The sequence below is a fragment of the Clostridium thailandense genome, from assembly GCF_019207025.1.
GTDB classification, from domain to species: Bacteria; Bacillota; Clostridia; order Clostridiales; family Clostridiaceae; genus Clostridium_AM; species Clostridium_AM thailandense.
The window spans coordinates 1-57,671 of record NZ_JAEEGC010000098.1 but is presented as its reverse complement, the minus strand read 5'-3'; the positions used below and the strand labels follow the sequence as shown (position 1 = coordinate 57,671).

Annotated in this window: 51 protein-coding genes and 1 riboswitch; of the genes, 6 read left to right on the top strand and 45 right to left on the bottom strand. The window is 31.9% G+C overall.

The window, feature by feature from the left end; genetic code table 11:
- Window positions 1–99 precede the first annotated feature (99 nt).
- The 4 genes from I6U48_RS18080 to I6U48_RS18065 all read right to left on the bottom strand — a co-directional run bounded on the left by I6U48_RS18080 (window position 100) and on the right by I6U48_RS18065 (window position 3,873).
- Window positions 100–801 (bottom strand): LrgB family protein, encoded by a 702-nt coding sequence (locus tag I6U48_RS18080; protein WP_218321870.1) that lies wholly within the window; start codon window positions 799–801, stop codon window positions 100–102.
- 5 nt (window positions 802–806) lie between these two features.
- Window positions 807–1,148 carry a CidA/LrgA family protein gene (locus tag I6U48_RS18075; protein WP_218321869.1) on the bottom strand — a complete coding sequence of 114 codons (342 nt, stop codon included), beginning with the start codon at window positions 1,146–1,148 and terminating at the stop codon, window positions 807–809.
- Window positions 1,149–1,603: 455 nt separating this feature from the next.
- Window positions 1,604–3,496: a M56 family metallopeptidase gene (locus tag I6U48_RS18070; protein ID WP_218321868.1), complete on the bottom strand. Its 1,893-nt coding sequence runs from the start codon at window positions 3,494–3,496 to the stop codon at window positions 1,604–1,606.
- A gap of 5 nt (window positions 3,497–3,501) precedes the next feature.
- Window positions 3,502–3,873 (bottom strand): CopY/TcrY family copper transport repressor, encoded by a 372-nt coding sequence (locus I6U48_RS18065; protein WP_218321867.1) that lies wholly within the window; start codon window positions 3,871–3,873, stop codon window positions 3,502–3,504.
- A gap of 298 nt (window positions 3,874–4,171) precedes the next feature.
- Between I6U48_RS18065 and I6U48_RS30155 the strand changes: the two genes are divergently transcribed.
- The 3 genes from I6U48_RS30155 (at window position 4,172) to I6U48_RS18050 (ending at window position 9,079) form a co-directional block, all read left to right on the top strand.
- Window positions 4,172–5,002 carry a methyl-accepting chemotaxis protein gene (locus I6U48_RS30155; RefSeq protein WP_218321881.1) on the top strand — a complete coding sequence of 277 codons (831 nt, stop codon included), beginning with the start codon at window positions 4,172–4,174 and terminating at the stop codon, window positions 5,000–5,002.
- A 296-nt stretch (window positions 5,003–5,298) separates the two neighbouring features.
- Window positions 5,299–6,309 (top strand): AI-2E family transporter, encoded by a 1,011-nt coding sequence (locus I6U48_RS18055; RefSeq protein ID WP_218321866.1) that lies wholly within the window; start codon window positions 5,299–5,301, stop codon window positions 6,307–6,309.
- Between the two features lie 457 nt (window positions 6,310–6,766).
- Window positions 6,767–9,079, top strand: coding sequence for a YcdB/YcdC domain-containing protein (locus tag I6U48_RS18050; protein ID WP_218321865.1), 2,313 nt, complete (start codon window positions 6,767–6,769; stop codon window positions 9,077–9,079).
- 40 nt (window positions 9,080–9,119) lie between these two features.
- On the opposite strand, the gene I6U48_RS18045 is transcribed toward I6U48_RS18050, so the two are convergent.
- The 19 genes from I6U48_RS18045 to pduA form a co-directional block, all read right to left on the bottom strand.
- The gene (locus I6U48_RS18045) at window positions 9,120–10,184 is read right to left on the bottom strand and encodes a PocR ligand-binding domain-containing protein (protein ID WP_218321864.1); all 1,065 of its coding nucleotides are present in this window, start codon (window positions 10,182–10,184) and stop codon (window positions 9,120–9,122) included.
- Between the two features lie 151 nt (window positions 10,185–10,335).
- A complete protein-coding gene (locus tag I6U48_RS18040; RefSeq protein ID WP_218321863.1) occupies window positions 10,336–10,944 on the bottom strand; it encodes a manganese efflux pump in 609 nt (202 codons plus the stop codon).
- A 196-nt stretch (window positions 10,945–11,140) separates the two neighbouring features.
- The gene (locus I6U48_RS18035) at window positions 11,141–11,953 is read right to left on the bottom strand and encodes an MIP/aquaporin family protein (RefSeq protein ID WP_218321862.1); all 813 of its coding nucleotides are present in this window, start codon (window positions 11,951–11,953) and stop codon (window positions 11,141–11,143) included.
- A 28-nt stretch (window positions 11,954–11,981) separates the two neighbouring features.
- On the bottom strand, window positions 11,982–12,530 hold the full coding sequence (locus tag I6U48_RS18030; protein WP_218321861.1) for a BMC domain-containing protein: 549 nt from the start codon (window positions 12,528–12,530) through the stop codon (window positions 11,982–11,984).
- A 14-nt stretch (window positions 12,531–12,544) separates the two neighbouring features.
- The gene (locus I6U48_RS18025) at window positions 12,545–13,873 is read right to left on the bottom strand and encodes a 4Fe-4S dicluster domain-containing protein (RefSeq protein WP_218321860.1); all 1,329 of its coding nucleotides are present in this window, start codon (window positions 13,871–13,873) and stop codon (window positions 12,545–12,547) included.
- A gap of 283 nt (window positions 13,874–14,156) precedes the next feature.
- A complete protein-coding gene (locus I6U48_RS18020; RefSeq protein WP_218321859.1) occupies window positions 14,157–15,566 on the bottom strand; it encodes an aldehyde dehydrogenase family protein in 1,410 nt (469 codons plus the stop codon).
- Window positions 15,553–16,566: a cob(I)yrinic acid a,c-diamide adenosyltransferase gene (locus tag I6U48_RS18015; RefSeq protein WP_218321858.1), complete on the bottom strand. Its 1,014-nt coding sequence runs from the start codon at window positions 16,564–16,566 to the stop codon at window positions 15,553–15,555. Before I6U48_RS18015 ends, I6U48_RS18020 begins: the two co-directional genes overlap by 14 nt.
- 14 nt (window positions 16,567–16,580) lie before the next feature.
- Window positions 16,581–16,856, bottom strand: coding sequence for a EutN/CcmL family microcompartment protein (locus I6U48_RS18010; RefSeq protein WP_218321857.1), 276 nt, complete (start codon window positions 16,854–16,856; stop codon window positions 16,581–16,583).
- A 21-nt stretch (window positions 16,857–16,877) separates the two neighbouring features.
- Window positions 16,878–17,702 carry a flavoprotein gene (locus I6U48_RS18005; RefSeq protein ID WP_218321856.1) on the bottom strand — a complete coding sequence of 275 codons (825 nt, stop codon included), beginning with the start codon at window positions 17,700–17,702 and terminating at the stop codon, window positions 16,878–16,880.
- Window positions 17,703–17,715: 13 nt separating this feature from the next.
- Complete coding sequence (gene eutJ, locus I6U48_RS18000) at window positions 17,716–18,561, bottom strand: ethanolamine utilization protein EutJ (RefSeq protein WP_218321855.1); 846 nt, start codon at window positions 18,559–18,561, stop codon at window positions 17,716–17,718.
- A 5-nt stretch (window positions 18,562–18,566) separates the two neighbouring features.
- Window positions 18,567–19,220 (bottom strand): phosphate propanoyltransferase, encoded by a 654-nt coding sequence (locus I6U48_RS17995; protein ID WP_218321854.1) that lies wholly within the window; start codon window positions 19,218–19,220, stop codon window positions 18,567–18,569.
- Window positions 19,221–19,225: 5 nt separating this feature from the next.
- Window positions 19,226–19,924 carry a BMC domain-containing protein gene (locus I6U48_RS30150; RefSeq protein WP_218321853.1) on the bottom strand — a complete coding sequence of 233 codons (699 nt, stop codon included), beginning with the start codon at window positions 19,922–19,924 and terminating at the stop codon, window positions 19,226–19,228.
- Window positions 19,925–19,986: 62 nt separating this feature from the next.
- Complete coding sequence (locus I6U48_RS17985; protein ID WP_218321852.1) at window positions 19,987–20,424, bottom strand: glycerol dehydratase reactivase beta/small subunit family protein; 438 nt, start codon at window positions 20,422–20,424, stop codon at window positions 19,987–19,989.
- On the bottom strand, window positions 20,421–22,247 hold the full coding sequence (locus I6U48_RS17980; protein ID WP_218321851.1) for a diol dehydratase reactivase subunit alpha: 1,827 nt from the start codon (window positions 22,245–22,247) through the stop codon (window positions 20,421–20,423). The genes I6U48_RS17985 and I6U48_RS17980 overlap by 4 nt, the downstream gene beginning before the upstream one ends.
- 15 nt (window positions 22,248–22,262) lie before the next feature.
- The gene (locus tag I6U48_RS17975; RefSeq protein WP_218321850.1) at window positions 22,263–22,775 is read right to left on the bottom strand and encodes a diol dehydratase small subunit; all 513 of its coding nucleotides are present in this window, start codon (window positions 22,773–22,775) and stop codon (window positions 22,263–22,265) included.
- A 10-nt stretch (window positions 22,776–22,785) separates the two neighbouring features.
- Window positions 22,786–23,454: a propanediol/glycerol family dehydratase medium subunit gene (locus I6U48_RS17970; RefSeq protein WP_218321849.1), complete on the bottom strand. Its 669-nt coding sequence runs from the start codon at window positions 23,452–23,454 to the stop codon at window positions 22,786–22,788.
- Between the two features lie 15 nt (window positions 23,455–23,469).
- Window positions 23,470–25,134 carry a propanediol/glycerol family dehydratase large subunit gene (locus I6U48_RS17965; RefSeq protein ID WP_218321848.1) on the bottom strand — a complete coding sequence of 555 codons (1,665 nt, stop codon included), beginning with the start codon at window positions 25,132–25,134 and terminating at the stop codon, window positions 23,470–23,472.
- 16 nt (window positions 25,135–25,150) lie between these two features.
- On the bottom strand, window positions 25,151–25,969 hold the full coding sequence (gene pduB / locus I6U48_RS17960; RefSeq protein WP_376774582.1) for a propanediol utilization microcompartment protein PduB: 819 nt from the start codon (window positions 25,967–25,969) through the stop codon (window positions 25,151–25,153).
- Between the two features lie 83 nt (window positions 25,970–26,052).
- Window positions 26,053–26,334 (bottom strand): propanediol utilization microcompartment protein PduA, encoded by a 282-nt coding sequence (gene pduA / locus I6U48_RS17955; RefSeq protein WP_218321847.1) that lies wholly within the window; start codon window positions 26,332–26,334, stop codon window positions 26,053–26,055.
- Window positions 26,335–26,622: 288 nt separating this feature from the next.
- Here pduA and I6U48_RS17950 point away from each other — a divergent pair, with 288 nt between their 5' ends.
- Complete coding sequence (locus tag I6U48_RS17950; RefSeq protein ID WP_218321846.1) at window positions 26,623–27,834, top strand: sensor histidine kinase; 1,212 nt, start codon at window positions 26,623–26,625, stop codon at window positions 27,832–27,834.
- Window positions 27,835–27,860: 26 nt separating this feature from the next.
- Window positions 27,861–28,613 (top strand): response regulator transcription factor, encoded by a 753-nt coding sequence (locus I6U48_RS17945; RefSeq protein ID WP_218321845.1) that lies wholly within the window; start codon window positions 27,861–27,863, stop codon window positions 28,611–28,613.
- A gap of 81 nt (window positions 28,614–28,694) precedes the next feature.
- Here I6U48_RS17945 and I6U48_RS17940 read toward each other — a convergent pair whose 3' ends face one another.
- The 20 genes from I6U48_RS17940 to I6U48_RS17845 all read right to left on the bottom strand — a co-directional run bounded on the left by I6U48_RS17940 (window position 28,695) and on the right by I6U48_RS17845 (window position 54,502).
- Window positions 28,695–30,962, bottom strand: coding sequence for a xanthine dehydrogenase family protein molybdopterin-binding subunit (locus I6U48_RS17940; RefSeq protein ID WP_218321844.1), 2,268 nt, complete (start codon window positions 30,960–30,962; stop codon window positions 28,695–28,697).
- Window positions 30,952–31,833, bottom strand: a complete 882-nt coding sequence (locus tag I6U48_RS17935) for an FAD binding domain-containing protein (RefSeq protein ID WP_218321843.1) — start codon at window positions 31,831–31,833, stop codon at window positions 30,952–30,954. The genes I6U48_RS17940 and I6U48_RS17935 overlap by 11 nt, the downstream gene beginning before the upstream one ends.
- Before the next feature lie 3 nt (window positions 31,834–31,836).
- On the bottom strand, window positions 31,837–32,307 hold the full coding sequence (locus I6U48_RS17930) for a (2Fe-2S)-binding protein (RefSeq protein ID WP_218321842.1): 471 nt from the start codon (window positions 32,305–32,307) through the stop codon (window positions 31,837–31,839).
- Window positions 32,308–32,400: 93 nt separating this feature from the next.
- Window positions 32,401–34,503, bottom strand: a complete 2,103-nt coding sequence (locus I6U48_RS17925) for a methyl-accepting chemotaxis protein (RefSeq protein WP_218321841.1) — start codon at window positions 34,501–34,503, stop codon at window positions 32,401–32,403.
- 151 nt (window positions 34,504–34,654) lie between these two features.
- The gene (locus I6U48_RS17920; RefSeq protein WP_218321840.1) at window positions 34,655–35,191 is read right to left on the bottom strand and encodes a hypothetical protein; all 537 of its coding nucleotides are present in this window, start codon (window positions 35,189–35,191) and stop codon (window positions 34,655–34,657) included.
- A 21-nt stretch (window positions 35,192–35,212) separates the two neighbouring features.
- On the bottom strand, window positions 35,213–35,455 hold the full coding sequence (locus I6U48_RS17915) for a hypothetical protein (RefSeq protein WP_218321839.1): 243 nt from the start codon (window positions 35,453–35,455) through the stop codon (window positions 35,213–35,215).
- Window positions 35,455–36,870: a sodium:solute symporter family protein gene (locus I6U48_RS17910; RefSeq protein ID WP_218321838.1), complete on the bottom strand. Its 1,416-nt coding sequence runs from the start codon at window positions 36,868–36,870 to the stop codon at window positions 35,455–35,457. Before I6U48_RS17910 ends, I6U48_RS17915 begins: the two co-directional genes overlap by 1 nt.
- 58 nt (window positions 36,871–36,928) lie before the next feature.
- The gene (locus I6U48_RS17905; RefSeq protein WP_218321837.1) at window positions 36,929–38,452 is read right to left on the bottom strand and encodes an HAL/PAL/TAL family ammonia-lyase; all 1,524 of its coding nucleotides are present in this window, start codon (window positions 38,450–38,452) and stop codon (window positions 36,929–36,931) included.
- Window positions 38,453–38,658: 206 nt separating this feature from the next.
- Window positions 38,659–41,478: an AfsR/SARP family transcriptional regulator gene (locus I6U48_RS17900; RefSeq protein ID WP_218321836.1), complete on the bottom strand. Its 2,820-nt coding sequence runs from the start codon at window positions 41,476–41,478 to the stop codon at window positions 38,659–38,661.
- 249 nt (window positions 41,479–41,727) lie between these two features.
- Window positions 41,728–42,348, bottom strand: coding sequence for a HutD/Ves family protein (locus I6U48_RS17895; RefSeq protein WP_218321835.1), 621 nt, complete (start codon window positions 42,346–42,348; stop codon window positions 41,728–41,730).
- Window positions 42,349–42,463: 115 nt separating this feature from the next.
- Window positions 42,464–43,960, bottom strand: coding sequence for a sensor histidine kinase (locus I6U48_RS17890; protein WP_218321834.1), 1,497 nt, complete (start codon window positions 43,958–43,960; stop codon window positions 42,464–42,466).
- The gene (locus tag I6U48_RS17885) at window positions 43,957–44,634 is read right to left on the bottom strand and encodes a response regulator (RefSeq protein ID WP_218321833.1); all 678 of its coding nucleotides are present in this window, start codon (window positions 44,632–44,634) and stop codon (window positions 43,957–43,959) included. The genes I6U48_RS17890 and I6U48_RS17885 overlap by 4 nt, the downstream gene beginning before the upstream one ends.
- A gap of 179 nt (window positions 44,635–44,813) precedes the next feature.
- Complete coding sequence (galU, locus tag I6U48_RS17880) at window positions 44,814–45,737, bottom strand: UTP--glucose-1-phosphate uridylyltransferase GalU (RefSeq protein WP_218321832.1); 924 nt, start codon at window positions 45,735–45,737, stop codon at window positions 44,814–44,816.
- Between the two features lie 89 nt (window positions 45,738–45,826).
- A complete protein-coding gene (locus I6U48_RS17875) occupies window positions 45,827–48,106 on the bottom strand; it encodes a glycosyltransferase family 39 protein (RefSeq protein ID WP_218321831.1) in 2,280 nt (759 codons plus the stop codon).
- Window positions 48,107–48,116: 10 nt separating this feature from the next.
- Window positions 48,117–48,536, bottom strand: coding sequence for a GtrA family protein (locus I6U48_RS17870; protein ID WP_218321830.1), 420 nt, complete (start codon window positions 48,534–48,536; stop codon window positions 48,117–48,119).
- The gene (locus tag I6U48_RS17865; protein ID WP_218321829.1) at window positions 48,520–49,488 is read right to left on the bottom strand and encodes a glycosyltransferase family 2 protein; all 969 of its coding nucleotides are present in this window, start codon (window positions 49,486–49,488) and stop codon (window positions 48,520–48,522) included. Before I6U48_RS17865 ends, I6U48_RS17870 begins: the two co-directional genes overlap by 17 nt.
- 175 nt (window positions 49,489–49,663) lie before the next feature.
- The gene (locus I6U48_RS17860; RefSeq protein ID WP_218321828.1) at window positions 49,664–50,851 is read right to left on the bottom strand and encodes an ABC transporter permease; all 1,188 of its coding nucleotides are present in this window, start codon (window positions 50,849–50,851) and stop codon (window positions 49,664–49,666) included.
- Entirely contained in the window at window positions 50,852–51,553 is a 702-nt protein-coding gene (locus I6U48_RS17855; RefSeq protein WP_218321827.1) for an ABC transporter ATP-binding protein, read from the bottom strand.
- A 27-nt stretch (window positions 51,554–51,580) separates the two neighbouring features.
- The gene (locus I6U48_RS17850) at window positions 51,581–52,966 is read right to left on the bottom strand and encodes an efflux RND transporter periplasmic adaptor subunit (protein ID WP_218321826.1); all 1,386 of its coding nucleotides are present in this window, start codon (window positions 52,964–52,966) and stop codon (window positions 51,581–51,583) included.
- A 360-nt stretch (window positions 52,967–53,326) separates the two neighbouring features.
- Window positions 53,327–54,502: a phosphoribosylaminoimidazolecarboxamide formyltransferase gene (locus I6U48_RS17845; RefSeq protein ID WP_218321825.1), complete on the bottom strand. Its 1,176-nt coding sequence runs from the start codon at window positions 54,500–54,502 to the stop codon at window positions 53,327–53,329.
- Window positions 54,503–54,547: 45 nt separating this feature from the next.
- Window positions 54,548–54,628, bottom strand: a riboswitch (ZMP/ZTP riboswitch).
- 162 nt (window positions 54,629–54,790) lie between these two features.
- Here I6U48_RS17845 and I6U48_RS17840 point away from each other — a divergent pair.
- Window positions 54,791–56,101 carry an aminotransferase class V-fold PLP-dependent enzyme gene (locus I6U48_RS17840; RefSeq protein ID WP_218321824.1) on the top strand — a complete coding sequence of 437 codons (1,311 nt, stop codon included), beginning with the start codon at window positions 54,791–54,793 and terminating at the stop codon, window positions 56,099–56,101.
- Between the two features lie 128 nt (window positions 56,102–56,229).
- On the opposite strand, the gene I6U48_RS17835 is transcribed toward I6U48_RS17840, so the two are convergent.
- Window positions 56,230–56,982 (bottom strand): DUF2271 domain-containing protein, encoded by a 753-nt coding sequence (locus I6U48_RS17835; RefSeq protein WP_218321823.1) that lies wholly within the window; start codon window positions 56,980–56,982, stop codon window positions 56,230–56,232.
- Between the two features lie 14 nt (window positions 56,983–56,996).
- Window positions 56,997–57,671, bottom strand: a 675-nt coding sequence (locus tag I6U48_RS17830) for a TetR/AcrR family transcriptional regulator (RefSeq protein ID WP_246615425.1), incomplete at its 5' end; no start/stop codon positions are given.

Sequence of the window (57,671 nt, the reverse complement as noted above, 5' to 3'; positions counted from 1 at the left end):
TCCTCTGTCCTTTGTCAATTGTCCTCTAGAAATATGTTCATATTTTCTAAGTATTACCAATAATTCTCATAGTATAAGTTAATTTTCAGCCGTGCAACCCTATATTAAACTATTAAATATTCTTGTAACTATTGGTGCAATCAATACTGTTATAAGTCCTGCTATCCCTATAGAAAGGCTGCTCATAGCTCCTTCAATCTCTCCAAGTTCAATAGCCTTTGACGTACCCACTGCGTGTGAAGCGGTACCAAGCGCAACTCCTATCGCTACCTCATCTTTAATATTAAGAATTTTAAAAACTACTGGTCCAATTATAGCTCCAATTATCCCAGTTGCTATAATTGCTGCTACTGTTATCGAAGGAATTCCTCCAAGTTGCTTTGAAACTTCAATTCCTATAGGAGTAGTTATTGATTTAGGTATTATTGAAAGATCTATAGACTTTGATATCCCGAATAAATGGCATAAAGTTATAATCGTTATAATTCCACCTAAAGAACCTAAAGATATACCTGTAAATATAGGTAACGCATATTCCTTCAAAAGCTTTATTTTTTTATAGAGTGGTACTGCTAACACTACAGTCGCTGGAGATAACAATAAAGAGATAAACTGACCTCCCTTATTATAATCTTCTACGCTTACGTTAAGGCACTTCATAAGCATTATTACCAATGCTATACTTATCAAAAGCGGATTTAAAATAGCTAGTTTAGTCTTTTTATTAACAATACATCCTATTTCAAAAGATACCAAAGAAATCATTATAGCAAATAATGATGTAGACACTAATTCTTTCATTTTATTCAACTCCTCTTAAATAACTGAACTGTCATACTTGTAACGGCCATAACAACAATTGTCGATAACACTATTGTAATAACTATATACTGCCAGCAGTTTTTTACAATTCCTATACTTGTAACAAGTCCAACACCTGCTGGAACAAAGAAAAATGATAAATGATCTAAAAGAAATTTACTTATATCTTCTATAAATTCAACCTTAACAATTCCTAGACATAGAGAAATTAATAGCAATATCATACCAATTACATTTCCAGGTATAGTTAAGCCTAAAATATTTTTAATCATCTCACCTAAGAAACAAAATATAAAAACTACTGATAATTCTCTTATTACTTTCATAACTAATACTCCTTTCTAAACTTCGGATAACAACAAAAGCATTTTCATCTAAAAATGCTTTAAAACTAACATTTGTTTACTTTCAGTGGATTTAGTTTATAAATAATATTGTAAACTAGTTCAAATAAATATACATTAGTCATTTGATTTATTTTTTCATACTTTTTTTGTTCATTTGAACAAATTTATTTAAAAACTAGTTTTTTTCCTATTTATTACACATAAGTAATATCAATAGATTAGAGCTACAAATCATATTCGCTTATTGAAAACCTATACATTCATAATAGGTCATTTTCCTAAAAAGCTATTACTTTCAGATTATAATTTAATGTTGAGCTTTAGATTGACAAAAAGTTTTTATCGCGCTGAAGCTTGGAAACATCTCCCGGAGCATAAATCAACTTTCGGCCGTGGTTATCTATATGCGGTACAACAGCCCCATTCTTAAGTTGTTAGTCTGTCTTTTCTAGTACATAGTACCAAGGTTGCATTCCTGCTTCTGTATAATCTCCACTCTTCCATTCATAGAACATATAAGTTGACCCATTTATTTCTTTAATTATATATTTACTAGCAGTCTTATTATTTTTATCAATAACAAGATCCTTTGTCCATGTTAGATTTACATTATAAGTTTCTCCATCCTTAGCAACACATAAGCTTACATTTCCACCTTTAGAGAAATTTAAGTTGTCTACAAATAGATCTGTCTGCCATGATTGAATCCCAGGTCTAAAGTCGTTAGCATTTTTCACAAAATCAACGCTTTTCCATTTCCCAATTACTTGTGAATCATCTATAAATGAATAATCAACTTTATCAATTCTTGTATTTCCAACCTCTTTACCTAACATATTAATCGTAAGTGACGGTGTTGAACTTATTTTTTTCATTACATAATAACTTGGTTTTCTTCCCCACAGTGTATAATCTCCACTTTTCCATTCAAAAAACATATAGGTCGAACCTTCTATTTCTTTGATTACGTATTTGCTGGCAGTTTTATCGCTTTCATTTAAAAAAAGACCTTTGGTCCATGTAAATGCAGTTTTAGATACTTTTCCATCCTGCAAAACATTTAACTCTCTAACATATAAATTTCCCTTGAAGCTTTTAGAATCAACTTTAAAATCATTAATTTCATTGACAAAGTCCACACTTTGCCATCTTCCAATTATCTGATCATCATTTACAAAAGGATAATCTATTTTATCTTGATGCATGGAAATCTTAGATGCTATTTGCTTTTTTATTGATGAAGCTTTTGCATCTGTTAGTACAGAACATCCTAATACCAGTATTGTAGCCATTGCCATTGCAGAAAGCTTATAAGATTTTTTATTAAACAACTTTATCATAATAATTCTCCTTTTCATTTTAGATTTGTTGCTGACCAATGATGCCATTCCAGGAAGTCTAGTATGAGTTGAGAGCTTTTCGGCAAGAGTGAGAATTGTTAGACCGTATGCTTTTGTCTCGTCGTCATTTATATATGACAATGCAAGAGAATCACAAGATATTTCCATATCCTCACACATTTTGACAAGACCATATTGAATAGTTGGATTAAACCAATGTAAAGTACGTAATATAAGTATAATCCAATTAGTGACTACATCGCCTCTTTTTAAATGGGCTAATTCATGAATAAATATATAGTTGAGCTTGTCAATTGGTACTATTTCCTCAATATTTTTAGGAAGAAGTATTATAGGTCGTATAAATCCTATAAGTGAGGGGCTTATAACTCTTTCTGTTTGAACCAACTTAATATTTCCAGTAATATTCATTTTATTTTTGCAATTTTCTAGTACATTGCTTATTTCGCCGTCACACATATAGTAACCCTTTTTAATTTTATTGTGAAAATGTATATAGATTGACATTTTATATATACTTATTCCCAGTACTCCAATTATCCATATAAGAGAAAAAATAAAATTTATACTTTGATCTAAAGGTGTAGTTTTAGCTATATAACTGAAACTTGTTAAACCAGCGCCTCTAAAGGTATCTTTGTCATCATATACACCATACGCAGAGTTAACTCTCGCCCCAGTACTTATAATTCTTGTATTTTGAATATTTTTGTTCGCAACTATTATTGGAGGCATTTGATTTACTTTTGGTATATAGTTAAATATACTAATTGAGCTTGTTGGAAGCTGTGGTACTATTAAACGCAATACCACAACAAACCAAATTATATATTGAAATTTTGCTCCAAATATGTTTCTATGCAAATTTCGAATAATAATAATTAAAACCACCAATATACTTGCAGCAACTGACAATTGAACTATCCAATTAAACAGAATATAGTTATAGAAAAACAACCTTAACATCCATTCTACTTCCTCTCATCTAGAATGCGTTTTAATTCTTCAATATCATCCTTTGACAAATTACTTTCTTTTATAAAACTTACAAGCATTTTCTTTATTGCCCCATCATATACCCGACTTAAAAAAGATTGATTTGCATCTTTTATACATTCACTTTCTTCCATTAATGGATAATAGATGTATTTTCTTCCTTCTTCCTTATAACCAAGTACATTCTTTCCAACTAATCTACTAATTAAAGTCTTTACTGTTTTAGGCTTCCACTCTGTGTTATTCTCAATGACTTCAATTATTTGGCTTGAAGTACACATTTTTTTCGACCACACCACCTTCATAATTTCCCATTCTGCTTCTGATATTTTAGGGCCCTTTTTCATGAAATTACCTCCTTTGGATTACATTTGTTAACACTTTCAAGTATACAATTGTAATCCTAAACTGTCAATAAAATGACTTTAAGGTATCTTAAGATAATTTTTTCATTTTTTGACTATAATCTTTCTATTTGTAACTATTTCATCAACAACTACTAAATTTTATTCTATTAACTAATTTCACTAAAGGAAAGTTTATATTTTAAAATATAAACTTTTAAAATATAACAAATTTTGCTATAATATACTCATATATTAAATGCTATTAAACAAATAATTAAAGGGGGATAAAGATTTGAATATGCTAGATTCTATGTTAAATATCTCCTCAATTTTTGAGGAGATATTTCAGGATGAAGATGTAATGCTAGTTATATCTAATTTAGACAAAATAATATATTATAAGCCTGGAAAAACAGTTAATGCCGGACATGAAGGATTAGCTTTGCATCCTGGCGATGGTTTATATGAAGCTATTAAAACAAGAAAAACTCAAAGAGTTATTGTTCCAAAAGAGTTATTAGGGGTTCCATTTAAAGCTATTACAGTACCTTTATTTGGTGATAACAGCCAAATTGTGGGAGCGGTAGGAGTAGGTTGGAGTTTAGAGACTAAAATAAGGATGTTCGAACAGCTAAATAATGTGGTCGAAAGTCTATCTGCTTATATTGAAAATATGACAATTGGAATTACTGATATGACTACAAATGCACAAAATATTGCTACTTCACAAGAAGATATAGTATCTTCTGCTCAAGTAGCAAGAAAAAATGTAGATGAAACTTCTAAAATTGCAGATCTTATAAGAAATATAGCAAATCAGACTAACCTTTTAGGACTTAATGCTGCAATAGAGGCCGCAAGAGCTGGCCAAGAAGGCAAAGGATTCCAAGTTGTAGCAGGAGAAATACGAAAGCTTGCTATAAACAGCAAAAATGCTGTAAATCAAGTAGAGCACGGACTTAAATCCATGCAGGAATCTATAAATCTTATAATGAATATGATAGATCAAAATTCCTCAAGTACCCAATCGCAAGCTGCTGCTTCCGAACAATTAAGCGCTTCTATACAGGAACTTAAATCATTATCTGATATTTTATTAAAAGTTACCAAAGATTTGGAAATCAAATGATTTATGCTAATTACAGTTAAAACGCTGATAACTTTATTGTCAGTACAGGGTTCACGATGTATATAGTGGCTGTTGCATTTAGGTGAATATAACCAAAAATAGAATTCTTTTCAAATGCAACAACCCCTCTTTTATTCTCATGTTTTTAACAAATTAGTATCTTATCTTTATATTTTAAATTTAAAAATATATGTATTTCTAGGCCGTCCTTTAAATTTCTCTTGTGTTATTACTACAAGAACTCTTATAATGATACATATAAATACAATTTGTTTTAACAAGAGGATGTGAGCTTAATGGATTCATTAGAAAAATTTGTTACTGGAGAACTTGCGAAAAAGATTTTTGCAGTGTTTCTTCTAGTCATTCTATTTTACTCTATAAAGAGTATGATTACGCTAATACTGCTAACCTTTGTCCTTTCCTTTCTTTTTTATAAAGCAGTAAATTTTGTATATAAATCTATACATAAAGTCCTTCCCGTTAAAAAGAAGGCTATTATAATATTTATTTACTCATTAATGTTTTTGGGAATATCCTATTTATTTTATAATTACGTACCTGTTGTCATTAAACAGTTATATTTTTTAAGAAATCAGCTGGTAGACTTTAATCTCAATAACTATAAGGATATTTTAAATAATAAAATTATAGTACTAATAAAGCAAACAAATATTAGCGGATATATAAGTCGGAGCAGCGGCCTAATTTTAAAATGGGTTATTAAAATAGAGCAATTAAGTATAGATGTTTTCCTTTCTTTTATATTAAGCTTACTATTTATACTTGAGCAAGATGAACTAATTAAATTTGGAAGAAAAATTGAAACAAGTAGAATATCCTATATTTATAGATATTATAAGTATCTTGCTAAGAAGTTTTTAAGCTCCTTTGGAAAAATAATGGAAATACAGGCTATTCTTTCTTTAATAAATGCAGTCTTGGCTTCTATAGGATTTTTATTTTTTGGTTTTGATAATATTCTCGGCTTAGGTACTATGCTGTTTATATTAGGATTGATACCTGTAGCAGGTTTGATTATAGCTCTTATCCCTCTAGTAATGATAGCCTTTACTCTAGGTGGAATAACAAAAGTTATTGATGCATTGCTTATATTAGCCGTTTTACATATTCTGGAGGCATATATAATAAAACCTAAATTAATGTCTGTTTCAGTCCATCTACCTGTATTTTTTGTGTTTTTAATTTTAATTTTCTCAGAACACTATATGGGAGTATGGGGATTAATCCTTGGTATACCTTTATTTGTATTTTTACTAGATATATTACAAATCCCAGAAAATTAGTTATACTTGCAAGAGAGGCTGTTGAACTATAGATACTCACTGCCGACACTTAGCTTATGCTCCGGGATATATTGACATTCTGCAAGGCACATTAAAATACTTTTATTATAAATCTTAGCTCAGTATTTTAGGAAGACTTAGAATTATTGATATGTTTGAAACAGAAGTTTATCAATGGTTCTTAGACTTTCAAAATACTGAGCTTTAGACTTATCAATAGTATTTATTGTGCTGAGAGAATGCCAATATATACCGAGAATAAGTTAAATGTCAGTCGTGTATATAAGTGCAGCAGCCAATCTTTTCTTTTTAATATAAACGCCTTTCTTTTACTTTTATAAAAAATTTTCTAATTGGGGGAGCGCTTTGCAATTTTCCATCGTCTAATAAAGTGCCAATAAATTCCACACTGAAAATTTACTCAACTACAATAAGTCTATAAAAAGGGGGGATAACTATGACAAGTAAAAAAACATATTCTATTATTCTAACTGCATTAATTTCACTAACATTGACATCGACCGTATATGCACAAGATATAATCAAGAATTCTTCTAGTAATATAACTACTACTATAAGTGACTATAACTCTAAAATATCAAAAGACGAGGCAAAAAATAATGCAAAAAACTTTTTAAAAAATTATTTCGATATAACCATTGATGACTCAAAATATCAGGTCAATGTAAACTTTATACCTGATTATCAATCTACTAATATTAATAAAAACTATATATGGCAAATAAGTTGGAGTCTTCACAACGAGGAAAAGGATGTTACTATCAATATATCGCTTGATTATTTTACTGGTAAAGTTATTAGTTTTGATAATATGACTTCTCTACATGGACAATCTACTGGAATTTCAAATATAACAGAAGATCAGGCCAAAGAAATATCAAAAAGTTTCTTAAGAAAAGTAAACCCAGAAGAGTTTTCTCAATGTAAATTATCTAGTAATAATAATATGTCCTATGGCTGGAAAGAAGACCCAACCTCTTATAACTTTAATTACTATAGAACCATAAATAGCATTCCTTTTATGGATAATTATTTAAATACAAGCGTTGATGGTGTTACAGGAAAAATTCGTTCCTATAATTTTAGATGGAATCAAATTCAACCACCTTCTCAGGATGGTACCATATCAGAAGAAAAAGCAGCACAGATATTTAAGGATAATATAAACTTAGAACTTAAATATATACCTTATAGAAATGAATATAAATATGATACCGAAAACAAAACTATAAAGCTTGCATATGTACCTGATACATCAAAAGGAATCAATGTTGATGCAAAAGAAGGCAAAATGTTAGATTATGACAATTCTACTCTCTCCGATAGAACAGTACTAGACTTAAATGAAGATCAAAAAAAATTGTTTTTAGCAAACTATACGCCATCAAAAAAATTAAATAAAGAATTAGACAGTACTTCTGCAGAACCCATAATGAAATCTATAATTAAAGATATATATGGCGATAACTACGACATTGAATCAACAAATTATCAAGAAGATCGTGATATATACGGAACTTCTCTTACTTGTTGGTCGGGTCAGTTTGTAAAAAAGACTTCAAATAGTGACTTTAGAGAAGAAGGTCAGATAACTATAGATTCCTTAACAGGTCAGCTTGTATCAATAAGTAAATTTAGCCCCATGGATAAATTTAACATAGGCAACAATAATTCCAAAACAAAGCTTACTTGGGAACAAGCATATGGCAAGTCTATAGAAATACTAAAAAAATACTTTCCAGACAAAGTTAAAGATATAAATACTAAACAAACACATATTGATCATTCAGTGTATTATAATAATATCCCACATCTAGACACATTTTATGATTTTAATTTTAATAGATTAATTAATGGAATATGCTACCCTGATAATACTATTAATATTAATTTCAATTCAATAACAGGCGATATAAGTAACATAAACAGCAGATGGACTCAAAACTTAAATGTACCTTCACCTAACAACATTATAAATAAAAATGATGCACAAAATATATTCTTTATCACGTATAAGCCTCAGCTTCAATATACACTTTTTAGTGAAAGTAAAGATCCAATAAAATCAGATATAGGCGTTAAATTGATATATAGCTTATTAAATGATACGCAATATAAACAACTTAATGGTGTAGAAGCCTTTAAAGGCAATTTCATAGATTACAGCGGGAGAGAACTTGATAATAATATAGAATCCTTCAAAGAAAAAATTAAAGGAAGCCCAGTAGAAAAAGAACTTAGCATTTTAGCATCATTAGGAGTAATCGATACTAAGAATTTTGATTTAAATAAAAAAATAACTAGGACTGAATTAATAAAAGCACTAGTTAATGCAAAAGGTTATAAACCTTATGTATTAGACAGTGCACCAAGCCTTAAGATGAGTTATAATGGATCAAAGGAAGATGAAACATATAAATATCTTCAAATGGCAGTTTCATACGGAGTACTTGATAACTCTGGAGATTTTAAAGGTGATGAGCTTGTTACAAGAGAAGAAATGATTAAAGATATAGTTAAGCTTTTAGGCTATGATAAACTCGCTCAAGCAAAAGGAATATTTCTTCTTTCTTATAGTGATACGAACGATATCTCTTCAGATAACTTGGGATATATAGCTATATCTAAAGGTCTTGGACTTACAAATGACATTGATAATATGTTCAGACCAAAGGATTCAGTTACAATGTCTGACTTATCCGTTAGTATATACAAGGCTCTGAACAGCTTAAGAAGTAATGGATATTAACAAGTGGCTGTCGCACTTAGGCAAGTACGACAGCCACTATCTATATTTTAATATTACTTGCTAATTCATTCATTTGTTGAGTCATTGATAAAACTTCCTCCACGCTAGCATTTATTTCTTCAATAGCCGCAGTTTGATTTTCTGTAGTATTAAAAGCATCATTTGATACTTCAAGTGTTTTACTTACAGAACTCTGAATATTAGTTGTAAGCTCCATAATCTTAAGTACTGTTTGCTTTGAATTATCTGAAAGTTTTCGTATTTCTTTTGATACAACACCAAATCCTCTACCTAATTCACCAGCTCTTGCAGCTTCAATTGCAGCATTTAATCCTAACATTTTAGTTTGATCAGCTATTCGCTTTATGAAGTCCAGAATTTCATGAATTTCAACAGAATTCCTTTGAACATTTTGAATCTCATCATTTAAGGAATGTTGATTTTCTGAAGATTTAATTGATACTGAAGCAAGTTCTTCCATTGAACTAGATATTTGTCCTAAGCTATCATTAATAGTCTTAGACATATTTTTCAATTTATATTGTTCATATCCAAGTTTAGATAAGGTGTTCGCAACCATGTATAAAACTTCTGCTGCGGCTTCCACTCTTTCTCTTTCCACAATACTAATCTTTCTTAAGGCTTGTACGTATTTCTCTTCTTCTATATCTATTTCCTTCGCTATTTGTCTAAACTTATTTTCATCTGGTGGTGAAGTTATTACTTGTCCACCTAATATAGTTCCAATTTGCCTTTCACCTAACAAAATTGGAGCTGCAAAGTCCGTTAATCCTGCATGACAGGAGTAAATAGCGGGTCTTTTACTTTTTGTTGATGTTTCCCCACCCTTTCGATCACATTCAATACATCTGCTGTTACCAATACTACTTGCTCTTGTCAAATCCATACAAAAATTAGTAAAACAACTCGGTTTAGTGACTGGTATGCCATCAATATTTACAGTAATGCTCGCCATTCCCATACTTTTTGCAAAATTATCTTGGAATCCTTGTAAAAATTTCAAATCTATTATATCTTCCAATTTCAAATCTTGCATACTTTTATCTTTTATATCATCTGTAGATATACTATTTTCTTCTGGCATAAACTTTCACCTCTTTTTCTTCGTAAAGGTTTTATTGTGTAATATTTTAGCAAATTTTAATTTAATTCGCAATATTTTTCAGAAAAATCGCAATATTAAATCAAAATTTGTTATTTTAATTTGAAAAAATCATTAAAACAGACTAAATATACTAAAATACCTGTTTTATTCCTATTATGATTAAAATAATTCCCGATATTATAATTGCCTTGTTTCCAATCTTATATCTATTTAGAAGTACAGCTAAATAATTTCCTGACCAAAGAGCAATAAAACTTAATGCTGCAGAAAATGCTCCTATAAAATATGAATTTAATCCAATAATTCCAGCACTTAAGCTTCCTCCTATATTATTTATTGAAAGAGCAATTGCAAGAAAGGTTGCTTCTTTAAAGTCAATGTCCTTTGAATTATCTATATCCGCACTCTCGGGATTCTCTAGTATGTTACAAATTAAATTTTTATTTTTAACTGCATCATTTTTAATTTCCTTTACTTTGGAAAAAGGCTCCAAAACAATCCAAAATCCTATTGTCGTAAGTATAATCATACTTAGTATAGCTCCTACACGCCTACTTAGTATTGATGATATAAATGTTCCTGAAAGAGCTGATAACGAGGAAATAATAAAAGTAATAATAGAAATCCATAGATTTTTTAAAATATCTATTTTTATTCCGCGTATGCTATAGGCAATTCTGACACCAATATTATCAACATTATTTGCTAAAGCTATTAGAAAGACATAAAAAAGATGCATGATTGATATCCTCCTAGAGTACTTAACAATCAACTTTTGTGTATATTTACTGAGAAATAATAAAATGCAGCTTTGTTACAATCTATATTTCAATAGAGCATTATAACAAAGCTTAATAAATATTTTATTATTGTAGAACATTCTAGCTCTTTATTAAAATACTGCCTCTTAAAATCCAAAGCTTTCTATAAGAATTTTATACTGATTCACTCTCATTTATTTTTGCATTTACTACACCTGGAAGATAGGGTGCAACTAATTTTTCATATATGCCTCCACCTATAAGTCCACCTATAATTGGTGCAAATAATGGTACAATAAGTCCATATCCATTAGGTCCAAGCACTGATGTTCCCCACCCTGCCATCATACAGAATAATCTTGGACCAAAATCACGAGCAAAATTCATCGAGAAGCCAGTTAAAGGTCCGAAAGAAACACCTATAAATGCTACTGTTAAACCTATCGCTAAAGCTGGAAATCCTGCTTTAGGACAGCTTTCGTTTCTTCCATCTGATACTGCAAATATAACTAGTACTAAAAATGCAGTAATACATACCTCTACCATGAAAGCATTAAACATTGTTAAACCTGACTTTGGAAAGGTTGTAAATATTCCAGCTGTTGCCCAACCTGCATTTGATGCTCTTACAATATTCTTACTACTTTCAAAAGTTGTAATAACTTTTCCGTATAATCCATAAGTTAGTGCTGCTGCCAAAAAAGCTCCTATTATTTGAGATATAATATATGGAACTACCTTCTTTTTATCAAAGCCTTTCCACGCTGCAAGAGCTATTGTAACTGATGGGTTTAAATGTGCTCCTGAAACAAGTCCAACTATAAATACTGCAATAGTTATTGCCAGTCCCCAACATATAGATAAATTCCAATAAGTTATATTTGTCCCTGCTGCAACTAATGAAGCAACAGTCCCTGTCCCTATAAACATGAAAATAAATGTACCTATAACTTCACCCAAGCACTCACCAAACATATTATTTTTCATATAATCCTCTCCTTATAAGCTTTTAATTTTATAGTAAATGTTGAAGTAATTCTTTATTTGGAGCAGATATTACAGCTTTATTTACTAGCATTCCATTTTCAATTGCTGTATTTGCTCCTACTGTTACAGCATTTTTAACTGCACTTACATCTCCTGTAAGCGTTATAAAAGCCTTTCCACCAATTCCAACACCTAATCTAACTTCTATTAGCTCAACATCAGCTGACTTTGCAGCAGCATCAGCGGCAATGATAGCAGATGCTATACTGAAAAATTCTAATACACCTAAATCCCTTAATCTTTCAACATTGCTTGCTGCATTAATTGCTGGAATTACCTGTGGATGTACATTAGGTAATAGTAATTTATTGACTATATACTCTGCTCCTATGGCTTCACCATGCTTAATTGCTGCTTGTACAGCACCTACGTTACCTGTAACTAAAACAACATATTTTCCTGGGCAGACAGTCTTGGCCAAAAGTAAATTTACCTCCGCAGATTTAAGCATCTCATCTGCAACTTCAATTCCTCTTGCTATACTATTTAATTCTATCATTCCTATAGTTCTTATCATTTTATCACCTCAGCTTAAATAGCTTTTATTACTATGCTATCGCTTATTTCAGAAACTACACCGCTAATGCTAGCATGCACATTAGATCCCATTTTTCCTTCTTCTACCATTCCTATAAGTTGTCCTTGCTCTACCACATCATTGACTTTAACAATTGGACTTGCTTCAGCACCTATTCCCTGTCTTAAAGGAATTCTCACCTCAGCAGGCTTCACTTCCTCTTCTTCTTGAAGTCTCTGTCTTTTATATTTGCTTAATCCTAATCTTGCTACTAGCCTATCCGTAGGAACTTTTCTATATTCTCTAAACACATTAGCTGAAACCGCATTATTTACGTTCTGCCACTTCACTCCTCTATCTCTCAATTTTCCCTTCAAGTAAACATTTATGCGCTTAGGAGACAATCCCATAGGACATGCATATAATTCACATACTCCACATTCACAACATATTAATGCTTGCTTTGTTGCCTCATTATCTAATTGTTCTAAAGCAATATTTCTCATTATTTTATGTGGATTCAACGGATGTCCAATTAAGTTTCTCGGACACATATCAGTACAAAAATGGCACTGTATACAAGCAGATTTCGCTTGATTTTTCATGTGCTCAATAGTCATATTTTCTTTTTGAGCTAAGTAATGATCTTTCGGAATTGCAATAATTCCTCCATCAGTTTTTTTAATAACTCTAGTATCAATATCCTCTTTTTTCATCTTTCTTCCCATCATTGGACCACCCATTATTATCATGTAATCCTTAATTGTAGTTCCACCGCACTTTTCCAAACATTCTTTAACAGTTGTACCTATAGGCACCTTAAGAATTGAAGGTATATTTACCTCGCCTATAACTGTAACAAATTTATAAGTAACTGACTTATTGTGCATAGCTTCGAAAACATTAAATACAGTACCAGAATTAGAAACTACAGCACCTACATTTAATGGAATCCCTCCTGGAGGTATTGTCTTACCTGTTATTTCATATACTAGTATCTGCTCATCGCCAGCTGGATAAAAAGCTCTACTTAAATGAAGTTTAACTTTAGAATTAAATTTTAATATAGAATTCTTTAGAGCCTTTATTTCCTCTTCATACTCTTCCTTTAATCCTATTACTACGTGCTGAGCTCCAATTGCCTTACCTATTTCTTCTGTTGCCTGCAATATTTCATCACTGTAATTTCTCATCATAAATTTATCTGATGCAAGTAGTGGCTCACATTCTAAGCCATTTACTATAAAATATTCAACCTTGCAATTTAACTTAACATGAGTAGGAAATCCAGCTCCACCTGCTCCTATAATCCCAGCTTCTCGAATTTTTTCAAGTAAATCCACGATTACACCTCCCCTTCTTTTAGTTGAGAATTATGGCTAAAGTATATTTATTGGTAATAGTTGGCATAAGTTAAATATTTTTAGAGGACAGAGGACAATTGACAGAGGACAGTGAAGGAGGATTTTTCTCCGCTGCACTACAAAAAATCTTTAATTTATATGGACTAGCGATGTTTTGCATAGCAAAACAAGCCTAAAAAATAAATTAGTTTTCTGACGTAAGGAAGAAAACTCTCCTTCACTGTCCTCTGTCCTCTGTCAATTGTCCTCTAAAAACCTTATGTTATACTATTCTAAATGATTCCACCATGCTGCATCTTCTTATTCTTGTGAAAGAAATTGCATTTGTTAATCCTTCTCCAGTAGGTCCAGCTATAGTAAAGGTTGTGTGTCCTTCACCACCGAAGCCTATTCCAGCATAAGATGGTGCATTTTTTACAAATATTGTAGTGTCTATCGCTCTAGCCATTTTAGTTAAATTATCTATGTTCTTAGAATGCATCATAGCAGTATGCCTATTTCCATGTTCATCCTGAGCAGCAAATTTCAATGCTTCTTCAAAGTCTTTTGCTTTAACTATAGGAAGTATAGGCATCATAAGTTCTTCTTGAACAAAAGGGTGACTATTCTCAGTTCTGTAAATTAAGCACTCGATTCCTTCAATATTTGTTTTTCCTATATTCTGCAATAAATATTTAGCATCTTTTCCTACAAATTGTTTATTTACGGAGTAAGTATTTTTTCCTTTATTATAAGTTAAAACTACTTTTACCATTTGCTCTGCTTCTTCATCATTCAATTCATATACTGCTCTGTTAGTTTTCATCTCTTTTATTAATTCTTCATATACACAGTCAACTACTATAGCTTCTTTTTCTGCTATACAAGGCAGATTGTTGTCAAAGCTGCAGCCTGCAATTATATCTCTTGCAGCTTTCTTTATATCCGCTGTTTCATCTACTACTACAGGAGGATTTCCTGCTCCAGCACCTATAGCTTTCTTTCCTGAAGAAAGAGCCATTTTTACTATAGCTGGTCCTCCAGTTGCAACTATCATTCTTATTTTTTCATGCTTTAACATTATATTTGTATTTTCTAAGGAAGGTTGTTTTACTGCAGTAATAAGATTATCTGGTCCTCCAGCTTCTTTTATAGCTTCATTTAATTTTCTAACCATAGTTAAAGATGCATTGAAAGCCCCTGGATGCGGTGAAAATACAACTGTGTTTCCACCAGCTAACATTCCTATACTATTGCAAGCAACTGTAGCTGCAGGGTTAGTCGATGGTGTAATTGAACCTATAACTCCAAAAGCACCATGTTCAACAAGAGTAAGTCCCTTATCTCCTGTATATGCTTCTGTTTTTAATATTTCTGTTCCCTGTGTTTTTTCTGCAGTTAACTTTAATTTTAAATATTTGTGATCAACTCTTCCCATACCTGACTCGCTAACACAAAGATTTGCTATTTCCATAGCATTATCAATTATTGCTTTTCTCATAGCAGCTATTAATTTTTCACGCTGTTCAATTGAGTATTCAGCATACTTTTTTTGTGCTTTATAAGCAGCCTCTATGGCTTCATCCATAGTATCAAATATTCCGTCGCTGACCTCTTCTTTTAATTCTCTTTGGTTCATTTCCTTTAAAACTTTTTCTATTATAAATGACAATTCACTACTACCTAATTCCATTTTCTAATACCTCCTCAAAAACTTTTACTCCGTACTTCGAAATCTGCATATCCTGCTCTACTGTACCTCCACTGACTCCTATTGCACCAACTATTTTGTTATCTATTTTTAGTGGGAATCCACCACCGAAGGTAACTATCTTTTCCATATTATTAATTCCATAAAGCTCTCCACTTGGCAGTGACAGCTCATGTAATTCATGAGTCGGAGCTTTAAGTGCCGCAGCAGTATATGCCTTTTTCATAGCTACTTCTATACTTGCTAAAAGAGAATCATCCATTCGTTCAAGCATTACAATATTTCCATTAAAATCTGATATGCATATAACCATAGAAATTCCTATTTCATAGGATTTTTGTATACACTTTTGAGTTATATACTCAGCTGTTTGACTATTAATCACTTTTTGGCTGTTTGTTTGTGCTGAAAATTGATTTATTTCATGATTATCTTCTCTAAATCTTCTTATATTTTCTTCTGTTTTCTTCATTATGTCTTTGTAATCAAAATACCTTGCTATGGCGTAGAGAGCATCAGATAATCTATTAATATATTTGATCAGATTATCACTAATTTCATAAGAATTTTTAAGTTCTGCTGCATATCTTTCAGCCCTTCTTATGTCTGTTCTTGCTACATCAAGATGTGCTGATTCTATAGTTCCGCCAGGTACTATAAATCCATTTTGTGAAGGCTTAAGTTCATCTAGTTTATCGATGGTATCTTCAAGAAATGTTATATCTTCATCCTTTATTCTTGCTTTATAATGACTTGTTCCCACTGAGGCAAGTTCAGCGCCAACTTCGAAGAGAATTTTTTGAATTTTTAAAACTTTTTCCGATAAATCATTTTCTTTAATGTAAACTCTTGCAACACCAATAGATGAATTAGCTTCATCTATTGTCCCATAAGCCCACACTCTTAGATCATATTTTTCTGTTCTCTCTCCTCCTACAAGACTAGTGCTTCCCTTATCTCCGGTTTTGGTGTATATTTTCATTCTATCACCACCTACTATTCTCGATCCCATTCAATAGAATCAACAATTCCTATAATTGAAGCATCTGCTGGTATAATTTTTTCTGAAGTATCCGTATACCTTGCTCCACTTCCTGTAACTACAATTACAGTTTCATCAATTCCTGCTCCCACAGTATCAATAGTAACTAAAGGTTCACCAATTACCTTTTCGTTCTCATCTATTTTCTTAACTATTAACAGTTTACTTCCAATGAACTTTGGATCCTTTTGTGTTGATACAACTTTTCCAACTACCTTTGCCAAAAACATATCTATACCCCTTCACTTTCATTAACAATATTTAACAACTAACTTGTTATTGTATATATAATCTTTCGCCATAGGAGTTATTAAAGAGCCTTGCTTAATATATATTTCTTTAGAGTTTCTTGCAGCTGTCATTAAATCCTCTGTCGTTAAAACTCCTGATAAAATTTTCTTACTTTCAGTCACATTGCTGACTGAAGCATTAAAATTTTTGACTTCTTCAACAGGTTCTTTAATATTATTTTCTTGTTTCACAACGGTTTGTCCTATTGAAACACTTTGGTTAATATTGCTTCCTATACCAAACTTGCCGGTTATAGCTTGTTTTAATTCACAAGCATTTATAAATTTCATTCCAAAATTAGTTAAGCTATCCTCATAACCTAATATTAATTTGTTGTATGCTTGATTTTTACTAAAGCCTAAAGATATATTTTTATCATTCTGAGGATCAAAACTGTCTCTAACAGCAATTATCTCTTTATTCATCATAAGTGCTTCAGCTATTCCAACGGTGATCAAGTTATCCTGAAGGCCAGTAGCACATTTAGCTAAAGTATTTCTTGTCATTACTGGTACTAATATAAACTCATCTTCTCTTATCGCTTTAGTCATTTCAACTTTGCAATCTATTATTTTGTAATTTAAATTAGAAATATATTGTTCCGGTATAACCTTCTTCGCAGCTTCTGTTATTACTATGTCATACTGAAGCATTTTCATAGAAGCTAAAGTATCAAATATTCCTTTTAAATTTACCGCACCGCCAGATATGAATATAACTACCCTCTTGTTCATCATTGCTACTAACTGAGTAACTATAGTTTTTAATAAATCTTCAATATCCACTTACTCACCTCGCTTACTTGACATCATTCATAGCTATGCCTATAGGTGTTACTAATAACGGATTATATGGCTTTATTGTCTTAATATTTGTATATTTCTCAACTACCTTTTCTATATCTTTAAGGCAACAGGTTCCTCCTACAAGATAAATAGTCGTAACATCATAACCTTTAATATGTTGTAGGATTATATTGGCCATCTTTTCAACTACTGGTCTAACTAAAGGAAATACAGTATTATAGTTTTTAGAATCCACTTTAAATTTTTCAGCATCTTCATATTCCATTTGTAAACTGCCTGCAACAACCAAACTCAAGTGATGTCCTCCTGTAGGTTCATCTGCAGTATAAACAACTTCGCCATCTTTTAATATGGATATTCCAGTTGTACCGCCACCTATATCCACCACTGCACCATCCTTTATATGTAAAACATCAGATGCTGCAGTAGGCTCATCAATTACATTAGTTACATTAAAATCCGCTGCCTCAACTACATTTTGAATAATTTTTATATTCCCTTTGCTTATTCCTGGTGGTATAGCGGTAGCAGCATAGTCGAGACTTCTATTTAAAGTTTTTTCCAATCTACCTTTTAATTCTCTAACTATATTTACTGCCTTTAAGTATTCAACTACTATTCCATCTTTAACAACACTGGCTGGATAAACTTCTCCAGCTACTGGTTTATTATTTTTATCTAATACTGTTATAACAATATTGCATGTACCTAAATCTACTCCAACTTTAAGTTCTTCCTTTTCGTCTATTTCCTTTGGATTTAAAATAGTTTCTTCCATTTCTTTAATAAAGGTACTGGACTTATCCAATATATTTTCTGGACAAGAATTTTCTGACATACACATCACCTGCTCTTACTCATTATCCTTATAAGTTCATTATTTTTTAATTCTGATGAGTTAGCTTCGTCTGTATCTAGATGAAACTCTAAAGCTGATTTATCGCTAACTCTGATAAGAACATTTTTAAATATTACACCTTTATCTCCAGCTGTTTCTACATTTACTAAGTCTCCATCTTTTACACCATAGACCTCTGCCTGCTTAGGTATCATATGAATGTGTCTTTTAGCACAAATTACTCTATTCTTAAAAATCAGCATACCATTTGGTCCAATAACAGATAGAGTTTCTGAGTTTTCAAGCTCTCCTGAATTTCTAACTGGTGGTTTTATTCCTAAAGCAAAAGCGTCTGTCCTTGATATTTCAATTTGGCTGTATTTTCTTACAGGACCTAAAATTCTTACCTTTTGGAAAGAACCTTTAGATCCTGCAATAGTTACTGTCTCATTAGCCGCAAACTGGCCAATCTGTTTTACACTATTTTTTACTGTAAGTTCATATCCTGTGCCAAAGAGACATTCTAAGTCTTCTTGCGTTACATGAATATGTCTATTAGATATGCCTACAGGTATTGAAAATTCTCTGTTTTTTATTTCAGCTTTTCCCACAATGTCTAATACTATATCTTTTATTAAGGATTCATTTATCTCTACCATTTATATCACCTTCGAGTTGTTTTATAGTGTATACATAAAGTTTTGGGTTGCCCTTTTTTTCTTGGACATGCTGGATCATGGCATATATTGCATACATCATCACTTTCTTGTCCATTTAAAGAATCCTCTTCTTTTTGAGAATCATCTTCATTTTCATCCTGCAATTCCTCTTCTTCATAAGAATTTTCCTTGTCTTCGTTGAATTCTTCCTCATCGACATCTTCCTTATTTACTTCTTCCCCTAATTCTTTATCTTCCACAGGATTAGTTGAAGTAGAACCATCGCAAACTAAATCTTCCCTTTTCTCTTGAAACTCTTCATCAGATTCATCACGATTACTACTATCTAACTGATCTGTGTCTTCTTCAAGAGCTTCTTTATTACTTTCTACTACTTCACTTTTTTCATTATTAATTCCTACTGTGGAATCAGACTCAATAATGCTTTCTAAATTTGCAGCTGGCCTTGGTATAATAAGTGTTGCATACACCTTGTTAACCCTAGTAGCACTAGCCTTTGCTGCTTCAATAGCAGCCTTTACTGCCCCAACATTTCCTTGTATCTTAATAGTCACAAGTCCTGATCCTTTTGTTAGTTCATATCCTATTAGTTCAACATTAGCTGACTTAACACAGCTATCTGCTGCTTCTATTGCTGCAGCCATTCCAACGGTTTCAATAACACCGAGGGCTTCTCCATTCATTAAAACCCCTCCCTAAAAATTTGCAAAGTATTCAAATAAACAATTTACATTCTTCTTCTGACTTAAGAAATTTTAATATTCAATTTATCCAGAGCTGAGATTACTGACGCCCTAACTTTTTCTATCACATCTACATCCACAAGTTCAATATCCTTAAAAGGCATTATTTTATAAAGTCTTGCTGCATTACAACCAACTATTCTTGCTTTTTCTTTTTCATATAAATTTAGCTTTAAGTTTATAAGTGGGTTCTCCTCTTTAAGCTTGCTGTATTGAAGAATTATTCTGCTATTCATAATTCCAATAGCTATACCTATTTTAGAATTTTGCGCTTCACTATGAATACATCTTTGCATAGTTTCATCACTAAACTCTATGTTTTTCAGCTTATATGGAATACCTTCCTCTTCTATACCTGCAAGAATTTCTCTTAAAAGAGGTTCCTTTGTATTATTTAAACATACAAAAATACATGGTATCTCCACACTGTTACCTATCATATTTCCTTACCTCTCAAGCTATTGTAGTAGGAAATTACAAGCCCAGTTGCCACAGCATTTCTAGGTCCCTCTGTTCCTCTTATATTTCCACTTCCACAAACAACTCCATAATGAGAAAGCTCATCGGATATCATTTCAGGAATTTCAAAGTCTAATGCTGAACCACCTACAAGCACTACAAAGTCGATAGATCTTAAGTCATTATTAGGTGCAATATCTTTTAATGCTCTGATAACATTGGTTACAAATACCTTTTTCTTTGCTTCTCTTCTTACAACTCTTATTTTCTCTATGCTATGTTTAGTAGGAACAGGTAACATCTCATCCTCTTTAACTATTACATTTCTTGCAAATAGAGATGCATCTAAGGGTTGTTGAAAGAAGCATACACTTCCATCTTCATACCTTATATTAAATAAACTTTCCACTTTAGCAAGGGCATTTTTCTTTATATCCTCTGCCAGATTATAATCCTCTAATCCTAATTCGGATTTTATAAGCATTGTAACCATTTCACCTGCACCAGCATGATGAATTGATTTAACTTCTCCATTCTTATTAATATAAGCTGAATCTGTTGAACCTCCTCCAATATCTAATATAACAAGAGGTTTGTCTGATCCTGGTGTAGTTAGTGCTCCAAGAACTGCCATATTAGCTTCTACTCCACCAATCAAAACTTGTACATTAGTTTCAGCTTGAAGTTTCTTAGCTATGGTTTCCATAGGTAATTTACTTGTTTTTACCATGGCAGCAAGAGCTACAGCGTTTTCTAAAGCAAACTCTCCTGCTAAGCCCCCTTGAACCTTCTGTGGTATAAATGTATCTACAGCCAAAATATCCTGTATTTTTATATTCTCTATATTTTGATCTGTAAGTTCACCCATTACCTGTCTTACTCTCTCTATCATTCCACCTACATTAGTACCTGCTTCACCACTCACATCTTTTAGAGGCCATACTTCACTTAAGCTGTTCATTATTGAACTAGAACCTTCTTCTACTCCAACCTTTTTTTGCTTAGTTCCCATAAGTATTAGTTTTCCCGCAGGAATAACCCTCTCTTTTACATCCCCTTCAGGGGTTCTTATGACAACAGCTGACCTGTTGCCAATAAGAGCCCTTGAAATAGGAATTATGTGTTTTGTTTCATCTGGTGAAAGTTTAAAGACAGTGGCAAGTCCATAGGGATTAGATAATACCTTTATTGTTTTTCCTGGAGCTGCTACCTCCACTGCTGCAAGCATTCCTATAGGAACTTTATCAATATAGGCTACTTCATCAACAATTGGTATTTTTTTATCTAATCTATTTGATATTATGACTCCATCATCACCTTGTATAACGGCTCCGGTAATTTCAATGTTCTTTTTGAATGCTTCATTTAATTTTTTAGCTGCAGTCTCAAAATCTACTGATTTAGGAATTATACAAATCACATCATCATTACTATGAAGATATTCAAGTTCATCCAGAAATACCGTTCTGCCAATGCCCACTCCTATACCACCAGGTGTATCTGGATTGTGTCCTATCATAGTTGATTCAGTAATTATAGTTTCCGTGATTGTCTCCATAGCAACATCACCAATAACTGGAGTTGCTTCATTTATGCATATAGTATGCAATTTGTCAACGGACATGTGTATACTATCGCAGGCTTCTTTCAAAGCAATAAGCACTCCTGCCACATTATCAGTGGTTCCTTTAATTCCTGTAGTTTTAACCATACTGCTAACAACAAATTTTAAGTTATCATCAAAATCGGCAATGGCAACTTCAGTGGTGGAATTTCCTATATCTACTCCTGCCACAAGCTTCACTTGTACACCACCTACCTAAACTTTTAGTCTGTTTCTCTTTTCATAAATTTCGCAAGCTTCTCTAACAAGTGCTGCACTTGTTTTTGCATTATATTTATTTTCTAATTCATTTGCTATATCAAGTAATTCTTGTTTTGTTGATCTATAAGGTCTTAACGCATTGTATATTTCTAAAACTCTAGCATCTGGAACTGCAGTTAATTCTGCGGCTCTTCTAAGATTTCTTGCAAACTGAACTCTTCCTACAGATTCTGCTATTTGGGCCTGATATAAAAGAACTTCTGGAGTAATTTTTATATCATCTGGAGTTATACTTCCATTCAATACATTGTCTATATTTATATCTTTTAAGCCTTTACCATTTTTAGTTTTTATTAAATCACTTCTTTTTTGGCCTAAAGGATAATCATTTTTAGTTAAGCTTTCAGTACATTTATTCTCGCAACTCTGTGGTGCTTTATTTTCACCAGCTGTCATAGTTTGTAAAACTTGGTTAACTATTTGTTCTATTAAAGCATTATTATCCATAACTTCACCCCTATTCGAAAACTACTTTTAATTCTATAGGCTTAGCATTTGGCACTACATGTTCTGTTTCTTTTATATGAAGTACCGCTGACTTAGCTTGATATCTAGGTCTAGCCATTTGATCATTCTTAACAGGCACTGGATCTGGTGATTCACCCTTAGCATATTTAGCAGCATTTTTGCCTATGGCTCTAAAAGTTTCTCTGTCAATTAATGGGCATTGTGGGAATAATTCAAGATTATTTAATGGCTCTAGGTCTTTTTGATGTATAACTGTAGTACCCTTAGACTGTATTCCTATGCCTATACCTGATCCACTTAGCTTAGCAGCATTATTAGCCATAAAAGATACGTCTGACGTACGTAACGATCTTACTACTCTTGGAACCATACCTTCTTCTTCTATACCTGCTAGAACTTCTCTTAATACATCATCATGAGGTATTCCAACTATTGTTTCAGTTTGAGTTTTTCCAAAGGCTGGTCCTACAGCTACAACAACTTCATCGCTTCTTTTTCCAACTTCAGCAGTACCAACTTCTTCTAATCTCATCCTGCCAACTCTTGCAGGTGCAGCATTAGTTTTAGTATCACTTGAATTTATGCCAGCTGTTAATTGGCTTAAAACCTGTTTGGTTATTAACTCTATTAGTTCTTCATTAGACACTGAATTTACCATATATCAATCACTCCTTTACATTTTGTCAGGATCTAGGGCGTGAGTTATGTTCTTAATTTTCTCCCATTTCTCACCTTCAAGTCTATATCCTGTTCCAGGTCCCATATAGTCATTAACATTGTTAACAGCACTTATAACATTATAATTTTCATCAAAGATAGCAGATGTATGTAGGTAGTCTCCTACTATTCTTTGTTTTAACAAGTTTAGAACTCTTTCAGCAATATCAGCCATTCCACCTTTATGAAGTGCTTTAACTATATCAAGCCCTGTAATACCACGTGTTAACAATTCTTGAGCGGACTTTAAATCTTCTACTACATTTCTAGCAGGCATATCTTTGCTACCATGAGCGTAAGTTGCTGCTTCAACTTCTTCGTCAGTAATAGCTGGTAAGCCTAATTCTCTAAATACTGCTTGAATTGCTTTGGCTGCCTTATTTCTGATAGCTACTACATCTTCCTCTTTTACTGGAACAAGACCTGCATCTACTTTTAAGTCTCTTTGCATAATTAGCCAATCATCATAATCCTCAGCATCCCAGTTTGAACCTGCAAACATGTTATCATAGTTTGGTGTACAACTATATCCTGAACATATAAAGTCAGTTCCTGGTAAGAATTGCATCATTGTTCTTGCAGTTCTTCTTATATCAGAGTGAGTGAAAGTTTGGTCATTACTTGAAGCAACTTCTAAATCTAACATTGTAGTTATTAAGTTTTCACCAAGTACTGCTCTTATACCGCCTGGTACTGCAGCTGGAACACCTATACAACTAACCGAACCATTTTGTAAGCCTTGAGATCCTGCACCTTTAGTTATCATTATGCATCTTGCTTCTAAGTAAAGCATTGATTTTCCTTCAGCATATCCCATTTGAACCTCTGAACCAGTACCAGATGTAAATCTCATCTTAAGACCACGTGATGCATAAGCTGATGCTAAGAAAGCCTTTGAATAAGGAGTATCATCACCATCAACAAATACGTTTTCAGTTCCATAAACAGATATAGTTTCTGCATAAGCAGTATATCCAAGCATACCTAGCTTAAGCTCAGTAGCTTCTTCTAGAGAACATTGAGTTAGTATTCCTGGTCTACCAACCTGTCCACCTACCATAATTGCTAATGCATTGAAAGGAGCATATCTTACTATACCTACTGTTGTTTCCATTTCATCAAAGCCTCTTAGAGCTGATTCAGCGGCATCTGCAGCGATCTGAACTGGGTTATCACGTACATTAGTAACGTGACATTGATTTGATGGAACTTTTCTAGCTCTCATTTTTTGAAGAGCCATCATCATTTCAACTACGTTCAATTGATCAACTACTTCAACAAGTTTTGCCGGTGTTAAAGCAGTAGTTATCTTAACTATCTCATCTCTTGAAACATTTATATCTGTTAACATTCTAGCTATGCTTAAAGAGTCTATTGCCATAGCCTTTTCAGCGTTTTCTATATTAATAGCATGATCAGCTAAGAAACTATCAATAAAGTCGAACTCATCTCTCTTTTTTCCATCCATTTCAACTATTTTTCCATTTTCCACTTTAATACTTGAAATTGGATCATTTGGACTTCCTATTGCTATTAATCCAACTTCTGGCCATTCTTTAACGAATCCATCATTATGAACTGGTCTGTTTTCTAATATTTCAAATCTTTTAGATCTTTTCACTGTAACACCACCCCTGTTAAATATATGGTTGAGTATCTGTCTTAGGATCTTGTCCCATCGACCTCAAAATTGACATTCCAACTTCTCTAGCAGCAATTACTGATTGTCTAACGGCACCAGAATCTCCTGTGATTGTTATAATAACCTCATTTGAGTGTGCTGTACCTGCTCCTGGACTTGCATAAGTTACCATTTCAACATTTGCAGTTTTCATAGCTGTATCTGCCATTACTACACCAATTCCTGCTGGAGCTCCTACAATTATTCCAAAAGCTTTTCCAAGCGGAGCTCCAAAAGCTTTTTCTAAAGCCAAGCTTGCTCTTGCTGTATATTGAAGTTCAAGATGCCCAACATCACATCCATATACATCTCCAAAAGTTCTATCTAATTCTTTTAGAGCTACTTCTACGGCTCTTCTAGCATCCGATACATCCTCAGCTGCTAGTATAATCAATGAACCATGACCTGCTCCACCCTTTGTATCTCTTGCCATTTCGATAGTTACTACTTCTGTATTAGTAGCTTTTACAGCTTCATCTGCCGCCATAATTTGTGGACCTGCTCCAGTTCTTGAACTAATTATTCCTATAGAACGATATTTTTTATCTAATCCCATTTTTTCATGTAAATAATAATCTACATTAGCTATAACTAAACCAACGGTGTCTCCTCTTGCAGCTCCTACGTATTCTGTTATTGCTGACGGTGCACTCATCGTTACTACCTCCCTTTTTTCTTCTATCACAATATTTTTTTCACTTAAACTAGCAGCTTCACTTTGTATTATCTTTTCTGCTGCTGATTGGATGATTTTACTCATCATGTCTTTATCTATATTCTGTAAGTTTATTTTGCTACCTAATTCTGATAAAACCTTTTCAATTAATGCATTATCCATGTTACTACCTCACAATTTCATTATTCAGCTAATTTAGGTAATAATTTTTCAACATCTGTATGTGGTCTTGGAATAACATGTATAGATATAACTTCTCCAACTCTCTTAGCTGATGCAGCACCTGCATCTGTAGCAGCTTTTACTGCTCCTACATCTCCCCTAACCATAACAGTTACAAGTCCTGACCCTATTTTTTCATAGCCTATTAATGCAACGTTTGCAGCCTTAACCATTGAATCAGCAGCTTCAATTGCAGCAACTAATCCTTTTGTTTCTATCATTCCTAAAGCTTCTTGTCCCATAAGACACCTCCAAAAATATTAAATATTTAAAATAACGTTTATGTTTCTATTTTATATGAATATTTAATAGAATTTTTGCAATATTTTGTTTAATTTAATGTTTATATTCACCTCTTAAATTTGTAATTTTTAGACTACTTTATGTATTTTCTTTACATTATCTACTGTAACCATTGTAAATATAGTCATTTTTTAAGGTATGCTTTTAATTGATTTCTTTAACCACATATTGTTATAATTATTTGTAAGAAAATCTTTTTATTTATGCTGATAACTAATGAGGTGTTTATGAATGATTCAAAAGAATACACATTAAGTGAAATTATAGATATATATTCTCTTCAAGACATTCAAGATAAGTTTTCCAAGATGACTAACCTATCCGCAGTAACCGTTGATAGGTTTGGTACACCTATAACCGCCCCAAGTAATTTTACAAAATTTTGCAACTTACTTAGAACTACTAAAGAGGGTTATAGAAGATGCAGTAATTGTGATGCTGAAGGAGGTCTAAAATCTATGCTTCTAAAAAAACCTATAGTTTACACCTGCCATGCAGGTCTTACGGACTTAACAGCTCCAATCATTGTAAATAATGTTTATCTTGGTGCCATGCTTTGTGGACAAGTGGTCATAGAAGAACATAAAACCAGAAGTCTTGTCAACTTAAAAAAATTATCTATAGAATTAGATATCCCTATTGAAGACCTTAAAGCTGCACTTAATGAAATAAAATCTATTAAACGTAATAAAATAATAGATTCTGCAGATTTTCTCTCTATGTTTGCTAATTACATTGCAGAAATGGGTGTTGCTAATGTAACTCATGCTGAACTACTTAAAGAAACTAAAGAAAAAATGAAATTTCAGCAGTTAGTTAAAGATACTCAGATTAAATCCATCCAATCTCAAGTTAATCCTCACTTTTTATTTAATACTTTAAATACAATTGCAGGTATGGCACTTATGGAAGACTCCGAAAAGACTGCGGAACTCATATATTCCCTATCTGATATACTAAGGTACAGTATAAAAAATTCAGAGGATATGGTTGAAATTGGTGTTGAATTAGAAAACATACAAAAGTATTTATTTATTCAGATAACAAGATACAGTGACAAACTTAGTTATGATATAAAGATTCCAGATAAAATATTAAAGTATAAAATTCCATCTATGACTCTGCAGCCCCTTATAGAAAACGCTATCATCCATGGACTAGAACCTCAAAATAATCCTGGTAAAATCAATGTTGTTGGAGAAATCTTACCTGATAAATCTGTTCTAATTAAAATAACTGATAATGGCGTAGGTATGAGTAAAGAAAAGTTAGACATGCTGCTAGGTAGTATAAATTCTTCTGGTAATAGTGGTGGCATTGGCTTGAAAATTGTTCAAGATAGACTAGTTTATTATTTTGGCGATGAATTTGGCATTAAAATTGAAAGTTCTCCTCATTCAGGAACCACCGTATATGTTAAGGTACCACCTATTTATTAAAAGCTATTAGGGAGGTGTTTAAAATTATGTACAAGCTATTAATTGCTGACGACGAAGCTTTTGAACGTAAAGCTATGAGATTTATACTGAAAAAAAGTTTTGCTAATATTAACATAGTCGATGAAGCGACAACAGGAGAGGAAGCTGTTGCTTTATCTCAAAAACATAAACCTCATATAATTCTAATGGATATCAAAATGCCAGAAAAAAGCGGCTTAGAAGCACAAAAATCTATTGTTCAGTTTCTTCCAGGTGTAAAAACTATCATATTGACAGCTTACGATAACTTTAGCTTTGCACAAAACGCTATTAAACTTGGGGTAGTTGACTATATTCTAAAACCAGCAAAACCCAAAGAATTAAATGAGTCAATTAATAAAATTCTCTCTCTATTAAAGCATGATAATATGAATTCTAATAATTCAATTGATATATCTTCCGACAAAAATCCTATTTACAAAGCAATAAAATATATAAACAAAAATTTTAGTAAGAATATAACTCTGGAAGTAGTATCCGAATATATACATTTAAATCCTCAATATTTTAGTAGATATTTTAAAAACCATACTGGCTTAAATTTTACAGAATATGTCTCTAAAACTCGTATTAAAGAAGCAAAAAAATTGTTATCCTCTACCGATAGAAGCATAAGTGGAATATCTTTAGCTGTTGGTTATATAGATCCTACTTACTTTACTAAAGTTTTTACAAAATATGAAGGAATATCACCTCACAAATATAGGTCTGCACAAAGGATCTATCCTTTAGATTTATAAATAATTTTAAGCATAGATAAAGGAGCTGATAAGTATGAAACTTACCAGCTCCTTATTTATGAGTTTTTTATATTTACTTTATTAGAATTTGTCTTTTTTCTCTTTTAAAGCTCTAATTATTCTTTCAGGAGTTGCTGGCATTGTAGTTATGTTAACTCCCAAGGTATGATTTATTGCATTTATAATTGCCGGGGCTATTCCATTAGTTGCAATTTCACCTACACTTTTAGCTCCATAAGGTCCATTTTCATCCCCTTCTTCTATGAGGATAGTTTTAATTTTCGGCATATCTGGCGCATTTACTAGATGATATTTGCTGAAGGTATTAGACTTTATTCTTCCTTTGTTGTCAATATCTATCTCCTCTGTAAGAGCATATCCTATACCCATTTGTGCTCCACCTTGTATTTGCCCCTCTACCAAGGTTTTATTTATAGCTCTTCCTATATCATGTACTGCAAGCAAATCCGTAACTCTCACTAAACCAGTCTCTGTGTCAACTTCAACCTCCACAAAATCTGCTGCATATACAGCTGGATTAGATTGAGCATTGTATGTATTCATAACCTCTAATCCATTACTATAATTATTTTCGATTAAAGTTGCTGCTTCTGCATAAGTAAATTTGTAGTCAGGCTTATCTTTACACCAAAGTTTTTCATTCTCCATTGCAACTTTGTCTACTCCACATTTAAATATTAAAGCACAATAACTAATAATTTTTTCTACCAGTAATTCACAGGCTCTTTTAACTGCGGCACCACAAACATAAGTTACTCTGCTAGCTTGCGTACCTCCGGAATCATATGGAGTAACAAAGGTGTCTCCTTCTGTTGCGTAAATTTTATCAATATCAATACTTAGCACCTCTGCTGCAATTTGTTTCATAGTTATAACGGTTCCACAACCTAGATCATGCACAGTTTCCTTTAAAAGTATATGTCCATCTACATCCATTCTTACATATACCGTTGAAAATTCAGGATATGCTCCAAAATATCCATTACCATGTGTTACAGCGGCCATTCCAACGCCTCTCACATATCTGCCATCCGTCGATATCTGCGGCCATCTTTTTTCCCAATTAAAAGCTTGTACTCCAATCTTAACACAATCAATAGCTCTACCATTTCCAATATCTGTTCCACCGCCTAGATCCTTTTCATATGGTTTAAGAAGATTTTTAAGTCTAAGCTCTACCGGATCCATATCTAGCTTTCTTGCAGCATTATCTATATTAATTTCTGTTATGGCATGTATTTGCGGTGAACCATATCCTCTGCATGGACCTCCTATAGGCGTATTAGTATATACAACTTTTACATTATATCTTTGATTTTTTATCCTATACAATCTACTTGTTTTTTTACCCATAGCCATTGCTATAGCAATTCCATTAGTAAGATAGGCTCCCGTATCAACTAATACATCGATATCTCTTGATAGGATAATACCTTCTTTATTCAGCACAGTTTTGACCTTTCCAATCATATTATGTCTTGTTCTTGTTCCTATTATTGATTGGCTTCTGTCTAGTAAAAATTGAACTGGCTTCCTTAAAACTAAAGAAGCATATGCACTGATTGGTTCTAAAACAGGATGAGTTTTCCCACCAAAGGATCCTCCCATAGCTGTTTTTATAATTCTCACTTTGCTCTTAGGGATTCCTAAAGCTTGAGCAACAATAAGCTGAGTTTGAAAAATTTCTTGACAAGGCGACCATACCACAATATTGTTAAATTCATCTATACTTGATAAACAAACATGTGGTTCAATAGCAGCATGATGAACTTTCTGAGTAGTAACAGTGTCTTCTACTACATATTCCGATTTACTGAATTCTAAATCACAGTCTCCATATTTCATTTCCTTTGAAAAAATCAAATTTGTATCTTCATGTACTTTAGGAGAATTCTCCTTTAAAGCTTCTTTCGGATCAATCACTGCAGCTAATTCTTTGTATTTTACTTTAATTAATCCTAAAGCCTCGTCAGCTGTTTTTAAATCTCTAGCTACAACTGCTGCAATTTTATCTCCTACAAATCTAGCTTTACTTGTAAACATAGTTTCATCTTCTGGCACTCTATGTCCCTCATACCATCTATGAGAGTTATACTTAATATTAGGTGTATTCTTATATGTAAATACCGCCTCAACGCCTTCTAATTTTTCTGCTTCTGATGGATCTATATCCTCAATTATTCCATGAGCTACGCTGCTTAAAAGAAACCTTCCATAGAGCATACCATGTAATTTCATGTCCGCAACATACTTCAATTTTCCAGTAACCTTTTCCACAATATCCTGCATAGGCACATATTTACCGATATACTTATAGTTATCTATCACGGCTATTACCTCCTATAGAACTTTCAAATAACTTTCCAATAATTTCATCACAGATTCCTAGAATGGCTTCTCTTTTATATTCTTTAGACTTTCTATTTGGTATAGCTAAATCAACCTGATATTTAAGTTTCTCTTTAAAACTTTCAAAAAGCTCTGTATTTACTTCTTTATTGACAAGAATTTCTTCGCATATAGTAGAATGAAAGGCCTTTTCTCCAAGAGAACCTATTACTATGGATACTTCTTCAATTACCTTTCCAAGCTTTAAACTAACAGCCATGTTTAATTTAGATATAGTGACTGAACTTCTGCTGCCAATTTTAGAAAAAGCGGATTTATAATTGATGTTTCTAATTGGGATTAATATCTCAACTATAACTTCATCCTTTTTTAGAGAATTCTTATTTATTCCTAAAACCAATTCCTCTATACTTTTTTCAATAAATATTCCCTCTCCATTCATTATTTTAGCTTTAGCATTAAGACATATTAATGCTGGAATACAATCTGCTGCTTGCGAAGCGTTTGCCACATTTCCTGCTATAGTAGCACAATTTCTTATTTGTGTTGATCCAATCATTGATGCTGCCTGTGCTACGCAGGTCGCATAGCTATTTATTATACTGCTTTCAGAAATATCTGTAAAAGTAGTATTTGCTCCTATTTTTATAAAGTCATCTTCTTTTGTTATATAGTTTAACTTGCTAATTCCTGTTAAATCAATAATAGTCCCTTCATATATATTCTTTTTATTCATTTTTATGATAAAATCAGTTCCTCCGGCTAAAATATAAGTGTTGTCATCAGCATTACTTATATAGCGCTTCAACTCTTCTAAAGTCTGTGGAGTTTTTATAGTCATTTCACTCATGCTTTATCCCTCCCTATTAACCATAACTACAGCATCTAAAACCGCCTCTATTATTTTATTGTAGCCAGTACACCTACATAAGTTTCCTTCTATAGCTTTTTTAATTTCTTCTTCTGTAGGATTAACATTATTCATAAGCAAAGCTTTACAGGACATAAGCATTCCTGGAGTACAGAACCCACATTGAACTGCACCTTTGTTTATAAAGGCCTTCTGAAGTTCATCAAGCTCGCCATTTTTCTCCAAACCTTCAACAGTTATAATTTCTTTATTTCTCGCTTGCACTGCTAAAATCATACAAGAATTCACCGCTCTTTTATTCATAATAACTGTACATGCTCCACATTCTCCTTCTGAACATCCCTCTTTAGTGCCTGTAAGGCCAATATCTTCCCTTATAATATCCAGCAACCTTTTTCTTGGATCTACATCTAACTTGTATTTCTTTTTATTTACAGTAAGTTCTATAAACATATCTATATCAGCTCCTAACACCCTATATGCAAATATTTTAATCATTAATGGTCTAAAAAAAGTCAGTAGATGAATTTTCAAATTCATCTTAAATTATATTTTAAATTTTTGAGTCAAATCGGTAAGTTTTTGAGCAAGTTCTGATTGATTTTGAGCTGTTGATGCTACTTGCCCTATTGCTTGAACTGATTCATCAATACTTTCTTCTATTTCATTTGATTTTTCCGATGAAGTCTGTATCATTTTAGTCATGTTCTTTATATAAGTATTTATTGAGTCTATAGTTATACTTATTTCTTCTGTCATAATAGCTATTTTTTCTGACATATTATTTACAAAATCTGCATCATCGCTATATTGAATTCCTATATCACTAAAATATTGAAACTGCTTAATTACATTTTCATTCATAAATTTTAATAAAGTATTACTATTATCTGATAAATTTTTAAATGCTTTTTGAACATTACCTATAATATCTTTAACATTTGAAACAGAATTTGATGACTGTTCTGCAAGCCTTCTTACCTCCTCAGCTACTACTGCAAAGCCTTTTCCACTTTCACCAGCCCTTGAGGCCTCAATAGCTGCATTTAGTGCAAGAAGATTGGTTTGTTCCGCTATTGAAGATATATCATCTGCCATATCCATTATTCTTTCTACAATCTTTCCCTCTTCTATTGCTTTTAAAATGTTTTCTTCTTTTTCAGAATATAACTTCTTTAGTTCTGCTATAGCAGTTTCACTTTTTTGATTTAAAGATATAGCTCTATCTTTTATACTAGCAGCGTTATTATTTCCATTAACAGCTTTCTCTGATAGTATAGTTACCTTTGAATCCACTTCTTGTACTGAAGATAATACCCTTTCTGAACCTATATTTATTTTATTTACGCCTGTACTTATTTCCTTAGCTGAAGCGTTTATAAATTCAAACTTAGATAACATCTCTTCAACTACAGCAGACAACTCTTCACTATACGCACTTACTTCCTGTGATTCACTTATTATATCAATTACTAATCTTCTGACGTTATCCTGCGCAGTATTTAATGCCAAAGCAGTTCTTCCAAACTCATCTCTTCTTGCTAACGTAACTGGTTTACTAAAATTAAAATTTTTAAGCCTATAAGCAAATTCATTTATCTTTAATAAAGGATCTATCACATTCCTTGCTAAGAAGTATGCTATAGTGATAGTTATTAAAATTATTATTATAACAATAGATGCTATGACAATTCCAACCTTATTTGCCTCTTCAATTAATTCTTCTTTACTTATCACAGAGGCCATCTTCCATCCAGTAGAAGGAGATGTATATACAGATACTAAACTAGGTTTTCCATCTATTATTGTTTCAAAAGAAGAATTATCTTCACTAATAAACTTAGAATAATCTTTTATCTTATATTCTATTGTTTTGTTAGTCTTTTCATCTTTGGTTTCTTCAGTTGAAAGTTTGCTCAGATTTTTAAAGGTAAGATTAGAATTGGGATGTGCAATTATAGTTCCATCTTTTGAATATAGAAATAGGTATCCTCTTTTCCCGACCTTTATATTTTTTATTGTCTCAGAAAGCGTTTTTAAACTAACATCTAAGCCTATTACACCAATAATTTCTCCAGAATCATTTTTCACACAACTTGTTGTACTTACAATAGCTGATTCTGTACCATCCGTAGACATATACGGAGCAGAAACATTTACTTTATCCGGATCCTTTATAGCTTGTTCATACCATTGTCGTTTTCTAGGATCAAAATCACTTATATTTAATCCATCTGGCCATTGTATGTATCCTCCCCACTTTGTTCCCAAATAAACATATGCAACATCTGGATGTGACTTAGAATATCTTTCGAGCTCATTATATATTTCTCCCTCTATGCCACCTAATTCCTTAGAATATTTTTTGGAATGCTCTTCTTTAGAAATATTAAAAAGAGCTATTATACTCTCATCAGCTTTTTTAATCATTTCATTTGACCCTATATATTTATTATTTTCCTTGATATCTTTAAATAAAGTTAATATATTGTTATCGACTTGTACCATTTCTTTTTGTGAAGAATTATATATATTATTTTTTATTATATTAAATGTATTTCTATAACTTATAATCCCAATAGGTATTGATGTTATAAGAATAACAAACACAAAATATAATATAATTTTTGTTTTCATGGATTCCTTCATAACATTACCTCCAAAACTATTTAAAACAACTCTTGTCTACACTATTTTGAAGTAATAAAAAAGAGAGTGAACTCTTTTGTTTTCTCTCCTTTTTACATTTCTATCTTGTACATAACAATGAGCATATTTATTTAGGCTTAGCTACTATTATTTAGAAATTTCTATAAGATCCACAACCATCAGCAGATACTGGAATGCATCTAACTTTTTTGCCTTCCTTCATTTCTCCATATAATATTAACCAATATGGACGATAGCAGTTCTCAATTTTTTCAAATTCTATTTCTGCAAGGTTACCAAGATTTCTACGAACAACTCTTGATGCAACCCTCTTACAACTATCTATCATACGCTTATCAGAATAAGAGGAAATTTGTATGGATTCCTGGTCTACATCCTTAACAGAAGCTATTTCAGGTTTGCTATCAACGATTGCTGTTTCACATGTAGTTCCATCTACTAACATTAATATTTTTTGTTTTTTAATTTTATTATTTCTGAATAAATATTTTTCTAAAAAATTAGGTTTATGAGTTAGAATACATGTAACAAATTTAACTTCAACATAATGGATTCTAACCTCTGAAATTTTTTTATTTGATAAACCCATAAAAAAACTTCTCATACCCTTTGCCGTTCTTATTGCTTCTTCTTTTCCTATCTTAATTTTAAATATATTAATATCCATACAATTTCCTCCAATAAAGTCTTATTTGCTTTTATTTTTATAAAATTTAAATATCTCCATTAAGTATGCTACAAAAATTACAGTAACAATTATCGCTAATGAAATTGGTATAATAAGTCCAACTACAACATCAATTTTTTTAATAATTGATATCCAAATAATAGCACCTACAATGAAAAACATTAGAACAAGAAATCCATCTATACCTGTCCATTCAACTTTATCAACTTCAACTTTTTCAATTAAATCATTTTTTCCTGCCATTATCTATTCACCTCTATTACATTATTTTTCTCAATTTTCTCTTTTCCAATTATATTTCCAATAAACCACGCAATAGTAGATAAAGGTAATGCTGCAACAAGTGGCTCAATTGAAACACCTTGAATTGGGAATAGTTTTAATAATGTAAAAACAAGAATTCCAGTAATCATACCCATGTATCCACCTAATGTCTTTATTTTACCCTTGTATAATAATGCTCCAACTATAGGTATAAAGCCAGCTGACATCCAGATTGAGCTTGTGAAAATCATAGCATCTTGAGCTGTTGGAAATTTAAATGCAAGCAACAATCCAAATAGAGCAACAGCTACAACACCACATCTTGTTAAGAATACAATTTTGGCTTGAGAAACGTCTCCTTTTATCCTTGCATAGAAATCATTTGCAAGTGTAGCTCCTCCTGTAAGATAATATCCACAGAGAGCTGATATAATAGCACCCATTATTGCTACTATAAAGACTCCTCTAAAACCTACCGGAATTGTTCTAAATACAAGCTGAATGTATCCTTCTGTTGGTGGAGTATTAGGATATAACACTTTTACCATAAGACCTGTCAAAAATAGTACTAAATCAAAGGCAATCCATAAAACTAAACAAGTAAGTAATGCTCTTCTACCTGCTTTAGGTGAATTAGCCGCTGAAAATCTTTGATAAAAAGCAGGATCTGCATAAACGTTAAAGGCTAATAAAACAAGCATAAGTGCTTTCATAAATGAGAATCCACCATATGGGTCCATGAGCTTTGGAGTACTAGCAAGACTATGTGTAAGACCTGCCCATCCACCAACCTCACGCCAATTTATAGGCATTACAATACAAATTACTACCATCATAATCCAAAAGTGAATCATGTCCATAACTGCAACACCCATAAGTCCACCTAGAACTGTAATAATAATAACTAAGCCAACAGCTAAACATCCTGCTACTTCTGGATTTATTCCCCATGCTGAATGTCCTATAAAACCTGCTGCTGTTACCTCACCTAATCTAATACAATAAAGGAACATAAAAAATGAACCTAATAATGCCACACCCCTGCCATAGACACTATGTAGTAAATCTGGTACTGTTATAGCAGTTCTAACATGTATTCTAGGGCCTACCCATAAAGCAAGTGGAATTCTACCTGCATGGCAAGTCACAGACCATATTACCCAACATGATAACCCATATATAGCAGAGTATTCTATATTACCTACTGTACCAACTCCACCATACCAAGTTGAAAACAATGTTCCAACGGTAAGAGACCAAGGCAGTGCATGATTTCCAAGATAAAAGGTCTCCATGTCCTTTGCTGCCTTTGAAAAATAATAACTTATCCCAACAAATAATACTATAAATGCAATAATAACAACATTATCTAAAGCAGTTAAACTGATACTCATTTATTAATTCCCCCCTATTTTTAATCCCTTATTTGTTTATTTTAGACTTTTTCATATTTTAAAACAACTCTACTGCTTTCATGATTTCACCAATAAATTTATCATCTTTTAAAATCTCATATATTTTTTGAATATCTATAGTGAGGTTTCTATCCTCGCTGTAGAAAGGGATTTTTTCTCTTATAATTTTATAAGCTTTTTTTGTTCCCTTCCCTAGTGTAATATCTGTTCTTAAATCAATTGCTTGTACTGAATGTAGTGCCTCTATTCCAAGTATATACAACAGATTATCTACTATTTTTCTTGTTTTTTGAACTACATAAGGAGAATTATTGGCATGATCTTCTATTTCTCCCGCTAATGAAAAGAAATCTGTAGTAGCCGGATTAGAAAGATGTCTAATTTCTGCATCCAATGAAGTAAATGCTTTTTGAATAGTACCATAAGCGATTACGTTGTTTGCAGGTGCCAAAAATCTTGAGAGCTTTGTAAATTCATTGTTGCTAAGCTTTATAGTTCTGTAGCAAGATGCCTTTGATACATGACTTAATGCTATTCCTATCATCTCAAATCCAAGAACCCAATTGGTTACTTCAAAATTAGAACAAGATACTATTCTTCTTTCATCTAGGATTAGACATGGATTATCATCAGACGAATTAATTTGTATAGTCAAATACTTTTTTAAATACTCTAATGCATCTCTAACGGCCCCATGTATATGAGCTGCTGATCTAAAGCTTAGAGGGTCCTGTACAGGCTTTTTCCAGTTTGGCTCATAAATATAACTTCCTTCAATATATTTTGATATTCTCTCTGCACTAAAAGCCTGACCTGGAAATGGCCTAATTTCATGAGTTTTAGGATCTAATGGAGATGTGTTGCCATTCAATCCTTCCAAACTAAGAGAATAAACCATATCAGCAATATCAAGAAGCTTTTCTATATCTCGCACTACTAGTACTCCCTCTCCTGCTGACAATGCATTTGAGCTTACAATTGCTAGTCCATCCTTAGGACCTAAAACAACCGGGTCCAGTCCCGCTTTACTGAGAGCTTCTTTTGCACTCATTTTAACTCCTTGAAAGTATGCATCTCCTTCACCAATCATCGCAAGCCCTATATGAGAAAGACACGCAATATCTGCTTCTCCTACAGAACCTCTTTCAGGAAGTACCGGAGTTACCCCTCTATTTAACATTTCCATATACATTAGTGCAATTTCTGGTTGAATACCTGTGCATCCCAAAAGTAAAGTATTTAATCTAACAAGAAGTACAGCTCTAACTTCTTCTATACTTGCTTCCGGTGTTACTGCAACACAATGTGAATGTATAAGATTTGTGTTGTATTGCTGAAAAAATTCTTTCATCACTCTCTTATCTTTATTCCATCCCACACCAGTATTAAATCCATAAATAGGAACATCACTATTCGCCAGGTCATATACAAGCTGCCTAGCATCTTTCAAAGTTTGAATTGCTTCAGAACTAACTTCTACTTTTGCACCTTTTCTAGAGACTTTTTCAACTTCCTCTAAAGTTAAGCTTCTTCCCGTTAAAATAACAGTTTCATTTTCCATTTCAGCACCCCATTTTTGTACTATTTTTCTGCCTTATCAGCTAGTATTTATGTTTTTTATTTCATAAGGTGTCCCCCTTCAAAAATAAGTTATTAAACTTACGAATTTATTTAATTTTATAAATATTAAGTCTAAAAAAAGTCAAAAAGAGTTAAAAAATAAACGAATTCAAAATTTTTTTTATTTTGAATCCGCCCAGATTTTATTTATGATTCTGTACGTAAGAGAATCTCATGTAAGTTATCAGCTTTATCTCTTCCCCATACAAAGTTTAGTTCACCATACAATTCTAGAGCCTTACTAATATAATTATAAGCTTCATTGTACTGACCTATTTCATACAAAGCTTGACCTGCATTAGTATAAAATATCGGAAGACCTAATCTTATATCCCTTTCTATACACATATTTATAGCTAATTCATAGTATTTAAGTGCTTCATCATATTCTTTTTTTACCATTTTACTTTCGCCTATAAAATCATAAGCTGCTGCAATATTTAAAATATATCTTTCCTTGTTTCCCAGATTATTAAACAAATCTATAGCTTTCTTTAATATTTTTTCACCCTCATCTAATTCTCCACTCATTATTTTTTCATATCCTTTTAATCTTAGCATCACAGGAATTTCATTGTCATAATGATGTTCTGTTGAAATTTCAATAGCCTTATCAATATATTCTTTCATAAGAGGAAAATTAGAGATATTCATTGAATAATAAACCACTTGTTTATAGCATTGAAGTGCTAATTGATAGTTTTGAATATCTATGCTATTTTTTATTAAACCATATATTATACTGAAGCCTCTTTCATATTCTCCTTTTCTAATATAGTCTCGTCCTACTATATACGAAAACTCCATTCCAATGACATTTAGTTTCTCTCTGTCTGCATCTTTGTTTTTTAAGTCTTTAATAATTTTATTTATCTCTTCAAATTTATCCTTAACTTTATCTTCAGTAAGCAAGTATTCTTCACAACAATAATTGTTATATAAAATTGGGAAGATTTCGTGCTTGTTTGTAAGATATACGTTTAAATTCTTAATTTTATATTCTAGTTCTTTTAATCTATTGTTACACCCTTTATGATGATAAATCAATTTAGAGTAAAGTGGAAAATCCTGAACATTATTCTTTAATCGCTTTTCAATAATTTCAGCAGCTTTTTTATGTAAAAAGCTTTTTTCTAAATTTGAAAGTTCAGAATAAACATATTCTCTCATCTTAATATGATTAAAAATAATTCCTATTTCATTATTTGAATATACTTCCTTTATCAATGCTTTCTTTTGAAGTTCGTCTATACTATACATAATCTCCAAATAGTTTTCTCCAACTAATTCTTGAATTTCTTCAACTTTAACCATATCAAAAAATATTGATATTATAGATAATAGTCTTCTGGCATTATCTGAAAGATTGTATAGTCTGGTTTTCAATATATCCTGCATCTTAGAGGAAATCATAGATGGAGTTTTTTTGTCTTTAAAGTTATTTAAATATTCAACAAGAAAAAACAGGTTTCCTTCGGTATTTAGGTACATGCTCTCTTCATCTTCCTTAGAGAAGCTTGAACTAGGTAGTAGCTTTTTTGCAAAGTCTATAGTTTCTTCACTATTTAAAGGATTAACTTCAATTTCAGTTATAATATCCCTTAATCTCATGAAAGTATTAAAATCATCAATTTTCTTTACATATCCACTTCTACAAGCAAAAATAATCATAATTCGCTTATTTCTTAAATTCAATATTATATTCTTCATAAGATCTAAACTCATCTGATCTATCCACTGTATGTCATCAAAAAATAAAATCATTCTTTTTTTCTTACATATACGATTTATGATATCTATAGCTGCCGATTCAATGGCCTGATACTTTAGCATGTCCCATTTCTCCAATGGTTCTATATATTCACAACTATTCTCTATATCGAAATTAGGAAAAATGCTTGCAATAACTCTATATATAGGTTGAGGTAATTTAATACCTTCATTTATTAATACTTTAAATATTTTTTCAAATATTAGATTCCAAGGTTTTAAAATATACTCCTCTTCTGCTTGATAACAATTAGTACTTATTATGCTTAAATTCTCATTTTTTATATTATTAAAAAATTCACAAACTATTCTAGTCTTTCCTATGCCAGCATCACCTTTTATTAATATAGTTTTTGATGAATCTACCTCCATAAAGCTCTTAAAGTTATTCATTAAAATGTCTAATTCTTTGACTCTTCCATAGAAAAATTCTAAGCTTCCAAATCCTTTATTCTTCTCAATATTATTTTTTAATTTTGTAATTTCTTTATAGAGTTCTTCCGTTTTTTCATCTGGAGATACACCTAAATCTTTTTTCAATTTTTCCTTCAAAACATTATATGTATATACGGCCTTGCCATATTTACCTTCTTCCATATATATAGTCATAAGAGACCTATAAGCTTGTTCGTTAAAGTCATCAACATAAAACAATTTTTTGCAGTAGTTCTTTGCACCTTTTACATTCTTCTCTTTCATAAAATTCTCTATACACTTAGTGAGCTTATAAATATATCTCTCTTTAATTCTTTCTCTTTCTTGTATCATCCACTCTTCAAAAACCTCTGCATCCTTAACATAAAAACCTTCCAAAAAATCTCCTTTATATAGTTTAACAGTTTCTTCATCAACATTATTCTCAAGTAATTTATCCTGCTTTTTCTCATCTAAAAACTTGTAAACATCACAATTAAATTGAATATTTGGATTCAACATGAGCAAGGGTCTCTTAGGTGATACAATAATCTCCTCATTAAATATTTTCTTTATTGAGTAAACAGCATTTCTTAAGTTTTTCTTTGCTACATCTTCATCAATATTTCCCCATAGAAGGTCTACAACACTGTCTCTTGAAACCTGTTTTTTCATTAGGATATAATAGAATAGAGCTTCAGATTTTCTGTAAGGAAAATATATTTTATTTTCTTCCTTTAAAACCTCTGGTATTCCAAGTAAGTTAGCATTAATTATAATCATATAATTATCATCTCTTTCTCAAATCAGGATTTTTACATAGACCTCTTTAATAATTAATTATATTATTAATGTTACTGCATATAAATACTTTTTTATATTAATTTTCACATTTTTATTGTAATTTCCAAAACCTTGAACTTTCTATTTATAGATATAAAATTAGAGTATCTTATATTATTAAAGTGAAATTGAGATAGATTTCATTTTAATAATTAAGATACTCTAATAAATTTTAATATTCTAAGTTTGTTAACTTTGACAAAAAATTGTTGCCTTTATAACCTTTGCCTTTTGGCTACCTTTATTACAAATTTTAATTTCATTATTATGTATTTCATCACTATATCTTGTAACTTCTAATATTTCACCTTTATTAACATTAAGTAACTCATTCCCAATAGTCAGCTGAAAATCTCCTTCTACACAATAAAAAGCATCTGTAACTTGATTTGTTTCTTCACTAATTTCATCTAAAAATATTTTAATATTATCATTAATAGAAAAAGCTTCTAGTTTTCCTATGCATCCCTCATTCATCATGAGATTGAAGTCCGTTACTTTACCAAAACTTTTGGTTTTCCAGCTTCCCATAAAACTATCTTGTTCAAAAGGGTTTAATATTACTTTGTGATGTCCTTCATGCTCGAGTCTTAAGACTCCATCTATCACCATAATAATCCTTGAAATACCTGGTAAATGTGTAAAAATTGATTCTTCAGCTTCAACCTTTGCCGAACTAAGTCTCCATTTGAAGCTTCTATCACTATACTTTGCATCTTCAGGATATATTAAAAGTTCTGTTGTAGTTCCACCAGACCACTCGCTTACCTGAAACTTACTTTTTTTTATTATGCTGATTTTATTCTCCATATAACCGCCACCTTTCCAGTTAATAAATTCGTCATCCTGAAGTTTTTTCCTGCATAATATTATAAGTTTCTAGAATAAAATTTCATTAATAATTTATATCTTCCTTTTCTAATTTTTACATATTAGTATCTTTTACTTTATCTATTTCGAACCAGAAAGTTACACCACCTTCACTATTCTCTACCCCGTAGGAATTTTTATGAAGATCTTGAATAGCTTTCACTATAGAAAGTCCAAGTCCATAGCCTCCATAAGCCCTTGTTCTTGCTTTGTCAACTTTATAAAAACTGTTCCATAATTTCCCTAAGGATTCGCTTGGTATATGCTTTCCTGTATTAAATACAATTACTCTTACCTTATCATCACTACATATATTTTTTATTTTAATAACTCTATCAATATCTATATGATTAATAGCATTATTAAGATAATTTGTAAGCACTTGTTCAATTCTTACCATATCTCCATAAACATTGATGTTTTCACAGCTTTCAAAATTCACTTCAATATTCTTTTCCTTAAAAATAGATTGATATTTATTTAGAACATATTTAATCAATTCCGTTAGATTAAATTCACTTTTTTCAATGTGAAAATATCCTGATTCAATTTGAGAAAGATTTAGCAAATCTCTTACCAGCTTATTCATTTTCTCTGTTTCATTCATAATAACATCACAATAGAATTTTCTATCTTCTATGTTTTCTGCTATGTTACTATTTAAGCCTTCTGCATAACCTTGTATTATTGACAAAGGTGTTCTTAATTCATGAGAAACACTAGATATGAATTCCTTTCTCATTTCATCTATTTTTCTTTCCTTTTCTATATCTTCTTCAAGTTTCTTATTTTTTATATTTAATTCTGTAATTGCTCTATCCAGTTCTCCAGAAAGGTAGTTAACACTTTGTCCAAGTTGCCCAATTTCATCTTTGCCATTTATATTACATTTTGCAGTAAAATCAAATTTAGCCATATTTCTAGCTATCTTATTTACCTCTAGTATTGGCTTTGTGAATCTTCTTGAAAATATATAAACCCACAAGCTTCCAAACATTATAATTATAATACCTGTTATTATAATAAATCTATTTGCAATATCTACACTTTCTCTTATAGAAACTATTGGAATTCTTATAGTAAGTATATCTCCATTGTTTAGCTTTGTTCCAAGTGCAAGAAAATCTATATTCATACCAGTATCTCTTCTTATCTCAAAAGTATCATTGCCTTCGGTATATTGGGTTACCTCATTATCATGAGGTTTATCTGGAAAAGGTTTTGACTCTGAATTTAGCTTATCATTATTCATTATGTGTTTGTCTTCTGGTGGTTTTCTAAAAGAACTATATAGCAGAATTCCATCACTGCTTCGTATGTCTATATTACTTCCTGTTATGCTAGCTGTTATATCAAGTTCATTTTGTATGTCTTTTATATTACCTTTATATATATTTGCTAGATGTTTTGCATTATCTCTCAATATACTCTTCTTCTTATCTACATAGTATTGTTCTAAATATAAGTTATTTAACATCCATAAAAGAAAAACAAAGAATATCAAAAGAAAAGTTATGGAAATAAAAAGTTTTGATCTTATTGATTTAATCATTTTTCAACCTCAAATCTATATCCATATCCACGAACAGTATGAACATAATCACTTTTAAAATCCAATTTTATTCTCAATCTGTTTATATGAGTATCTACTGTTCTTAAATCCCCATAGTAGTCATATCCCCATACTTTATCTAATATCTGTTCTCTACTTAAAGCTTTTCCGTAATTTTCGGTAAGATATATCAATAAATCATATTCTTTAGGGCTTAAATCGATTCTCTCATTTTCAATAACTACTTGGTGGGCACTTTCGTCTATTTTTAAACCTTCAAATTCCTTAAGATTAGTATCTGCAGGTGCTGCTCTTCTAAGCACTGCGTTTACTCTTGCTATTAATATATTGGGACTAAAGGGTTTGGAAATATACTCGTCAGCTCCAATATCAAGACCAAAAACTTCGTCAAATTCTTCTCCTCTTGCTGTCAGCATTATAATTGGAACGTTTGACTTTTTTCTTATTTCCCTACATACAGTCCATCCATCGTATTCGGGAAGCATTACGTCAAGAATTATTAAATCTATGTCACTCTCTGCAGAAAATAAATCCAAAGCCTTTCGTCCGTCCTCTGCTTCAATTGTATTATATCCTTCCTTTTTAAGAAAATCTGTTACAAGTTTTCTTATTAAAGGTTCATCATCAACTACTAATATTTTCTTGCCACTCATACTATACCTCCAGTTTTTTACTACATTTATTATACAATACTTCTGTTACATCTTTGTCACAATTTCATTATTAATCCAGAAAAATTTACAAAATATCTCTTACCTTTATCAATAATTAGTTATTCTTCTAAATAATTAAACGGCATATATAATCTATGCCGTTTAATTATTAACTTTATCTATACAACCTGTTTTTTCACAAAGTTATAAAAAATCTCTTCTGCTAATTTTGGTTCATATTTATCTTTGAGACTTAAGAGGTACGGTATAAGTTCTTCCCTAAGCTCATCACGTTTTAAGGCATATTCTATATTAGCTCTTAAAAATCCAAATTTGTCTCCAACATCATATCTTTCTCCCTCAAAGCAGTAAGCATATACAGACTCATATTTTGATAATTCCTTTAATGCATCTGTAAGTTGTATTTCTCCTCCTTTGCCAGGCTTAGTCTTTTCCAGCATCTCAAATATTTTAGGAGTTATTATATACCTTCCAAGTATTGCTATATTAGATGTTGCTTCTTCAACCTTAGGTTTTTCTATCATATTGTTAACCTTATATACATTGTTTTCAAGTTCAAGCCCATTTATTATACCATATTTAAAGACATCTTCTTTGCGTACTTGCTGAACTCCTAAAATTGAAGTCTTATATCTATCATAGCAATCCATTAACTGTTTCAAGCAAGGTGTTTTACTGTCAACTACATCATCACCAAGCATAACTGCAAAAGGTTCATCTCCTACAAAGGTTTTAGCACGACTTATAGCATGTCCTAACCCCCTTGGTTCTTTTTGTCTCATGTAATATATGTCAACCATATTAGATATGCCCTGAACTAACTCAAGTAGTTCTTCTTTATTACTGTTTTTCAATTCATCTTCAAGTTCAACAGCTTTATCAAAATGATCTTCTATAGCTCTTTTATTTCTTCCCGTAATTATTAATATTTCTTCTATACCAGAAGCTACGGCTTCCTCTACTATATATTGAATTGTAGGTTTATCTACTATAGGCAGCATTTCTTTTGGCTGAGCTTTTGTTGCTGGTAAAAATCTTGTTCCGAGTCCTGCTGCAGGGATTATTGCTTTCTTTATACTCATAACTATACAGTCCTTTCTCTTTAAGTTATTAAATCTTACTTAGTTTTATAAATTCTCAATCTTTTTATTCATAAAATTTAATTTACATACTAATTTTGCACTATGCCTTTCAAATCATATAACTGTTCGGAATTCATTCCACCTGGCCCTCTGAATCCTCCATCTCTTAAGTTAGTATTCTTGTTTGTGTTTCCATCTGAGCTTTGTGTTTGTGTATCGGAAATATTTTTGTTGCTATTTTCATTTTGAGTGCTTACTTCATTAGAATCTTTCCATTCACTTTCAGCAACAACTTTACCATTCTCTTTAACCCAATTCATAATACTGTTACTTGAATTGCCTCCCATGCCTCCTGCAAGTACATATCTTACCTCTCCTTTTTTAACTAGCTCTTTAAATTGATCCAAAGTAAGCGTATTGTCAGAGCCTGAAAATCCTCCGAGCGCCATTACTGATTCACCAGTTTGAATTATTATACTATCAGCGCTTTGAGAAGATGATACTACCAATAAGTATTTCTCATTTGTTCTATTATTTTTTAAGAACTGAACAAGTTTAGTGTTAACACTTTCTGCATTTCCCCCACCAAAGTTACCCATTTTATTACCTGTTGAGAGAAGCTCTAATCCAGCTACTGGTAAATTTCCTACCGAATGATATAGTACAGCACTTGAACCAATCAAAGGTGTTACCAGAGTTCCTATAAGAGCAATTCCTACTAATACCTTTTTAAACTTTACATTTTTACTTTGTTCTAAGCTATTATCGCTATCTTCTGCTGTATTTTTCTTTTCTTTTATTAGATTAGATATTGCAAGTATAGCAGAAGCTGCAAAACACAATATCAATGATGCTAAAATCACATTTTTTATAACAGTTGAAACATTGCTGCTAAAATAAGATATCATAAGAAGCTGTGTTAAACCTTCTACAACAAAAGCTACTGGTAGAATCCATGCCTTCCATCCACCTTCCTTAAACATTTCCCACATCACCGAAATTCCAATTCCAGTTAAAGCTGCTGCTGGTGGTGCCATCATAGTTAAATAGTATGGATGAAACAATCCTGTTGTAAAACTAAAGTATATAAATTCTGGTACTAGCCAAACCATCCAGAGTACTAATGCTAGTTTTTTCTTATTATCAAGAGAAAATCTCAACTTTTCTTTTATAGCTCCTGCTATAAATCCGAATAATGCTAATGGCAAGAACCAAACTATTTGATCTGACAGGATATTTTTAGAAAATAATCTTGTAATTCCTGCTGGTGTTTCAGCACCAAAAGATCCTGCCAATCTAGTTCCTGATCCGCCTCCTGGTCCACCACCTTGATTTCCTCCTGGTCTGCCTCCACTTGGTGGCTGCATGTTTCCATCTTTCATTCCAGGTGCTCCCTGACCTAGACCACTTGGAGCTCCTCCTTGTACTCCCTGCCCCTGGCTATTGCCATTACTATTTTCTATATTATTTTTATTTGACGTCTCCTGTGTAGCACTAGAAACAGCATTAACCTTGTCTTCTGATTTTTTTTGACTTTGGCCACCCTGTCTATTTCCTCCACTTCCTGGAGTTGATTTGCTTCCAAGCCCTAGTCTTTCTAAACCATTGTGTCCTAATACGAGTTCCATGACACTGTTATTTGTGCTGCTGCCAACATAAGGTCTATTCTGTGCTGGCACTAAATCTACAGCTATTGCCCAGGAAAAAGATACTGCTAAAAGAATTACTGTTCCGAGTACAAGATGCTTTATTCTCTTTTTAACTGGCAGTGCTGTAGAAAGAAGATAGGTTATATATAATGCTGGTCCTATCATATAGGCCTGAAGCATTTTTATATTAAATCCAACCCCTACAAGAACTAAACTTATTATAAGATATTTAAGCTTTCCTCTTTCGGCAGCTACTGAAAGAGCCCAGCAAGCAAATAATAAAGTTATCACAAGTAAATTATCTATTGTATTATTTCTGCTAGCAGCTACAAAAACTGGAGTTACTGCAAGACATAAAGCGGATATTAAACCTGCCATACTTCCAAAAGATCTTTTAACTAGGTAATATACAAGCCATACCGAAATCACTCCAGCAAGTGCCTGTGGAAGTAATATGCTCCATCCACTAAATCCAAATATCTTAGCAGATATAGTTTGTATCCAAAATCCAACTGGTGGTTTATCTATAGTTACAAATCCTGCTGGATCAAAAGACACAAAGAAGAAATTTTTAAAGCTCATAAGCATGCTCTTTACACCAGCTGCATAATATTCATTTGAATATCCCTCTATGCCTATATTTGCAAAGTTTAATACAGCGGATAATATTAAAATCAATGTTACTGCGAAAGTTTCTTTTGTAAACTTTATCTTTTTCATTTCTTCCTCCTTAGTTGAACACCCACAGCTTATATGCAAGAAAATTTGTTATCTGTGCTATAAATGTTACAATTATCTTTGATATATATACATTAAGACTATAATCTTTTACTAAAAGTTTCATAAATATTATTGAAACACTAAGTGAAACTATATTAACTACAATAAATTGAAATAGTTCTTTATAAAGTTTTTTACTTGTATTTCCTCTTTGAAAAGTCCACTTTTTATTAAATACAAAACTATTTGCAACGCCTAAACTGTATCCTATCACCTGGCTTACAGCATAATTTACTCCAAACAAACTGTTGAATATAGTAAAAAAAACAAAGTCTATAGCTGTATTTAATACTCCTATTAATGAAAATCTGCTTATTCGTTTAAATTTTCCTTCAAGTATATAGTTATTTATATTAGCTACTAATTTCACACTTTTCACCAGCCTTTTTATAATTTACTGTACTTTCTATTATATAGATAGGTCTTCCTTTACTTTCATCAAAAATTCTTCCAATATATTGACCCATTATACCGATGCTGCCAAGTGTTATACCGAAAAACATTATATTCATGGATAAAACTAAACCTAAGCTTAATATATCTGTTCTTTGGATTAAATCTTTTATAACAATAGCAATGCTTGAAATCATTCCTGCTAAGAAAGCTAAGCCTCCAAAATATCCAGCAAACACAAGTGGTTTAAATGAGAAAGAAGTTATACCATCTAGTGCCAGCTTCATCATCTTTCTTAAAGGATATTTACTATCCCCAGCAAATCTCTCCTGTCTTACAAATTCTACATAAGTCTGTTTGTATCCCACCCAGCTAACTAATCCTCTTACATATCTATTTTTCTCAGGAAGTGAAACTAAAGCATCACATACTTTTCTATCTATAAGCCTAAAATCTCCTGTGTCCACTGGAATATTGATACTTGTCATGCTCTTTAATGTCCTATAAAACATCTTAGCGGTAAACTTTTTAAAGAAAGTTTCTCCTTCTCTTTTTACTCTTTTTCCATAAACAACATGGTAGCCTTCCTTCCACTTTTCAATCATATTTAAGATTACTTCTGGAGGATCCTGAAGATCTGCATCTATTACTACAACTGCATCTCCTAGTGCCATATCCATTCCTGCTGTTATTGCAGCTTGATGACCAAAGTTTCTTGAAAAATTTATAAGCTTTATTTTTGTATCAATCTTACATATTTTTTCTACTTTCTCAACTGTTTTATCTGAGCTTCCATCATTTATAAAGACAATCTCATAATTTTCTTTAGTGCTATCCATAACCTTCTTTAATCTTCTATAACTTTCATCTATAACAAGTTCTTCATTATATAAAGGTACTACAACAGAATAAACTGTACTATTACGCATATATATCACCTCAACAATTAATATTTTTTTGTACTCATTCTAAAAATTATTTTTTCAATATCAAGTTTATGTTTATATTGTAGCCTCGTATTGTTACATTTAAGTTACAATTCAAATGCATTTTAAACACAAAATAGGGTTCTTAAGTGAAAATTCACTTAAGAACCCTATTATCTTATTCAAACCTTAGAGCTTCAATTGGACTTAGTTTAGAAGCTTTATCGGCAGGATATACTCCAAAGACTATACCTACAAAAATTGAAAATAGAAACGATGCTAAAACTACATTACTAGATATTACAACAGATGTATTAAAAAAAGTCTTCATAACATAAGCTGCTAAATATCCTCCTAAAACTCCTAGTATTCCTCCAACAGTACTTATTCCAGCTGATTCTAGCAAGAATTGCAACAATATAGTACTCCTCTTTGCTCCAATAGCTTTTCTTATGCCTATTTCTCTTGTTCTTTCAATTACTGAAACAAGCATAATATTCATAATTCCTATTCCACCAACTAATAAAGATATACATGCTATTCCTGAGAGCATAGTAGTCATGCTGTCAGTTGTTGATGTTGCAGTTTCTAAAAGAGTAGATTGATCCATTATTCTATAATTAGTACTACCCGAAGAGTCACTACTAAATTTATTATCCATAAACAATTGGAGATATGCCTTAGCTTCCGATACAGAATTCTGATCTGTAGCTTCAACATAAAAAGTTTTTATCGTTGAAATTTTGAACAATCTTTGTGCAACACTTAAAGGTATTATTATTTTTTCATCTGGTGAATCTTGTCCACTCCCCCCCTGAGTTGCAAGTACCCCTACTATGGAGAATGTGCTTCCATTTATATTAATCTCCTCTCCAACAATATCTGTACTTCCAAACAGAGTATCTGCTACATCTGAACCAATTACTGCAACTCTGTACCTGCTGTCTACATCATCTTGATTTATAAATCTTCCACTACTTACACCTAAATTCTTTATAGTAGCATAAGCTGGTACGCCTCCTTCAATAGAAGTAGTTGTACTTTTTGAACTACTTCCTGACTTTACATATATGTTTCCCTCTGAAGCCGAAGGTGCTATATCCTTTATCCCTGGTTTCTTTTTAAGTTCATTCAATTCAGCAGTTGTCACTGTTACGCTTCTTCTTCCCATGATATTTACAGTTATAAGATTAGTTCCTAAACTTGAAATTTTAGAAGCTACATCCTGTTTAGTACCTTGACCCATACCTACTAGGGCTATAACAGAACTGATACCTATTATTATCCCCAGCATAGTAAGAAAAGATCTCATTTTATTAGCCAAAACCGATGAAACTGCCATTTTTATAAGCTTGCTAAATTTCATTTAAACCACCCTGCTATATTCAATATTTGATTCATCTGATTCAATACGTCCATCTTTTACAGTTATTATTCTTTTAGCTTCCTGTGCAATTTCACGATCATGTGTTATAAGCACGATTGTATTTCCCTCTTTATTTAATTGCTTAAGCATTTCAATAACTTCTTTTCCTGTTTTACTGTCTAATGCTCCCGTAGGTTCATCTGCAAGTAATAGTTCAGGCTCAGTTGCAAGTGCTCTTGCAATTGCAACCCTTTGCTTTTGACCTCCTGAAAGTTCTGCAGGTTTATGCTTAATATGAGAAGCGAGTCCAACTCTTTCTAAAGACTTTAAGGCTTTTTCCTTCATTTCTTTGTTACTTAATCCTTGATATATTAAAGGTAATTCTACATTCTCTATTACATTCATTTTTGGCAAAAGATTGTAGTTTTGAAATATAAAGCCTATCTTTCTATTACGAATTTCAGATAATTTATCATCACTACAATCAGTGTTTTCTCCATCAAGAATATATTGTCCGGAAGTTGCCAAATCTAAACACCCTATTATATTCATTAAAGTAGATTTTCCTGCACCAGAAGGCCCTACTATTGATACAAACTCACCTTTTTTTATATTCAAATTAACATCGCTTAAAGCCCTATATTCGCTGCTGCCCATTTTATAGATTTTATTAACATCTTTCATTTCTATAACAACATCCATATTATCTCTCCCCTATTTAAAATATGTTTACATTCCTGGAGGGCCTCCCATTCCGCCTCCCATTCCGCCACTTTGCTGGCTACTTTTGCTCTTGCTGCTTGACTTCGTACTTGTACTCGTGCTTTCTGAAAGTTCTGTCATAACAGTTTGTCCCTCAGTAACACCACTTGTTATTTCAATTAAAGTTTTATTCTTAAGCCCTGTCTTTACTTCTACAAGTTTTCCTGGAGTTGTATTATTAGAATCTTTTTTGCTAGACGAAGATGATGAAGGTGATTTCTGTGTATCCTGAACCATAACATACTTCTTACCATTTTTTTCTACAATAGCTTCTACTGGAACTGTCAATACGTTTGCTTTACTTTGTACTGCAATAGTAACATTTGCATTCATTCCTATTTTTACATTTTCCGGATTATTTATAGTTACAATTACATCATAGGTTGTAACATTATTCGTGGTTGTACCACTTTGTGCAATAGACTCAACGATACCTGTGAAGGTTTTATTTTCAATATCATCTATCTTTACAGTGGTTGTTTGTCCAATTTGCACCTTATTAATATCTAATTCATCCACAGCAAGTGTTACCTGCATTTTAGCTGTATCTGTTATAGTAGCTATAAGTTTTTCATTTGTTACAATTTCACCATTTTTAACACTTAACGTTGTTACTATTCCGCTTATAGGAGTGGATATTGTAGATTTAGATAATGTTTCTTCCTTATCTGCTAGATTTTTTTCTGCCAGCTTAATGTCATTTTCTTTTTGAGCAATGCTGTTATTTAAAGTTTTAGGATCAAGCTTAAATAAAACATCACCTTTTTTAACAGTCTGTCCAGCTGATACATTAACTTCTGCTACTTTTCCACTAGAAGGAAATGGAACAGCTGTTTCCAAAGAACCATCACCTACAGTTATCATTGCCATTCCTCCATAAGTAGATTTTATAGAAGCAATATCATCTCCTGCTGCTGCATATACTGCTCTTACTTTTCCATCTATAGGAGCCTTTATTGTGAGGTCATCTAACTGATTTTTCAGTGACTGCAGCTCCAGATAACTATGCTGTAGAGAGATTTTTGCATTTTCTACTGCCTGTTGATTTGTATCATCATCAATTTTGCAAAACAAATCCCCTTTATTAACAGCACCCCCTAATTTTGCAGTCATTCCCTGTATAGCGCCAGTATTAGAAGAATAAACATTTACCGCATCTGCCCCTGTAACAGTACCAGTAGCCTCTACAGTAATATCTAGATTTGTTTTTGTTACCTTTGATAAAGAATACTTGGTAGATGATTTAGTAGAATTTTTAGATGCATACTTTTTATGTACAAAATATCCACCTACCCCTACTACAAGTACTAAGGCTATTATTGCTAACGCCTTTTTTGATAGAAACTTTTTCATGCCTGAAAACCTCCAAGTTTAATTATTGTTAAAGTTATTAATTTTGTTATCTCATATATTTCGGCTATTGGATCTTATTTCCTCAATATTTATACGATCATTATAAAGTTCAAATGTTACAATTCTGTTACAATTCTGTTACAGAGCTTGCACAATAATACCAAATTAGCCATTTTATAAGCTAGACAAAGTAAATATAAAGTATATTATTTCAAGAACAAGCTATTATACAAACTTTTCTAAAACGATACTTGCAGCATAATAAATACAAATAAAAATCACTATCAGAATTACTATGAATTCTGATAGTGATTTTTGTAGTTATGAAAGTATATCTTCAAATACATCTATATTATAATTTTAATGATGAAATAACCTTATACCCGAAAAGGCCATAGCCATATCATATTCATCACAAGCTTCTATTACACTATTGTCCCTTAAGGAGCCACCAGGCTGAATAACATATTTTACTCCGCTTTGAGCTGCCCTATCTATGTTATCTCTAAAAGGAAAAAATGCATCTGAACCTAATGAAACTCCTGTGAAATTGGATAACCATGCTAGTTTTTCTTCTTTTGTTAATTTCTTTGGTAGTTCTTTAAACACATTTTTCCATTCCTGCATTTCTACTGAAGTAACATCATCTCTAAGGTATTGGTCTATAGCGTTATCCATTTCTGGCATTGAAACACCTTCTTTAAAAGACAAATTAAGTACAGCAGGATGTTGTCTCAAATACCATATATCTGCTTTTGATGCTGCTAGCCTTGTACAATGTACACGTGATTGTTGGCCAGCACCTACACCAATAACTTGACCATCAATTGCGAAACAAACTGAATTGGACTGAGTGTATTTTAAAGTAATCATGGATATAATCAGATCACGTTTTGCATCTCCCGTAATATTTTTATTTTTAGTAACCATATTTCTAAGAACATCTTCATTTATTAAAATATCATTTCTTTTTTGTTCAAAAGTTATTCCATATATCTCTCTTTTCTCTATGTCTTCTGGCTCATAGTCCCAATCCATTTCAATTACACAATAGTTGCCTTTTTTCTTTCTCTTTAGAAGCTGTAGTGCTTCTTCTGTATACCCTCTAGCAATTATTCCATCTGAAACAGACTTACTTAAAATTATTGCAGTAGGTAAATCAACAACTTCACTTATAGCTGCCCAATCTCCAAAAGAAGACATTCTATCTGCACCTCTGGCTCTTGCATAAGCAGCGGCAACTGGAGTTAGTTCTATATCCTTAACAAAATAGGACTTTTTTAGTGCATCATTAAGAGGTATTCCCACTGCTGCTCCTGCAGGACTGACATGTTTAAAAGACGCTGCTGCTGGAAGATTCGTTACCTGTTTCAATTCCTTTACTAATTGCCAGGAGTTAAAGGCATCCATAAAATTAATATATCCTGGATTGCCATTTAAAATTTTAAAAGGTAATCTGCCATCCTTTACATAAATTCTTGCTGGTTTTTGCTGCGGGTTACATCCATACTTAAGTAAAACCTCAATGTTTTTCATAAAATCAACCTCCAAAAGTAAAATAAAAAGCCGCCTGGATAAATTTATATTTACCCAGGCGGCCGATACTCTTTTCAATCATGCTCCCCATGGTAATCTCCATTTCCGCCAGTTACATGATTGATTTTTATTCTTTTTTATTTAAGTATATACTATAATGGTGTTTTTCGTCAATTCTACTTTATATTCTCCTAATTCAGTATTTTAATGTATTTTCTTTGATTTATTTAGAAATAAATCACCTCACACATTAATAATGCATATCATTATTATAGGGAGTGATTTACCATGGATCATAATAAAAATAAACATGATTATAGAGATATGATTGCTGGTGTAAATGAAAAAATCCCCATTGCAAATGGGAAATTAACAACTGCTATAAATTTCGATAATGCAGCTACTACTCCACCCTTTAAGGTTGTTTTAGATGCAATAACGGATTTCTCAAGGCACTATTCTTCAATTCACAGAGGAACAGGCTACAAATCTATATTTTCATCTAAAGTGTATGAGGATTCACGCAAAATAGTATGTGACTTTATCCATTGCGATCATCGCAAAAACACAGTTATTTATGTAAAAAATACTACTGAAGCTATAAATAAATTGTCCTCCATTATATCAAATATTTATGATGACTGTGTAATTATTTCAACACGAATGGAACATCACTCTAACGACCTACCTTGGAGAAATAAATTTAGAGTTGATTATATTGATGTAGATGCACTTGGAAAGTTAAATATATCAGACTTAGAAAATAAGCTTAAAAAATATAACGGAAAAGTTAAATTAGTATGTGTCACAGGCGCTTCCAATGTTACTGGATATAAAAATCCTATATACAAAATTGCTAGCCTCTGTCACAATTACAATGCCAAAATATTAGTAGATGGAGCTCAACTTGTTCCACATTATCCTATTTATATGAAATCTTCACACAAAGACAGATGTATTGACTTTCTTGCATTCTCAGCTCATAAAATGTATGCTCCTTTCGGTACCGGAGTTCTTGTAGGACCTAAAGACTTTTTTTCATTTGCAGAGCCAGATCATGTCGGAGGTGGTACTATTGATATAGTAACGGATGATTTTGTGACTTGGGCAGACCCACCTGATAAAAACGAAGCAGGTACTCCTAATTTAATGGGTGTTATAGCATTAACTACTGCAATTAAAACACTTAATCATCTAGATATGCGAAAAATAGATAAAAAAGAAATGGATATCTATTACTACGCTCTAGAACAATTAAAAAAAATACCAGGCATTACAATCTACTGTGATACTGATAACTGTGATAAAGTTGCCATACTTCCTTTCAATATAGACGGTGTTTACCACGAATTTACAGCTAAAAAGTTATCCGAAATCTCAGGAATTGCAGTTAGAAGTGGGTGTTTTTGTGCTCACCCATACATCAGGAGACTACTAAAAATTCCAGCTGAAGAAATGGAATATTATCAAAAAAATCGAGATATTAACCGACCTGGAATGGTTAGACTTAGTTTTAGTTTTTATAACACCTACGAAGAAGTAGATGCACTGGTTAAAACGCTCAAAAAAATTATTAAACACAAATCTTCTTTTCAATAGTTACCCATCATTGAAAGTTTACTTATTTTGAAAAACTTAAATAAGTAAACTTTCTACTTTTTTCTTTCTCTTTAGATAAAACTTTTAGTTGAGAACTCATATTTCCACAATAAGTCTAAAATTTATAACTACTTTACTTCAATTGTTATACTTTTAATTATATTCTTTGCTGTAGTCAACTTAGAAAAATCTTCATACAGATTTCCATCTTTTCCGCTAGGACTACTGTGACCAATAAGTTTCAAATTATATACACTATTTGTGGAATTCAAATCAATAGTCGTACTGTAGACAAGGGCAGGTTGACCACTTCCCCATTCTCCCCCGGAATAATTATCCATATTAGGAACTGCATCTTTGGGATAATATTCATTAAAATCTGTTGAACTATTAAATTCGGCAAGGATTAAATATTTACTCTGCTTATCACTAGTTTTAGTTTTTATAATAAAATTTCCCTTTGGCGTAGCTGATGATATTACATCCGCTTCTATTACATTATTGCCACGCTTATGAGTCCAATATGGCAAAGCTTCTTCACGCTTAATTTGATTTTTAGGTGCAGAATCATTTGGCGCTTTGCTCCAGCTTTGATTGACAATTTTCGATGTTGCATATAATGTCTCAATATAATTTCCATTCAAATCCTCAATCCAAACTGCAAATTGCGGAGAGGTTTTTATACTAATAAAAGAATTAATTTTAAATTTATGAAGATATTGTTCTCCTTTTGTAATTGAAATGGTTAAATCTTTACCTTCTTTTTTGTCTATCATTTTAATAGTACTAGTTCCGTTAATCTTTACTATATCTGCAGTTTTGTAGATTGCTAGTATGATTATAACAATCATACTCACTAAAAAGAAAATTTGTCTTTTCACTGTTACCTCCTCCTCTATTTTTTTATTGCTCTTATCATAAATTCAAATGCCTCTTCTATTAACTGCTGGATTTGTATGTTATAATAATGCCTTAAATAACTTTCCTTCTTAACAATACTATTGAAAATCCCTGCAATACTTGACCATAAAATAACTATTGTGTAATTTATATTTATGTTTTCTAATATACTTCCTTCTTCAATTCCCTTGCTAATTATTTCCTTCAAAATATTTAGGGATTTTTCTCCTTCTTTATAACATTCAGTAATTACCTTATCCTGATTCTTGAAATCCGATTCTTGATTCTCATAATCTACTATTACCTTAAAATAATTAGGTTGACTTCTTATAAATTCAATAAAAGTTTCTGCTATTACATTTATTTTTTCTATGCTTGTAGCTGACTCTTTATTTTCTAAACTTTTTCCTAACATATTATTTAAGACCCTAAACGCTCGTAGCATGATCTCATAATAAATCTGATCCTTACTTTGAAAGTATATATAAATTGTTCTTTTACTAAACTCAGCTTCTCTAGCAATTTCATCCATAGTTGATTGCTGTATACCTTTTTCAAAAAAAACCCTTTCTGCTGCATCTATAATATCATTTTTTCTTATTAACATTTCTCTTTCTTTTCGTTCTTTCGTTCCCATAGCATTTCCTTTCATTAATATGTAATAAAGTAA

Excerpts from the sequence above, each read along its gene's own strand:
- I6U48_RS18020 (WP_218321859.1), bottom strand. The coding sequence starts at position 15,566 with ATGGAATTAGGTAGTAGTGAATTGTCATTTATAATAGAAAAAGTTTTA.
- I6U48_RS18035 (WP_218321862.1), bottom strand. The coding sequence starts at position 11,953 with ATGAAAAATAATATGTTTGGTGAGTGCTTGGGTGAAGTTATAGGTACA.
- galU (WP_218321832.1), bottom strand. The coding sequence starts at position 45,737 with ATGAGTATAAAGAAAGCAATAATCCCTGCAGCAGGACTCGGAACAAGA.
- I6U48_RS17845 (WP_218321825.1), bottom strand. The coding sequence starts at position 54,502 with ATGAAAAACATTGAGGTTTTACTTAAGTATGGATGTAACCCGCAGCAA.
- I6U48_RS17975 (WP_218321850.1), bottom strand. The coding sequence starts at position 22,775 with ATGGATAATAATGCTTTAATAGAACAAATAGTTAACCAAGTTTTACAA.
- I6U48_RS18010 (WP_218321857.1), bottom strand. The coding sequence starts at position 16,856 with ATGTTTTTGGCAAAGGTAGTTGGAAAAGTTGTATCAACACAAAAGGAT.
- I6U48_RS18050 (WP_218321865.1), top strand. The coding sequence starts at position 6,767 with ATGACAAGTAAAAAAACATATTCTATTATTCTAACTGCATTAATTTCA.
- I6U48_RS17840 (WP_218321824.1), top strand. The coding sequence starts at position 54,791 with ATGGATCATAATAAAAATAAACATGATTATAGAGATATGATTGCTGGT.
- I6U48_RS30155 (WP_218321881.1), top strand. The coding sequence starts at position 4,172 with ATGCTAGATTCTATGTTAAATATCTCCTCAATTTTTGAGGAGATATTT.
- I6U48_RS17850 (WP_218321826.1), bottom strand. The coding sequence starts at position 52,966 with ATGAAAAAGTTTCTATCAAAAAAGGCGTTAGCAATAATAGCCTTAGTA.
- I6U48_RS18055 (WP_218321866.1), top strand. The coding sequence starts at position 5,299 with ATGGATTCATTAGAAAAATTTGTTACTGGAGAACTTGCGAAAAAGATT.
- I6U48_RS17885 (WP_218321833.1), bottom strand. The coding sequence starts at position 44,634 with ATGAGTGGCAAGAAAATATTAGTAGTTGATGATGAACCTTTAATAAGA.
- I6U48_RS30150 (WP_218321853.1), bottom strand. The coding sequence starts at position 19,924 with ATGAATGGAGAAGCCCTCGGTGTTATTGAAACCGTTGGAATGGCTGCA.
- I6U48_RS18045 (WP_218321864.1), bottom strand. The coding sequence starts at position 10,184 with ATGCCAGAAGAAAATAGTATATCTACAGATGATATAAAAGATAAAAGT.
- I6U48_RS17900 (WP_218321836.1), bottom strand. The coding sequence starts at position 41,478 with ATGATTATAATTAATGCTAACTTACTTGGAATACCAGAGGTTTTAAAG.
- I6U48_RS18080 (WP_218321870.1), bottom strand. The coding sequence starts at position 801 with ATGAAAGAATTAGTGTCTACATCATTATTTGCTATAATGATTTCTTTG.
- I6U48_RS17910 (WP_218321838.1), bottom strand. The coding sequence starts at position 36,870 with ATGAGTATCAGTTTAACTGCTTTAGATAATGTTGTTATTATTGCATTT.
- I6U48_RS17915 (WP_218321839.1), bottom strand. The coding sequence starts at position 35,455 with ATGGCAGGAAAAAATGATTTAATTGAAAAAGTTGAAGTTGATAAAGTT.
- I6U48_RS17920 (WP_218321840.1), bottom strand. The coding sequence starts at position 35,191 with ATGGATATTAATATATTTAAAATTAAGATAGGAAAAGAAGAAGCAATA.
- I6U48_RS18040 (WP_218321863.1), bottom strand. The coding sequence starts at position 10,944 with ATGCATCTTTTTTATGTCTTTCTAATAGCTTTAGCAAATAATGTTGAT.
- I6U48_RS18015 (WP_218321858.1), bottom strand. The coding sequence starts at position 16,566 with ATGAAAATATACACCAAAACCGGAGATAAGGGAAGCACTAGTCTTGTA.
- I6U48_RS17945 (WP_218321845.1), top strand. The coding sequence starts at position 27,861 with ATGTACAAGCTATTAATTGCTGACGACGAAGCTTTTGAACGTAAAGCT.
- I6U48_RS18065 (WP_218321867.1), bottom strand. The coding sequence starts at position 3,873 with ATGAAAAAGGGCCCTAAAATATCAGAAGCAGAATGGGAAATTATGAAG.
- I6U48_RS17875 (WP_218321831.1), bottom strand. The coding sequence starts at position 48,106 with ATGAAAAAGATAAAGTTTACAAAAGAAACTTTCGCAGTAACATTGATT.
- I6U48_RS18070 (WP_218321868.1), bottom strand. The coding sequence starts at position 3,496 with ATGTTAAGGTTGTTTTTCTATAACTATATTCTGTTTAATTGGATAGTT.
- I6U48_RS17950 (WP_218321846.1), top strand. The coding sequence starts at position 26,623 with ATGAATGATTCAAAAGAATACACATTAAGTGAAATTATAGATATATAT.
- I6U48_RS17925 (WP_218321841.1), bottom strand. The coding sequence starts at position 34,503 with ATGAAGGAATCCATGAAAACAAAAATTATATTATATTTTGTGTTTGTT.
- I6U48_RS18030 (WP_218321861.1), bottom strand. The coding sequence starts at position 12,530 with ATGATAAGAACTATAGGAATGATAGAATTAAATAGTATAGCAAGAGGA.
- pduA (WP_218321847.1), bottom strand. The coding sequence starts at position 26,334 with ATGGGACAAGAAGCTTTAGGAATGATAGAAACAAAAGGATTAGTTGCT.
- I6U48_RS17935 (WP_218321843.1), bottom strand. The coding sequence starts at position 31,833 with ATGAGTGAAATGACTATAAAAACTCCACAGACTTTAGAAGAGTTGAAG.
- I6U48_RS17895 (WP_218321835.1), bottom strand. The coding sequence starts at position 42,348 with ATGGAGAATAAAATCAGCATAATAAAAAAAAGTAAGTTTCAGGTAAGC.
- I6U48_RS17890 (WP_218321834.1), bottom strand. The coding sequence starts at position 43,960 with ATGATTAAATCAATAAGATCAAAACTTTTTATTTCCATAACTTTTCTT.
- I6U48_RS17970 (WP_218321849.1), bottom strand. The coding sequence starts at position 23,454 with ATGGTAAATTCAGTGTCTAATGAAGAACTAATAGAGTTAATAACCAAA.
- I6U48_RS17930 (WP_218321842.1), bottom strand. The coding sequence starts at position 32,307 with ATGTTTATAGAACTTACTGTAAATAAAAAGAAATACAAGTTAGATGTA.
- I6U48_RS17860 (WP_218321828.1), bottom strand. The coding sequence starts at position 50,851 with ATGAAATTTAGCAAGCTTATAAAAATGGCAGTTTCATCGGTTTTGGCT.
- I6U48_RS17985 (WP_218321852.1), bottom strand. The coding sequence starts at position 20,424 with ATGATAGGTAACAGTGTGGAGATACCATGTATTTTTGTATGTTTAAAT.
- I6U48_RS18075 (WP_218321869.1), bottom strand. The coding sequence starts at position 1,148 with ATGAAAGTAATAAGAGAATTATCAGTAGTTTTTATATTTTGTTTCTTA.
- I6U48_RS17905 (WP_218321837.1), bottom strand. The coding sequence starts at position 38,452 with ATGGAAAATGAAACTGTTATTTTAACGGGAAGAAGCTTAACTTTAGAG.
- eutJ (WP_218321855.1), bottom strand. The coding sequence starts at position 18,561 with ATGTCAGAAAATTCTTGTCCAGAAAATATATTGGATAAGTCCAGTACC.
- I6U48_RS17855 (WP_218321827.1), bottom strand. The coding sequence starts at position 51,553 with ATGGATGTTGTTATAGAAATGAAAGATGTTAATAAAATCTATAAAATG.
- I6U48_RS17995 (WP_218321854.1), bottom strand. The coding sequence starts at position 19,220 with ATGGTAGAGATAAATGAATCCTTAATAAAAGATATAGTATTAGACATT.
- I6U48_RS17865 (WP_218321829.1), bottom strand. The coding sequence starts at position 49,488 with ATGCGTAATAGTACAGTTTATTCTGTTGTAGTACCTTTATATAATGAA.